The following is a 50,659-nucleotide window of genomic DNA, read 5'->3' on the forward strand; positions in this document are numbered from 1 at the left end:
AGAATATGTTTTTTTTATGCAACTCAAAGTTAATTGAGATACTTAAACTTTTCTCACACTTTTTTAAACGTTTAGGACGCTATTGATTTTTTTTGATTTTATAAGAAGGAAAAAGAAAATTGATTATCGTTTTGTGTACTAATACTTTATATTTGTGATTAAGTAAAAAGAGATTCTTTTAACAACCTGTATATGCGTAATGATTCATTAAAAATCGCATGAGACATCTCCTTAACTTACAAATCCTAATTCCTACGAAACATTATGATGCTTTCTAAACGCATTTGTCAATATACATTTACATCGATTCTAAGCTTGTTTTTCATGACTAAAGCAATCGCTCAAGACGAGAGTGGAGTTTTACCAACATGGAAAGACAGTCTTTATACCGTTGAATTACCTGAGGGATATTTAATGCCTTCAGATACATTGGAAGTTGTTGAAGCAGCTCCTTATGCTCCTTGGTTTGAAAATTTTGATGATTTCGATACAACATCTGCAATACTTGTAGATATCTCGGATCAAACTTATGATTACGTTCCTAATGTGTCGGATAGTTTGGTAAAAGAGAGATTAGCACTAATGCAAAATGAAATTCCTCTTACTTACCATGAAAGAGTACGTTTATTTATTGATTATTTCTCTGTAAGAAGAAGAGATTATACACTTTCAATTATTCAAAGACAACAAATGTATTTTCCTATGTTTGAAAGAATCTTTGAAGAAGAAGGAGTTCCTACCGAATTGAAATATTTAGCGGTTATTGAATCTGCTTTAAAGCCAGTCGCTTTATCTAGAGTTGGGGCAAAAGGTTTATGGCAGTTCATGCCAAGAACAGGTCGAGCTTATGGTTTAAAACAAACCTATCAGATCGATGATAGAATGGATCCTGAAAAAGCAACGCGTGCAGCGGCAAGATATCTTAAGTTCTTGTACAATTATCATGGTGATTGGGAATTAGCAATTGCTGCTTATAACTGTGGTCCTGGTAATATTCGCAAAGCACAAAGAAGATCAGGCAAAAAGAAATTCTGGGATATTTACAGAAAATTACCAAGAGAAACACGTTCTTATTTACCACAATATGTTGCAATGGCGTATGTCTTAACTTATGCTGAAGAACATAACTTGATCCAAGACCTTCCGATGTATGAAATTCCTTCAGAGGATATTTTCGTTAGTCAATCAATTGATATTGGAAAATTAGCAGAACAGTTAAATGTTTGCCAAGAAGATCTTCAGTTAATGAACGCTTCATTACGTTTTGGTTTTGCTCCAAATTATGTCAAGAACTTTAGAATTAAGATTCCTGAAGCAAGATTTAATTATTACTTAGAAAACCAAGATGAAATCTTAGCTAATGTAAAATACACTGGAGAAGGAGCGAATATTGGTGATGGTTACTATTATCATTATGTTCGAAGAGGTGAATCTTTAGGATTGATTGCGAGTAGACATAGAGTGAAAACTTCTAATCTTAGAGCTTGGAATGGTATCAGAGGCAATACAATTTACCCTGGACAAAAACTAAAAATTTACGGTAATGCTTACAGCCCTGGTCCATCACAAAAAACATCGATAAAGAAAACAGCAACAACAAAATCAACGCCTAAGAAATCAAGTGGAGCGAGTATATATCATACCGTTCGAAGAGGGGAGACTTTAGGGAAGATTGCAAAAAAATATAGAGTTTATGTTTCAAGCATTCAGAAACTGAATAATCTAAAAGGTACTAGAATTAATGTAGGTCAGAAATTATTGATCAAAGAAGGAAAGTACAAAGCACCTGAGACAACATCTACTCCGGTAGCAACGAAATCTTCAACATCTACAAAATCTTCTGGAACATTAGTATATCATACGGTGAGAAGTGGTGAAACACTTGGTGGAATTGCGGAGCAATACAATACTTCTGCATCAAAATTACGTTCTTGGAATGGTATGAGAGGTTCTACCATTTACAAAGGACAAAAGCTAAAAGTATATACTAGTGGAAAAGTAGTTCAATCTACTTCTTCAAATACAAAAAGCAATTCGTCTTATGGGCCTTCTTCTAAAACAAGATATCATGTGGTGAAGAAAGGAGATAGCATTACGGAGATAGCTAAACTATATAGAGTTTATGTAAAAGATATAAAAAGGGTAAATAATTTATCTAGTTCTAATATCAAAGTAGGACAGAAATTGACAATCCCACCTTCACCTGCTAGCGTATTGAATGAAGGAAATTCTACATCTTCTGTATCCAATAGTTCAGGTAAAGCCTATTACACTGTAAAAAATGGAGATACACTTTGGCAGATCGCTCAAGATAATGGGGTAAGTGTTTCTGATATCAAACGCTTAAATAACATGCGAAGCAATAATTTAAAAGTAGGTCAGAAGTTAAAATTAAAATCTTAGTGAACAATAAATGGTCATTTGAACATTTACTGTTAAATTGCGCATTCAAAATAGAAAACAATAGAAATGGCAGATATTAAAACAAATCTTATTGAGGAGTTGCAGTGGAGAGGAATGCTGCATGACATTATGCCAGGTACAGAAGACCAATTAAATAAAGAAATGACAACTGCTTATGTTGGTTTTGATCCAACAGCAGACTCATTGCATATTGGTCATATGGTATCTGTAATGTTGCTTAGACATTTACAAAAAGCAGGTCATAAACCATTAGCGATTGTAGGTGGAGCAACAGGTATGATTGGTGACCCTTCTTTTAAAGATGCAGAAAGATCGCTATTGGATGATGAAACTATCCAAAAGAATCTTGATGGAATGAAAGGACAATTAGAAAAGTTCTTGGATTTTGATTGTGGTGAAAATTCTGCAGAAATCTTAAATAACTACGATTGGTTCAAGGATTTTAGTTTTATCGACTTCGCTCGTGAAGCAGGTAAACACCTTACGGTAAACTACATGATGGGAAAAGATTCTGTAAAAAAGCGTTTAGCTTCTGGAACAGGTATTTCTTTTACAGAGTTTACTTACCAATTACTTCAAGGTTGGGATTTCTATCATTTATATAAAACGAAGAATTGTCGTTTACAATTCGGTGGTTCTGATCAGTGGGGTAACATCGTAACGGGTACTGAGCTAATCCGTCGTAAGGCACAAGGAACTGCTTATGCAGCGACATGTCCATTGATCACTAAAGCAGACGGTACTAAATTCGGTAAAACGGAAAGTGGTGCAGTTTGGTTAGATCCAGAAAAAACATCTCCATACCAATTCTACCAATTCTGGTTAAATGTTGCGGATGAAGATGCAAAAAGATATATCAAAATCTTTACATTCATCGAAAGATCAGAAATCGATCAATTAATTGCAGATCATGATGAGGCACCTCATACACGTATTTTACAGAAGCGTTTAGCGGAAGAGGTAACACGTGCAGTACATGGTCAAGAAGAATTAGATACAGCAATCGCAGCATCGAATATCCTTTTTGGTAAAAATGTAACGGAGCAATTAAAATCTTTGAATGAGCGTACTTTATTACAAGTATTCGAAGGTGTAATGCAATCTGAGATTTCTAAAGCGGATTTAGTTGGAATGGCTGAAATGGCAGATCTTGTTTCTACAGGAACTGATAATCAATTATTCTCTTCTAAAGGTGAAGCAAAAAGAATGATAAAAGGTGGGGGTATCTCTATCAACAAAACAAAATTACAAGGAAATGAGCTTCCTAAAGATGTAGAATTACTTCAAGGGAAATATATCCTTGCTCAAAAAGGTAAGAAAAATTACTGCTTGATTAAGGTGGTATAATCTTATTTGATATAAAAAACACCCTTCTACTTTCTTATGTAGAAGGGTGTTTTTTTGTCTAATTCTTAAAGAGAAGTACTTACAATTTGTTCACTTTCCTCTATAAAATAATTTAAGTAGTCAACTCTTGGTGAGTTAGTAATAATAGAGGCTTTAAATAAAGATAATTTAGCTTCTTTCATGTCTCTTGCTCTAAAAGAAGCAACAGCTAAGTTATAATATTGTAAGCCAGCAAGATCTTTAATTGTTAGACTTTCCTTTAAATCCATACCGTATTTGGTATATAATAAAGAATTATCTAATCGTTTCTCATAGTTTTTTTCTCTTCTTTTAATAGCATTCTTACCTAATTCATAACCATAGATATCTGTGGATTCTATCAAAGTTTTACCTAAATAAGGATCCTCTACGATGATGTAGACATGACTATTATTTTGCTTAATTTCATAAGAATAGCCTAGTTCTTGGAAAATATGGGAGAATAAAAGTGTTCCACTTAAGCAATCGTAAGTGCCTTTGTTTAACAGGTCAGAGAATGTGCTACATTCTTTGTAATTCTTCAAAAACTTTTGACGTGTTTTTGAGAACATTTTTTTTACAATAGAACGTTGACTTTCTTGTTCAATGTTCTTCCAATCCTCAACCCATGCGTTTACCTCATTTTTCAAGGCTTGAAATTCTTCTCCAGAAATATTCTCTTGTGGAGAGAAATAAAGATAAAAAGGATCTTTTTCCCAAGCTTGATCTGTATGGTTCAATGCATAATATTCTAACATTGAATTAGATTGAGACTTAGTTAAAGTAACAAAATCTACCTGAGCACATACCTTACCTGTCATCATAAAAATGATAATAAATGGTAGGATATATAGTGTAGTAGAAACTTTCATGTACTTGTAACTAATTGATTGATGTTACAATATACGTATTTATGTAATCTAAAGTTAACATTTAGTTAACATTAGGCTGTTTTCATGTAATATTAAATTAATATATAGAAATAGTACAATAAAATAGACCTTTTGAGAGGATTAATATTAACAAAAAGAGAATAAAAAAAAGCATCGCCGAAGTGATGCCTTATTGTATTTTTTATAGAAGATCTACTTTAGAAGTCATAATAACGTTGACCAATATTCCATCGAACAGCCGCTCCAAAATAGTTTTCATATTGTGTATACCTATCATCATCACTTATAGTATTTCTTAATGTTCCTCTTAAATCCACAAATACATTATGAAAAGGAGAATAAGTAATTGTAGCATCCATGAAGATAGTTTTCATTTTAGTACCTTGAAGTAATTCCACTCCATATGCATCTGGTGCTCCTGGTGCAGTATTATAATCCAAGAAAATATCATTACCATAATTGACAACAACATTTCCGTTTTCATCAACTTCATTTAGACCTTGTTCTCTAAAAATACCTTTTGCGACAATAGAAATTTTAGGGAAAAAGTCAGGACGATATCTTAGAATACCTATGAGTTCATAAAAATTGGCACCATTAGGATGAGCAAGCTCTTGATAATAATGAGATTGATTGGTGTACAATTGCCCATCTGGAAGATTACTTGCAGCTGTATTTTTATGAGAGTAGGTGTAAGGATCGACAACATTGACTTCCCCTTGTAAATCTAGATTTGAGACACCAAAAGCATCGATATATTTTGCTCCTAATTGATATGCGAATTTATTTCCATAAAAACCTGTTCCAAAGTTGCTGACACTCATATCATCAATCATCAACTGACCATATACTTGCCATCTTCCAATAAAATTATATTTGAAGTCAAACCCTAGTTGTACATTATCAGCATCTCCTAATCCATGTTCAAGAGAACGATAGAAAATCAATGGGTTTAAGTAAGAAATATCAAAGTGATTGTTACCAAGAGAATCTGTTCTATTGAAAATGACCTGTTCGAAAATACCAATATTGAAATTTTTAGTAACATTCCAACCTAAATGATGCATTGTCATGTATTTGTTCGGTAATGCACCTTGACTAGAATAACCATTAATTGTATTCATTTGAGTATAAAGGTTAGTATACTCCAAATGCCATATTCTTGTATTTAATTTTAAATAGGTATAATCATTTGCGAAGTCAGATAAAAATAAAGAACGATAACCATTACCCATAAAATTACGTCCTCTACCAAATTCTGCACTGATATAATCTTTCAACAATTGGAAATTAATGTATCCTTGTGCATTAAAATATTCTTTAGAACCATTGTCTGTATTTTTATACCATTGTTGTCCAGGTAAAGTCCCATTATGACTATCAGAATATTGTTGAACGTAGTAGGGGTATCTTTCTAAGATATCAGAAGCTTGTAGGTAAAAGCCTACTTTTCCAGCAATTGAACCATGAATTACACCACCTCTTTGATTGATGTAAGGCATCGAGGTTGTCTGATTGTCTTGACCTGCACTAAAGAGGAATACAGGATTAACATGAAGGTCAAAATCTTTTTCATGAACGTTCAGGATGTCAATTTTACTTCTGTAAAAGTACTTTAAAAAAGGTTTTTTGACCTGAGCTATGGTTGTATCAGACATATGTTCCCAATTGTCTAACATCAGATATGCTAAATTATATTTGTCTGCTTCGCTTAATGTTCCTTGATATGTTGAATCAAAATTTTCAACAAATGAAGCAATATCTTTTCTATTATAAGGTTTGATGTTAGTATATATATTACCAAAATCTTTTTGTTTGATTTCATATCTATCAATCAAATGGTAATACTCTGGGTTGTAAGGTATGTTGGCTGACTGTGCAGAAACCTGATTGTTTTTAAAAAGTATAAGTACAAAGATCAGGAAGTAGATTATTTTATTATTCATTATTTAATTTCGACGCTTGTAAGTCATTATGAGTTATAAAAATAGATAAAAAAATGTTAAAAGAATAACTCATACAGAGGTTAAAAAAATATAATCAGAGAAAGTTCAAAATATCTGCCAATTCTATAAAAAAGGGATAACAAGCCAAAGAATAATAAATTTAATGAAGATTAAGATGCTTTCTGTTCTTTTTGAGACACAACTTCTACATCATTAATAGACTTTTTGATGAAATGACGAATAGAGAAAAAATATCGTAATCCCTTTGTTTTAATCTTCTGTTGGATATTTGCCAAATTGTTTGTCCTAAATTCTTTTTCAGTATAAAAGCCACTTTCAGATAGAAAAAACTTAACAGGAGCTTCTTTCCAATTAGGGTTTGTAATATGTTGATTTTTTAACACATTATCGATGTCCATAAAAGCAAAACTTTTTCGGTTATAGTAATTAAATATTCGTCCTTGATTGAATGAAATTATATTATCACCGTTAAGTGTCAACTCAGCTTTACTCAAACTTACTTTTTCTGTATTATCAGTAGGAATACTCTTGTAAAATAGCATTGATTCTTGATTACCTTTCAATTCAAATTGATTAGGATTATTCTTTGTCAATTGATGTACAAACTTGTATAAGTTACCATAAAGGTATTTAACATTTCCAATTGACCAGTAGGTACGTGTTGAGATAAACCAATCAAAATCTTCTTTAATAAGTTTTTTGAGATCAATAGGTTTTTCGATTTCTTTTGTTTCAAGATGTGGAAGGAGTTGATACTTTTCTAAGCTTTGATTAGTCAGGATAAGAATATCAATATTTCTTTGATAAGATAATTGATTTAAAAATAGGTCAAAATATTCAGGAATAGCATCAAATAGAGGTATAATAAGGGCAACTTTGGTAGTTTTCATGGTAAGAGATCTTATAATAATGGAAATGAAAGAGAAAATAATTCGGAGGGTTCTACTAGTATCTTACGTAAGTTTCATGATTTAGTTATATTAGCTATTGATTTTAAGTGCTTTAGTGAAGTTTAAAATTTCAATAATGCAATTTTCAATACGAAGTTGAATCATTAAAGGTTTTAAACCTTCGTCACATATTCCTATTATTTATCCATATATTTACAGATATTCAATTATTCATTTTTTACCTCAATTTTTTAGAATCTTTTAAATACTATGAAGTACTTATTTACCTTAATACTTTTTACTCTATTTGGACCGAGCTATGCTCAAACAAATTTGATAGACCTACCTTATGAATTTTTCGAAACAGCAAAGCATAACAAAAAGAAAAAGATCAGTGGTGAAACATACTATATTTTTAATACCGATACGCTAAAAGGTTTAAAAAAGTATGTTGGAGATTCTTTGGTTTTAGATGGCTATGCTTATGAAATTACAAATGAAATCTATTACAAAGTACCTTATATTAATGGGGAACAAACTGGAGAAGTCTTAGGTTATTATCATTCTGGCGAATTGGCATTAAAAGCAAGAGTCAAAAAAGCACAAGTAGAAGGGCTGTTTTTGATGTATTATAAAAATGGTATTGAGCAAGCACGTTTTACTTATGAAGGGGAAAACATTATAGGAGAGTCTATCTATCGAAATGAAGATGGTTCTCTAAATAAAAAAATTCAAAACTTTCCAAATGAAAACCGTGAAGAAGTAGCCGTTTATGCAGTGAATGCTTCAGGAAATGACTATATCAGACATCAGTATACTACTGTCAGTGACTTAGTAGAAGGTAAGGAAATATTTTATTATCCAAATGGTAAAGTTGAAACAGAGAATAATCTGGTGAATGGTAACTATCATGGAACAAACCGAAGTTTCTATGAGAATGGGCAATTACATACCATTGATCATTTTGTAAATGGATCAAATGAGGGTGAGTATTTAGTTTATTTTGAAGATGGACAAATAGAAACAATTGAAAACTTTAAGGATAATAAAAGAGAAGGTGTCTATAAGTTCTATTCTATTGCGGACAACGGTGAACACTTTCTAAGTGATAGCTGTGTTTATGTAAACAATAAGATAGAAGGAGAAAGAAAGGAATATTATTACAGTGTTGATAGTGCTAGAGCTTACTTATATAAGGTATCTCATTATAAGAAAGGAGACTTAAACGGTACGGAAACATCTTTCAGAGAGGATGGGGATGTAATGTCTATTTATGAGTATTCAAATGGTCAAAAACATGGTGCTTTTCAATCATTTTATTACAACAGTGATTTTGGATCTTATTTAGGTGAAGAAGGTTTTTATAGCTTTAATGCTTTAGAAGGAGAGGTTAAAGCTTACTCTTGTTACAAAAGAGAAAATGATGAAAAGGTATATTATATGAATTCTTTACAGCATTTTAAAAATGGACTAAGACATGGTCAAGCACTAGATTTCAATGAAAAAGGAGATACTACTTCTATTTATTCTTATGTTGATGGAAATATTGAAGGAAAGAGAGAAAATTATTATTTCACTCAATCAGGAAAAAGATATCTTAACGAAGAACAAGAATTTAAAAATGGACACCTCCATGGAATATCAACAATTTTTGATACTCTTGGTAGAGTGACAGAAGAATCAACTTGGGCCTTTGGGGAAATGAATGGAGTCAGAAAGAAATATGTAGACCATTCAGATTTTTGGGGAGCAAGGGTTGATGCAAACTATAAATTATATATGACCGAAGAATTTCTAAATGGTCAGAAACATGGAAAATCGAAAGAGTTTGATTCGTTGGGTAGGGTAATTCTAGTGGAAGATTATCAACATAATCAAAGAAATGGTTTAGCAGTTAAATATGGAAATGATTCTTGGGCTTGGTCTGATGAAGAGGCGGACTCATTCTACAAATTATCAGTTTATAGTTATAAAAATGACCAATTAGAAGGACATTATGAAGAATATAATAAGGATGGAGCGATAGAAGAAGAAGGAGAATATCTTGCAGGTCAAAGAGTAGGTGTACGTAATAACTATCAATTTACTTATGACGAAAATAAGCCTTATGTATATAACAAAGAGTTTTATGAGTTTGATACTAAAATGTCTGATGAGTATTATAATGAAGACGGTAAAATATCTTCAAAAACTTTATACGCCAATGGCTTAGTGAAACAAGAGATATCATTTAGTGATAAAGGTGATACATTAGCCATCGTTAATTATGTCAATGGTAATAAAGAAGGCTTGGTGACAGAATATTATTCAAGTTGGTCAGGTGATCAAGTATATAAAGGGTATACGTATACTTACCATAATGATAGACTTGAAGGTGATAGAACTGAGTTTTTAGAAAGTGGTGCAGTTTATAGAGTTACTCCTTACAAATCAGGACAGATTCATGGTACAGAAATATTATATTTCTCAGATTCGAAGATTATAGAAGAGAAAAATGAATATTATAGAGATATCTGGGTGAGCCAAGAAGTTTTTGCGAGCTACAGTTCATATTCAATAAGTAATAAAGCTGAGCTAGATAAAATCTTAAAGGAAAATAACATTTCGAAAAGATTGTTTGAGCATTATAATCCTGGTATTGATATGAATAATCTACCTAGTGAAGTGAATATTCCAAATGATTTACCAAAAGTTGAAATTTTCAGAGAAGTTAATACTCAAAAAATCAACTAGACTATAAAATTCAAAATAGGCTATCTTAAATAAATGGGATAGCCTATTTTTTATTTTTAAGATAAAATTATTTATCTCTACGAATCATACCAGCAGCCACTGTATTATTTGTAGCTTCATCCACTAGTATCAATGAACCTGTGATTCTATTGGACTTGTATGGGTCACAAAGAATAGGTTTGGTAGTTCTAATTTGAACTCTAGCGATATCATTCATATTTAGTGTTTTATCACCTTCGATACGACTTAAGGTATTAATATTCATCTTATAAGTAATATCCTTAATCATACACCTTGCTTCATTGGTAGTATGCATCAAAATGTATTTCGCTCTAGGACGAGGTGGTTGGTCATCCATCCAACATAACATTACATCTAAATCTTGTGTCTGTTGTGGTTGGTTATTTGGACGAACTAACATATCTCCTCTAGATACATCTATATCATCCTCAAGAGTAATAGTAACTGATTGAGGAGGGAATGCTTCTTTTAGTTCGTCTTCTCCTTTGTAGATTTTCTTAATCTTAGAAGTGAATCCAGAAGGTAGTGCAAGAATATCATCACCTACTCTGAAGACACCAGAATTTATACGACCCGCATAACCTCTGAAATCGTGGAATTCATCAGAATGAGGGCGAATAATAGTTTGAACTGCAAAACGAGGGTCAATATAATTATTATCACTACTGATGTAGATATTTTCTAGAGTATGTAGTAAAGTTTCACCACTATACCAAGGAGTTTCTTCTGATCTGTTTACCACATTATCACCTTTTAAAGCTGAAATTGGAACAAAACGAATATCCTTGAGATTTAGTTTTGCAGCAAACTCTCTAAATTCTTTTTGAATCTGCTCAAATTTTTCTTCACTATAATCCACTAAATCCATCTTATTCACACAAACGATCATGTGAGGGATTTGTAATAATGAAGCAATAATTGCGTGACGATGTGTTTGCTCAACTAATCCATTACGAGCATCAACTAGTATTAATGCTAAATTGGCAGTTGAAGCACCTGTTACCATGTTTCTTGTATATTGAATATGGCCAGGAGTATCAGCAATAATAAATTTACGCTTAGGAGTAGCAAAATAACGGTAAGCAACATCAATTGTAATACCTTGCTCTCTTTCTGCTTTTAGGCCATCAGTTAAAAGAGAAAGGTCTACATGTTCTAATCCTTTTCTTTTAGATGTTTCTGATACTTGATCTAATTGATCTTCAAAGATTGACTTTGAATCATATAATAAACGTCCAATTAATGTACTTTTTCCATCATCAACTGAACCTGCTGTAGTAAATCTTAATATTTCCACTTTTAATGTCTTTAGCTTAATGTTTAGAAATAACCTTCTTTCTTACGGTCTTCCATAGAAGTTTCAGAACGCTTATCATCCGAACGGTTACCACGTTCAGTCTGACGCATTGCAGATACTTCATTGACTACTTTATCAATAGTATCAGCATCTGATTCTATACCACCTGTAATTGTAATGTCACCTAATGTTCTGAAACGGATCTTTTTCTTTTCGACTTTTTCACCGTCTCTTAACACAATATGCTCTGACATTGGAAGCCAAGTATTATCTCTCCAGATTACTTCTCTTTCATGAGCAAGATATAAAGATGGAATTTCGATATTCTCACGCATTATATATTGCCAAACATCAAACTCAGTCCAGTTAGAAATTGGGAAAGCTCTGAAGTGTTCACCTGGATTATATTTACCATTAAATAAATTCCAAAGCTCAGGGCGTTGATGTTTAGGGTCCCATTGGCCAAATTCATCACGATGAGAGAAGAAACGTTCTTTTGCTCTTGCTTTTTCCTCATCACGACGACCACCACCAATACAAACATCAAAGTTTTCATCTTCGATAGTATCTAATAGAGCAGTAATTTGTAATTTATTTCTACTGGCATTTGCTCCTGTTTCTTCTACAACTCTACCGTCTTCAATAGCTTCTTGTACAGAACCTACAGCAAGACGAACACCTAAGCTTTCAATTAAATCATCACGGAATTTAATCGTCTCAGGGAAATTGTGACCTGTGTCAACATGTAAAAATGTAAAAGGAATTTTAGCAGGATAAAAAGCTTTTTTAGCTAAATGTGCAACGCAAATAGAGTCTTTACCTCCTGAAAAAAGTAATGCTGGGTTTTGGAATTGAGCAAAAACCTCACGTAATACGTAAATAGCTTCTGCTTCTAACTCATCCAAATGAGAAAGTTGATAATTACTCATTGATATATTATGTAATTTATTTTTGTATCTAAGTAAACAGAGACAGTATGCCGGAACACAATATCTTCGCACTAATTATAAATATAAAATCAATTCATGTGGAAATGAAGAAATAATAAAAAAAAGATAGTTTTAGAACTTAATAGTTATACCCAATATTCGTGCAATCTCTTTTCTTTGTTCAATTAATAACGATAATAATTGAAAAGCTTCCATTAATTTTTCGTCATTTCCTTCTTTTTCAGCTAGTTCTAAACCTTCATTACATTGCTCAATTAAGTCTGAAATGTATGACATTTTGTAATGCAATAATGTATTGTAGGCTAACTTTCCTATATTTTCATCCTTTTTAGGGATAACAATTCTATGTCTTTTGAACCACTCTTCACTTGGAGATTTATCTTTATCTGCTTTAATGATTCTTTGTAGCTGCTTACGGTCATTCTCACTACTGTACTTTTCTTGAAAGAAATGTAAGGATGGTATTTCACCCATAGCAGTTTCATTTTTGTAATCCACTAAAAGTTGCTGGCAGAATTCTTCTTCCAACATCATATCTCCAAGTTCATTGAAAAGGTATTCGTAGATATAACCCACTTCTTCATCTACAAGTTCACCACCAAATAATAAAAGTATTCGAATAAACTCTTCTTCATGGATACCTAATTTAGACAACCTTTTTGTAGTAGGAGTTTCTGGAACTTGAGCAGGAATGTTTTGCTCACCTAATGGAGGTAAGGGAGGTTGATTTTCCATAGGTGGTACTCCATAACCCATATCTTCCATTGGAGGCGGAGGTATATGTTGGAAATCATCTTGGGTTGGAGTAATAGAAGGAGGAGGTAAATCTGGAGGAATATTCGAATAACCACCCATAGACCCACCTTGAGGATTCTCATAAGGCCTACGTCCTCTATTTTTTTCCTTTTCAATACGTTCGATTTCTCTTTGCTTAAGTGCATTAAGCTCTTTAATTAAGCCTTCAATAGAGATATCAAAAACACTCGCACATTCCTTGATAAAAATTTCCTGTTGAATGGTATCAGGAATTTTTACAATACTTTTTAAAACTTCTCTTACTTTTTCCGCTTTATTTAATGGATCGTTTTTAGCTTCTTCATTATAAAGTTTAGCGGCAAAAAGAATAAAGTCAGTTTCTTCTTCTTTTAAATATTTAGAAAATTGTTCGCTACCTAACTTAGTACAATAGCTATCAGGATCTTCACCTTCAGGTAATCGAACAACACGTACATTCAAACCTTGCTCAAGAAGCATATCTACACCTCTGATCGCAGCTTTCAAACCAGCGGCATCTCCATCAAATAAAGCTGTTACATTATTAGTGAAACGCTTAATTTGTTTGATTTGACCTTCGGTTAATGCAGTACCAGAAGAGGCTACAACATTTTCAATTCCACTTTGATGTAATGATATAACATCAGTATACCCTTCCACTAAATAACAGCGGTCTTTTACCCTCAGTGCATCTTTTGCATAATAAATACCATATAAAGCATCACTTTTATGGTAAATTTCTGTTTCTGGAGAATTGAGATATTTTGGTTTTCCATCTTTTTTTAATGTTCGAGCACCAAAAGCTATCACACGACCTGAAAGATCATGAATAGGAAACATTACTCTACCTCTAAATCGATCATATTTCTTTCCTTTATCATTTTCTGATCGAAGACCAGCAAGTTCTAATGCTTCTTCAGTATATCCTTTTTCAATAGCACTTTTTTCTAAAGCATCCCATGAATCCAGACTGTACCCTAAATCAAATTTATTAATGGTATCACCAGAAAATCCTCGATTTTTAAAATATCCCAAACCTAATGATTTGCCTTCATCGGAAGTTTGCATGACACGCATGTAAAATTCCTTAGCATAATTCATGGTAAGGTAAATACTCTCTTTTCGTTTATGTTTTTCCTCTTCTTCAGGAGAACGTTTCTTTTCAATGATCTTGATACCATACTTATTGGCCAAGTATTTTAAGGCTTCAACATAGCTAAGGCCTTCTTTCTCTTGAACAAATTTGATGGCATCTCCAGAGGCACCACATGAAAAACACTTGTAGAGATTCATGCTCGGAGTAACATACATACTCGGAGAACTATCTACATGAAATGGACAGAGTCCTATCCAAGACTTTCCCTTTTTCTTTAGGGTAACAAAGTCCTCGACAACTTCAACAATGTCTAATGTTCTTTTTATTTCATCTACGGTTTCCTGAGGTATCATAAACGTTTTTGAACTTTCTTAGTTTAAAGAAGTAAATTGGTTTAAATTTTATTCTCTATACAAAGTTAATAGATTAAGTTAACTTCAAACTAGTCACTTTTAAAAAATATGATTGCGGAAACAAAAGCATTAACATTAAGTAGTGTAAGATTTCAAGAATCTTCATTGATTGTTCATATTTACACCAAAGAGTTTGGGAGAAGAGATTATATTATCAAAGGTGCTTTCAGTAAGAAAAAAAATAAAGCGTCATTTTATCAACCCTTAAATTTATTAGAAATTCAAGTTTATGAACAACCCAATAAAAACTTACAAATGATCAAGGAGGTTAGCGTGAGTCACCCTTTACTGTCTTTTCGTATTCAACCTCAAAAAAGTATGATTCTCACTTTCTTGACAGAGTTTTTAGAGAAAGTATTAAAAGAGGATGAAGTAGGTAATCCTGAGTTGTTTATATTTTTAGAAGAAAGTTTAATAACACTCGATCAAATGAAGGAAAAGTGGAATTGCTTCACTTTACAATTTATGTTGAGGATAAGCCATTTTTTAGGAATAGGAATTCATGATGGAAAAATGTTATTGGATGAAACAGAGGTTTCTGCTCATCATGATGAAGTAACCATTCAAGCTATAAATCAATTAATTCAAACTGATTATCAAAATGCACCTTCTTTCAACCTTCAACTTAGAAGGTATCTTATGGACAGAATCATTGCGTTTTATGCTTTGCAAATTCACTCTTTTGGTGAAATGAAAACTTTAGAAGTATTAAGGAATATTGGCAAATCAATTAAAAGGCATTAACTAAAAATGATCACTGAAATGTAACTGTAATACGTAAAAGTGGATAGAACTTAAATAAAAAACTATGAATAAATCCACTGCTACAACGTTGATTGCTATGTTTGTAATAACGTTACTTTCATTGTCTATTCAAGCTTCAGAATTAGATAAAGGAAAAAGAGAAGTTTCTTTATCAAGTGCTCCTACTATGGAGGAAGTACCTTACCTTATTCAAAATTTAGAAAAAGAAAGTCAAGTACATTTTATGCTGACTTTTGAAGATGAAAATAAAACAATTTACGTTGCAGATAAAACAGTGATTATTGCTGAGCAACAAATTGACGGAGTTGAAGTGAAAGTATTATGCGCTTCACGAAAACCAAATAAAGAGTACAAAAAAGTGGTTGGTGCTTTAAAAGATAATCCAGCATTATCCACACCAATGTCAACATTGAAATAAGCAATAAGGCCCTTGTTCTACTGTCAGAACAAGGGCCTTTTTATATCCTTTAAGATTTAAACAACTTTGACTAAAATCTTTTTTACAGTGATAATAGGTTGTCCATTGCTATCATTTTGATTACTCATTGCAATATCAATTGAATAATAACCTTTATCTTGTAAATTTTGATTAAGTAGATTTTTTAAATTTAAAAGTGCTGATTTTTTATTATCAACAGGGAAATATAATCCGACTAAATTAATATTCTTTGTGGATTCATTTTCATCCGCTGCATTAATCACTTTTTGATTGCACCTTATGTCTAAAACCTTGAGATAATTTTCACTATTTACTTTAATATATAAATTATCAAATTCTCCTTTGGCTCCAATGATTACTTGGGATATATCTTGATTTACTCCCTGAATGAAAGGATAACTAGATGTATTCGTATAAGCTAAATCATCTAAAGAAACTTCTTTTGGAGGTTTAAAATTAGCGATATTCAAATTGATGAAAATAGCATTGTAAGCTAAAATCCCAATTGTACCTATCGTTATAAGTAATATGATTGACTTCATGGTATTCGAGAAATAAGTAGAGACCTTTATTTGTATGTTTATTCAGAATGAATTTTAGTGTAGATAAAAATTTACCATCCTGTTCTACTTAATAAGACGAATTTTTAGACCATTGTGTCAAACTCTAAACGTGGTTTTAATTTAATTTCACTTAATGAATGTTATAAGCGTTGTATTTTGATTATTTTTCACTTTTTGATGTAAATAATAAGCCTACAAAAGTTAGAAGACCATTAATCAATAGTAATTCATAACCGAATTTATATCCATTCAATAATTCAGTAGAATAATATTGAATTAAATAGCTGATTATAGGTGATATAATACAAATATAAGGAGCGTATTTAGGTGTTCTTTTTGATGAAAAAACTATCCCAAAAATGAATAAACCTAATAAAGGACCGTAAGTATAAGTTGCTAATTTTAAGATCGTATCTAATGCATTGGTATTATTTAGTGCATTAAATATAACTACTAAAATAAAGAGTAAAAGTGCTATTCCCATATGCACTTGTTGTCTTTTTTTGATGTTGATATTTTCTTGTTTTAAGCCTAAAATATCAATACATACGGAGGTTGTAAGTGATGTAATAGCAGAATCTGCACTAGAAAATGCAGCAGCAGTTACTCCCAATAAAAAGATGATAGCACCAAATAATCCTAGCTTTTGTTGAGCAATTAAAGGAAAAAGTTGATCTGATTTTGCAGGTAATTCAAGTCCAATGAAATTGGCATATTGATATAGAAAAACACCTAATACTAGAAATAAAGTAATTGTTCCAAGCAGAATTAAACTAAATAGAACCATATTTTTCTGAGCATTTTTTAAGGTCTTAATCGTTAGATTTTTTTGCATCATATCTTGATCTAGACCTGTCATTACAATAACTATAAATGCCCCTGAAATAAATTGTTTCCAGAAATTATTAGGAGCATCTATATTCCAAACAAAAACATCCGTATAATTTGTATTTTCAACTGCATTATCAAAAATCTCTGCGATCGATAAATCCATTTGTGAGGAAATAAGATGTAGAGTAAGAAAACCTGCTCCCAACATAAATGTTGTCTGAAGAGTATCTGTCCATACAACTGTTTTTATTCCTCCTTTTAAGGTATATAAAGCAATTATCAATAATAAAATAAAAGCATTAACTGAGAAGGGAATTCCAAAAGGAGTATAAATAAAGGTCTGCAAAACAGTAGCCATAATAAACAACTTACCAGCTGCTTGAAAACCTCTTGAAAGTATAAAAAAGGAGGCTCCAGTTTTGTAAGCACTATTTCCTAGTTTTTTTTCCAAATACCCATATATCGAAATAAGATTATATTTATAATATAAAGGCATTAAGATATAAGCTACTCCAATGTATCCTAAAATGTAACCAATACTCATTTGTAAATAACTAAATGAAGCATTTTTTACCATCCCTGGCAATGAAATAAAGGTAATCCCGGATAAGGTTGTTCCAATCATTCCATACATTACGGCATACCATGGAGAATTTTTATTACCATTGAAAAATGAAAGTGGGGTAGTGTTCTTATTGGTGAAATAAGTAATCACTGATAATAATACGATATAAAAAAGTAAGACGCCTAAACTTTGAATTGCTGAGATACTCATGTCTATAAATTAAAAAGTAGACCACGAAGATAAGCAAGGCATTTTTAGACACAAAAAAGCCTTTAAAATACTGATGATTCTAAAGGCTTTTTCAAATGATTTCTTTAAAATTCTAATATGCTCTAGTTGCTTGAGCATCAAAAGAAGTTAAAGTATAATAAGGTAAAACAATTGTTTCTCCTTTATAGAATTCAGGAAGTTCAATTGTTCTACTTTCTTTTCCTCCTTTTAAGTTGGTTAACACAACTTCAATTGTTTTTTGCCCCTTCTTTAATGGGATTCTTGAATACGAAATATGTTTTGGGAGTGATTGCCATGAACGTGTATCTGCAGATTCTGTAGCTGAACCTAAAATACTTAAAGCAGCACCCCAACCTTCATTTTCTTGAGAAACCTTAGCAGCAATACTTTGTTTGATGGCTACTCTTAATAATGTTTTACTAAATTCAAGTAACATTCTTTCTTCTAATACTTTAAAAGAAATAGCATTAATATCTTCAGCAAAAGACATGTTATATTTTTGCCCTGTACTATCCATTAACACAGCATCAGTATAGAAGCTTTTTCTTTCAACATATTTTGGGAAAACAGCTCTAATCCAAGTCACAGAAAGTTCATCTTTTCCAGCATAATAAGGAAAGCTTAATCCATACTCTTTATTTACGAACGTAACCCATCCATTACTACCTTTTACAATAGCAAAGTTGACACCCCATTCCGCTTTTACCGGAGACATACCATTATTCCATAATAGGACTAGGTTAGCATAATCGTCTTCTTTCGGTACTTCTATCCCAAATTCATCTGCATATTTTTTAGCATCATCCCAAAGCCCTGTTTCTTGAGCAGTTCTCACTAAATCATATTGTAATTGTTTGGGAGCTTTCATTTTAAACAAACGGCTATAGTCATTATTATAAATATCTAAAGCATTTCGATAGGCAATAAAAGCGTTATTAGGGTCATTAAACGCTTCATAAATAATCCCCATCATAACATGGATGAAAGCGTCTTTTTTATATTTTTTATCAGATTTATATTTATCACTTAATCTGTTTAATGCGAGATTCATACGCTTACACTCTACTAGTGCATCGTCATATTTTTTAAGTTCTAAATAGTTTAAAGCTTTAAAGTAATTGACCATTAATTTTTCATGGTCTTCACCTTCATATGTAGATAAGTTGGGATTCAATAAAAGTGCACCTCCAGTTTCAACAGCACTTTTTTTATGATCTTCAATGAAATTGTCAGCTTTTTGGAACATCTGATTACTGTAATCAAATTTTTCTTGTAATGAAGCAACCATTCCTGAGTTGACTAAATACAGAAATTCTAATCTACCAGTAGCCATTTTTTTACTAGACTCCATCATTACAGCAGCCTGATCATAGTTTCCATCTGCTAGGGCTTTGTTAAACTCATACGTCTTTTCATAAAAGGTGGGCGCACAAGCATACACAACAAAAACGAGTAATGTACAGAGATAAATTCGATAATTCATACTAATCGAGAGTTGTAGATAAACAGTATGTTGGTTGGTTTACTTATTTCTTAAAAATAAAATAACCTCCCTAGAAGTAACCCTAGGGAGGTGAATATCGTTCACATCAAATTAGTTTTTGATGTATTTCTTGATTTCTTTATCACCGATCCAAACTTTCTCAGTACTTTCCAAGTCAGCTAATTCTAAGTTGATTTTGTAATTGACAACTTTTTCTTTTTTCAATTCATCAACAGTAGAATTGATAGTACCAAACATGATGAAGTCAGCACCTAACTCTTGAGCAATTCTCTTTTGAGTTTCCTCAGAAGCATTTGCTTGTTGAGATTGTTGTTCAGCACGAATTTGCTCACGGAACTGATCGTTTTCAACAACTCTTACTTTTCCAGAATTAACAAATTCTCTTTCGATATCTTTAATGAAGTTATCAGCTTCAATATGTTCGTGACTTTTATTGATTACACCACCAACAATAACAACTGGTCTTTTATTATTTGCATTTTCAAAGTTAGCAAGCCAAGGACGACTCATAACATCTGAAATCATATCTTTTGATACTTGCTTAGAATCTGAGTCATTCCATCTTCCACTTAAATCAATTGTTGTGTTAGGATCAACACGTGTAACTGATCTTGAACATGCACCAGCAAATAATAATGAAAGGATTGCGACAGCGATTGTAAGATTCTTAGTAAATTTCATTTTTAGTATATATTGTAATTAATGTAATTGTTTTGTTATTGTAGGACAAACTTACCTCGAGGTTTGTCAAGCTTTTTAAGCACTATTTTAGATTCTGATATGCTAACAATTTTGAAGCGCGATGAAGCTGTATCGCTAGAACCATCTCCTTTACCATGTGTAAGCAGTAATTCTTTTTTTGAACCCATAATCCATTTTCCAGCTAAATATTCATTGGTATTATTTTTAAAACCAAATTTTTTGTCGATTGAAAAATGAAGTGTGTTTCCTTCATCTAATGCATAAGTTTCTTGTTCAGACAATTTTTCTCTTCTTACTTCAGTAATTGTCCAATCCTTACTTATTAGAATTGATTTTCTTTTTTCAAGGTCTTGCGCTTTTGTTTCGGGAGACAAAATCAACATTAACCCTAAAGCAAGCGAAAATAGACCAATAGTCTTTTTTATAGTTTTCATAATAGTTTCGATAGTAATTAATTAAGTTCTTAGGAAAACGTTAGCAGTACGGTAATAGTTTCGCACTAAACATTATTTAACGTTGTAATACTAATGTGAAGATATTCAAGATTCTATTATTCTCCTAAATTATTCATGATAGTTGATTTAATTTCACTATATAAAGAGAAAACATCATCAATGTCATTATCCATATTCGTAGTATCTTCCGTTTTTAATTTTTGTTCTGAATGCTTTGCTTTTTCTGATAATTTAACCATTCCTAGTGTTGCGGCAGTACCTTTAAAAGTATGCATAATCGAACGAATACCTTCAATATCACCTGCTGTTTTCGCTTCCACTAACTCATGAATTAATTCATCTCCTTCATTAAAAAAGTCTTCAAAAGAAAGCTGTATCAATTCTACACCACCATACTTTGCTAATTCAGCAGTAACTGCATAGTCAATGATGATATGACCATGTTTATCTTTAACTTGATCTGTTCTTGGTTCATCAGAATCAACAGTGATCGTTTCCTCTGTGATTATTTCTTCATCAACAATTTCAACAGGTTCTACTTCCTCAATATTTTTTATCTCTTCCGGTTTTTTAGAAGATTTACTCATTAATTCTTCTACCTTATTCAGTAAATCAAAAGCTTTAATAGGTTTTGGTAGGAACCCATCCATACCGGCTTTGATAAATTCATTTTGCTCTTCTACCAACGTAAATGCAGTCATAGCAATAATAGGTGTATGAAGCTCAGGAAACTCTGTATGAATACGTTGTGTAGTTTCCATACCATTCATCTTTGGCATTTGTATATCCATAAAGATAATATCATACTCCTGACCATTTTCCAACAATTCAATAGCTCTGAAACCACTATTTGCAGATGTTGTTTTACAACCTGCTTTTTTCAAAATACTTTCAGCAACCATTACATTGACACTGTTGTCATCCACAACGAGTACATTTGGTTGTAAATTTCGGATAATAGTGGAAGAGAGATCGTCTTTTTCAATAGATGTATTGGTAGGAGGCAAGTGGTTTACTTCTTTAATTTCAATTGTAAACCAGAAAGTACTTCCCTTTTCTAATTCTGATTCTACACCAATATCTCCATCCATCATATTACACAACTCTTGAGAAATTGATAGACCAAGACCTGTACCACCTTTGGTTCGATTATAAGAATCTTCTACTTGACTAAATTGTTTGAAAAGTTGCTCTTGTCCATTTTTTGAAATTCCACAACCTGTATCTATAACATCAAACATCAAGGTATAAATTCCATTAAATTTCTGGACTCCATTGACGTTAATCGTCACTTTTCCATTTTCAGTAAACTTAATTGCATTTGAAGTCAGGTTAGAAAGAATTTGAAGCAAACGAGTTTCATCAGCTAAAATTACTTTTGGAACACTTTCACTAATTGAAGCTGATAATTCTGTATTCTTATTTTTTGCATTCTGATTAAATAAGGCAATTAATTTGGAAATAGTGACACGAATATCAATCGGTAATGGACGTAATTCCATTTTACCAGCCTCGATTTTCGATAGATCCAAAATGTCATTCAGAATATTTAATAAGATTTCTGAAGACCTCTTAATCGTAGAGACATATTTTTTCTGCTCTTGACTTAATTTGGTAGTCGTCAATAAATCAACCATTCCAATCACACCGTTCATTGGAGTTCGGATTTCGTGTGACATATTGGATAAGAATTGACGCTTAACCTCTAATGATTTTTCTGCTAAATCTTTTGCTTCGCGCAACTCATGTTCAGATTGTTTGATAGGTGTAATATCACGAGCCAAACCTTCCACTCCTACAGGTTGTTTTTTCTTATCATAGATTAATCTAAAATTGGAAAGGATATAACGAACTTCTCCATTTTTATTACGAACGATACTTTCATGGTTCTTCACAGCTCCTTTTACAGCAAGGACTTTCATTAACCTTGATAAATCAGATTCAGAGACGTAGTATTCTGTAACATGCTTGTCAATGATGTCTGTCTGCTCAACACCAAGCATTTCCTTTACAGATGGAGAAATTAAGGTGAAAATACCGTTCAAATCTGTTCTGAAATAAACATCCTGAAGTGTTTCGAAAATATTACGGAAGAGTTCTTCACTATCCGCAATATGAAGTTCCATTTTCTTACGCTGTGTAATATCTTGCGTTACACCAGCTATTTCTTGAATAATTTCACCATCTCCACTTTGCATTCTTACAGGATTTAGTGAAATAGCATGCCATTGTTCACTACCTGTTATGGTTTTAAATTTATATTCAAATTGAATGGACTCTCCTTCAAAAACTCTTCTTAATATTTCATCCCAATGTTCTTCAAATTTTGGTGTAAACGGAATGACATTGTTTAATAACATACCTGGCATCAATTCTACATTCGAATAGAGTTTGATGTATTCCGCAAATTGTTGATTAAACCTTGTAATAACACCCATTTTATTAAATGTCCAAATGGCTTGAGAGCCACTTTCAAAAATAGCTTCAAGTTGTGCTCTTTGTGCTCTTACTTTTAGTTGACTTTGATCTCTTATAATTGCTGCAGCCAAAATTCCTGTAGCAAGGTCAAAAAGATTTAAATCCGGCTTACTGAATGCTTTTCGATCTGTAAATGATTGAACCACGATCATTCCCATTTTTTGGTTATTGGAAATTAACGGTAATCCCATCCAAATCTCAGGCGTATTGATGAGTTTTATATCGTATTGTTTGGCTAGATTTTCTATGACTTCTCTGTACATAAACATTGGTCTGTTAAGTACTGTAGCCATTTTTAAAGCAAATTCACTAGCAGGAATTACTTCACCTTTCGTTAAATCTTTTGTATTTGTACTATGAAAAGGAATGTACATGTTATTGGAATTTAGCTTCAGACGTAGCAATAGAAAACTATCCATGTCTACGACTAATTTCATGGCCAAATAAACCTTTTCGTACAGCTCTTGAATTTTAAGGTTCTCTTGTAATAGCTTTGCAAATGTAATACTGACTTCTTGCTCTAATTCCTTTCTTTTTTTGTCAGTAATATCAAATAAATGAAGACGATAACAATTTTTAGAATCAGGTTTATAAGAAATATGGCAATCTGTGATTCTTTTTTGAGATTCACTTTCAATAGTTAATTCCATCTTATGTTCATCATAAGCTTCTTCTGCCATCTTTAACCCAACTAATAAACGTGTTCGATTTGATTTCGGAACAAGATCAATAAACGTTTTTCTTTTAAGTTGAATATCTGTAAGTTTCACAAGATTTTTGAAAGGTTCACTAGCAAAACTTATAACACCCTTACGATTGAAAACAACGACCATTTCTCGTGATGAACTAAATAATTCTTTCATTAGAATGTTGTCGTTCACCAGTTCTTGGACATGAATTGTTTCCTTCGTAATGTTCTGTAAAGTCAAATATACATGTTCTGTAGTGCCAAATGATACAGGGATACCGCCAGTTTTGATTTGATGCTCTAAACCATTTCTATTTTTTAATTTACCTGCCAAACATTGTAGAAGACCATTTAAAGAGAATGTATCCTCATAATGAAATATTTCAACAAAATCAGCGTAATGCTTACCCAACACTTCTTCTGGATAAAATTCAGTTAGGTTTAACATTGCTTCATTCCAGAATACGATGTTTCCTTCCTCATTTAAGCCAAAAGTAGGTACTTCACTTGCCTGATAAGCCTCTTCAAAAATTTTAAAGCGATCTTCTTTATGGGTTGTCATATTGGGTGTTTGTTCCGAATTATTCATCTGTTATGGTATCTCAGGTGCTTGTTCGTCTTCCGTTTTTTCTTTAGAGAGGTGAATAGTTTGCGTAGGGAATGCAAATTCAATTTCCATACTTTCTGCTATTCGTAATATTTTGATCATCATGTATTCTCTAGCTTGCAGCTCTTCGCTCCAATCTTTACATTCAAAGAAAATATACAACAATATTTCCAAAGCACTAGCACCAAAGTTGTTTAATCTTACTTCATAGAAGTCTTTTCTGGTTGTAGGATGGTCTTCTACTGCTTTTTTTACAGCTTTAACAAATAATTCAATCTTTTCTATCGGCGTTCCATATGGAATGGTAAGGTAAGTTTTAAACCTTCTGTATTGTCTTTTCCCTAGATTGTCAATGTCACTGTCAGACATAGAACCATTAGGAATATTGACTACGGAATTCGCAAAAGTTCTAATTCTTGTTGTTCTGAATCCAATTTCCTCTACAATTCCTTCCTGTCCTTTTACAACAATCCAGTCACCAACTTCAAAGGGTTTATCAGTAAAGAGCATAACAGATCCTATAAAATTTTTGACAGTGTCTTGAGCAGCAAAAGCTAATGCAACACCTCCAAAAGAGATACCAGTAACCAAATGTGTGATATTATATCCATATAAATACAGAGTGATTAATACCCCTAAACAAAGAGCAATTATTCTAAAAATAACTCGAAGAATAGGAAGTAAATTTGAATCCAAAGTTTTACTTCTATTCGAAAAAGAGCCAATCCTAATAACTAATAAGTCTGCGATATGGAAAAGTAAAATGGAGAAATAAAAACATCCGATTGCTTTAACACAGAGTATTAATATATAAGAAACAGTACTTGGAAGTAATAGAAAAGGAGTGATATAATTCCATAACATCATCAACAAAGTAACAGCAATCGGTCTCCTTAATTTGGGCAAAACAATCTTCGCAAATTGCTCTTGTTTTAGTCTGATGAAAATCCTTTGTAAAATCTGTTTTGTAAACCAAATACTTAAGATATAAAACAAATAACTCATCAATACAATGCCAAAGATTGTAATCCACTGCCATAATTTTATACCAAAATATCTACTTGTATTTTGTTGTAAAGTAGAAGTGTAAACGACCAATTCTCTGGTAAAAGAAGGATAAGTTTCTTCAAATAATCGGTGAATTTGATTGGTTGAATAAACAGAATATTTCCATTGTCCATTATTTAACCTTTCCAGATATATATTTGGTAAGGATGGACTGATACTATATCGATTCGTTTTTGTTTTAGGATCAATATAATTTTTCTCTAATGGGTAATCATAAGAATTAATATAAATGCCTTTCTGAGCAAATACGAGTTTTAATTCTACAGCTAATTTTTCACGTTCTTTTAAATCAAAATTCTCAAAAGGAAAAACTTGAGCTGATACATTTTCATGATAGTTTCCATCTTCTAAATTATCCAAATGGGTATGAATAGTATGATAAGGAGAACTAAGTGAATATTCTACTCCCGATAATTCTTTGAAATTATAAAAGACATGATCATTAGGATAACTTGAAACTACATCTTTGGATGAAGTATCTTGTGCAATAGAAATCTGACTTGTAATTAGAAATAAGAGTAAAAAAATAAATTGCTTGAGCATCAAAAGGAAAAAGTTTGTGTTACTCTTTTTAGATTAAAAAGATAATTAGTGAATTATAAAGTAAAAATAAACATTCTCAAGACATAAGAAAAGTGCTAACGATTGAATCCTTAGCACTTTTATTCTAATCTACATTTTCTCCGTCTATATCTTCATTTTTTTCATCATCTTCATGTAAAACCTCTCCCTCTTTGTCATTTTTCTTTTTGGGATTATAAAAGGATGGAGGCTCTTTTTCGTGATCATTGAAATATACAGTTTGAGAAGGGAAGGCAAAACTAACATTAGTAGCATCGGCAATTTCCATAATGGTGAACATCAACTCTTCTCGACTTTCTAATTCAATATTATAATCATCCGTTTGGAAAAATACATTTAATAAAATATCAATCGAACTGGCAGAAAATTGATAAAGCCTCACTTGATAACCTTCTTTTTTGGTTGTTGGATGATCCTCTATCGCTTGTCGAATTCCTTTGATAAATTTTCTTACATTTTCTCTTGGCGTCCCATATTCAATACCAAGCATTGTATTGAAACGGCGGGAAACTCTTTTTCCTAAATTATCTACATCATTATCCGCAGCTAAATTATTGGGTAAACTAACTAATGAATCATTAAACGTTCTGATTTTAGTTGTTCTAAACCCTATTTCTTCTACTACACCAGATTTTCCTTTGACAACAATATTATCGCCCACAGAAAATGGTTTATCTAATAATAACATAATAGAACCAATGAAATTCTTCACGGTATCTTGTGCCGCAAAAGCGATAATTAAACCACCAAATGAGATGCCAGTGACAATATTATTAATATTATAGCCTAGTAATTTTAAGAAAACTAAGAAGCCAATCATTAAAGCGACAATTCGTAATGAAGACTTTAGTACAGGTGTTAAATGAGCATCAATATTAAATCTTCTTTTTGTACTATTAATATTCGGTGTCATGACCTTTAATACAATCAAATCAGAAGTTCTAAAGATAAAAATCACTATGCACAACCCTACGACTACTTTACAGATAACATTTAGACCAAAAGCTATATCACTATTCAATAATAACAGTGGAATTAATCCCCAAAACATTAATGTCAAAATGCCAATTGTCACTGGGCGTTTCAATTTTGAAATTAAAATGCTAATAAAGTATTGATTACCCTCTTTTGTGAAAAATGTTTTGATGATGAAGGTAAGCACCCATATTATGATATAATAGACAAAGTATAGTCCCGCAAAAATAGCTGCTGTTAATAACCATTGCCATATTTTTAAACCAAGTATATGTCTATTCCCCCATTCAATTTTGGACAAATATTTAATGACATTCCTCGAGTAACTCGGGAAAGTAGCTTTGAAAATTTTATGAATCTTCCGAGCAGAATAGTTAGAATACCTCCAATAGCCATTGACTTTAATTAAATAAATGTCTGGAAGCTTTTTACTGACAATAAATCTTTTTCTACCTGTGTTTTTTTCTATGTAATCTTTTTCAAGTGGAACGTCCAATTGATTGATATATATCCCTCTCCCGATAAAAACTAGTTCTAATTCTTCTGCTAAGTCAATTCTTTTTTCTAGTTTACCGACACTGGTTGAAAAAACTTTTGCTGAGATTTCAGGATGGAAATTTTGCTCTTCTAAAAAATCTAAATGCGTATGCAGAGCATGATAAGGAGTGCTCAATGAATATTCTACAGAGTCTACTTTATAAAATTTGTAGAATTCATGATCATTGGGATAACTTTCTAAAATAACTTCTTTTTCTTCCTCTTTTTCCTCAGGTTTTGTATCCTGCGCTTCAATTCTATTAGTGAAGAAAATGAGATTTAAAGTGAGTAGAGTTAATAAAAATTTATTCATTTTTCAGAAACAGTAGTATATTCACTTGTTAGAAAAATTGACTTTTGAATCAATGCTAACAAGTTTGATTTTAATAATTAGTTGACTTGAGGGTTACAAAATGAAATACGAAGCAATCATATTTGATCTGGGTGGTGTCATTCTTAACTTAAGATACGAAAATACATTAGAAAAATTCGCAGAAATTTTAAATAAACCTGTTGAACCTTTTTATACGAAGAAACAGCAAACTTCATTATTTGATGATTATGAAAAAGGATTCATCACTTCTCAAGAATTTAGATTTGGAATAAGAGATTTATTAAATGAGCCTATTTCTGACGAACAAATTGATGAAGCTTGGAATGCTATGCTTTTAGATTTACCAGTTGAAAGAGTGCAAATGTTGAAAGAGTTGAAAAGTAAATACAGAATATTTTTACTTTCTAACACCAATGAAATTCATATCAATGCTTTTAATAAAATCGTTGACCAAACATTAGGAGAAGAGTTTGGAGATTTTAAACAATTATTTGAGAAAGCTTACTACTCTTTTGAAATGGGAGATCGTAAACCTCACCCAAGTATTTTTGAAACTGTCATTGAGAAAAATAATTTAGATAAAGCAACGACACTTTTTATTGACGATTCAATTCAACATGTAGAAGGAGCAAAACAAGCAGGCTTACATGCACATCATTTAGAAGACTTAAATGTTATTGGATTTTTAAAGTCTGAAGGTATTTATTAATAATTAATGTTAAAAAATATAAAACTAGACCAATAATTGGAGAAATAATGACGGTAAAGAATTCTTTTGTCCTTTTGGAAAAGATTTTACCCTAATTTCGGCAATTGGAAAACATAACGAAATGAACGAGTTTAAGCGAATCAACAATTTAGTAGGTTGGACACTTTTCTTGGTGTCACTTGCTGTCTACACTATTACAATGGAAGAAACTGCCAGTTTTTGGGACTGTGGTGAATTCATTGCTGTGTCTTATAAGTTAATGGTACCTCACCCTCCGGGAGCACCATTCTTTTTACTTATCAACAGATTATTTTCATTTTTAGCATTTGGTGATGTACTCAAAGTAGCTTGGTGGATCAACTTCCAATCTGCGTTTATGAGTGCACTGACTATTCTATTCTTGTATTGGACGATTGTCATGTTAGGCATGAAAATCATTAAGCCTAAAAAAGAAGGATATGGTCTAAAAGATAAATTATTATTATTTGGCTCATCAGCTGTTGGAGCATTAGCCTACACATTTTCAGATACTTTCTGGTTTTCTGCAGTTGAGGCTGAAGTTTATGCAATGTCATCAGCAATTACTGCATTAGTATTCTGGGCAATTCTTAAGTGGGAATATATCGAAGATAATGCGGCATCTAATAGATGGTTAATCATGATTGCCTATATCATTGGTCTATCAATTGGTGTCCATCTAGAAAACTTACTTTGTTTACCCGCCTTGGCAATGATTTATTACTTTAAGAAATACCCTAATACGATTTCTTTAAAAGGAACAATCATCGCAATGGGTATTGGTGGAGCTATCATCTTAGCTGTAATCATTATTGTTATTCCGGGATTACCATCTATTGCTTTTGTATTCGATAAGATCTTTGTCAATACATTAGGAATGTCATTTGGTACAGGTGGTTTATTTTTCTCATTCTCATTAATTGGAGCTTTAGTATACGGTATTTTCTTTACACAAAAGAAATCAATGGTAACACTAAATAATGTGCTATTAGGATTTGCATTTATCTTAGTAGGTTATATGAGTTACACATTAGTACTTGTTCGTTCAAATCAATATACGCCAATCAATGAAAATGCGCCTGATGATTTATTAGGATATGTATCTTATCTAAAGCGTGAACAATATGGTGACCGTCCTCTTTTATACGGGCCAACATATGATTCAAAGCATGTTGATACTGTAGAAGATGGTGATAAATACCGTGAAGCAAGCCGTAACGGTAAAGATTATTACGAAGTATATGATCACAAAACGAAAGCGGTTTATGCATCAAAGGATAAGATGTTATTCCCTCGTTTATATTCTAGAACAGGACATCACCCTCAGTTATATAGAGAGTGGGCAGGGATAGAACCTGGTAAAAAACCTACTTTTGGAAATAACCTCTTTTATTTCTTTAGATACCAAATTGGACACATGTATGCACGTTATTTCATGTGGAACTTTGCAGGTAGAGAAAGTGATGAAAAAGACGCAGGATACCTTACGCCATTTGATAGTTCAAGCGATATTCCTGAATTATTAGCCAAAAATAAAGCAAGAACAAACTTCTATTTCTTGCCTCTAATTTTAGGTCTATTAGGTGTATTTTTCCATTATAAAAGGGATCAAAAGAGTTTCTGGGTTGTACTTATTATGTTCTTAACACTAGGTGTAGCACTTGTTGTTTACTTGAATTCACCGCCAGTAGAACCAAGAGAGCGTGATTATATTTATGCCGCATCCTTCTATGCTTTTGCAATTTGGATTGGCATGGGTGCTTTAGCATTAGCAGAGTTCTTATCTGAAAAGATGGGGATGAATGGTGTTATTGCAGGTATTTTAATTAGTATGATTGTTCCTGGTTTAATGGCAGCTGATGGCTGGGAAGGACACAACCGTTCAGATAGATATCACTCGGTAGATCAAGCAAGAAATACATTAGCAAGTTGTGCTCCTAATGCAATTTTATTTACAGGTGGTGACAACGACACATTCCCATTATGGTATGTACAAAATGTAGAAGGTTTCAGAACCGATGTTAGAGTAGCCGTTTTAAGTTACTTCAGTACTGGTTGGTATTTGGATCAAATGAAACAAAAGCAATACGAATCTGAGCCATTACCATTGTCAATAAGTAGCCACAACTATAGAGAAGGTAAAAACGATTACATTCCATTAGTAGAGGAAGAAAGAGGACAAAATGGTGTTAACTTAAAAGCTTATTTAGCAGCAGTTGAAGCCAATAATCCTAGAACTCAAGTTGGTTTACAAGGTGGTCAAACTACAGCTAAACTTTTATCTAGAATCTTCATCCTAGATGTTGATAGTGCTAAAGTTGTGAACAGTGGTATCATTCCAAAAGGTATGGAAGATAGAGTAAGACCTAAAATGGCTTGGAGGTTGAAAAATGACAAGACTTATATTTTCAAAAATGAGCTTGCATTATTAGACCTTATCGCTACAAATAACTGGGAACGTCCAATTTACTTCAACAATACTTCTGCAAATACAATCAATATGGATTTAAGAAGTTACTTGTTCTTAGAAGGAATGACGTACAGATTACTTCCAATTCCTGCAGATACTTACGGTGACGTAGGTGAAGTAAACACTGAGGTAATGTTGAAAAACATTGAAAAGTTTGCCTTCAGAGGAATGCAAGACGAAAGTGTTTATTATGATGATGAATACAGAAAATTTGGAGCAAATACACGTAACAATGTTTACAGACTTTCTGAGAAATTATATATCGATGGTTTAATTGATAGTGATGATGAGAAGATTAAGTTATCGAAAGAGAAGCTTGATTGGATCTTATCAATGGTTCCAGATAAAACAATACCTTATAGTTTCTATTCTCCGAAATACATGGAATTGTATTATAGATTAGGAGCGACAAAAGAAGCAAATGAAATTTTTGAGACTTTATTAAGAAGAAGTCAAGAAAATGTCAATTACTATGCTGAGACTGGAAAAGGTACAGAAAGTATTGCTCGTAGAAGTTTAATTGTTTTACAACAAATGGCTCAAATTTTTGAAGCAAACTTAAAGATGGTCGATGCAAGAATTGCAGAAAGAAGTACTTCTTCAGTAGATCCATTAACGGGTAAGGTCATCAATGAAGTACCAGAGTATTCTAATTTGATTACAACGGATATTTTCTATAAGAACCTTACAACTGAGCAGTTAAAAGAATTACAGAAAATATTCCAAGAAGATGCGAATAAGGCTAGAGAAGCATTTGGTTCTTCTTATGAAAATATGATGGGAGGTAGATAATTATTATCATCCTTTAATCTTAAAATCCATATTTACTTCGGTAGATATGGATTTTTATTTTTCTAGTAATCAGTGCTTTTGCATTTTTTATTGAAAATAATTCTCTTTTTTGTCACAAATGGATAATGGTCATTGTTTTAGTGGTTAGATTGATTGAATTAATTATTTAGACCTCAATATCATTCTTATGTATTTAATTATAGCATTTTTTATATTTCATTGGTACAGTTCACTGTTCTTCCAAACTTTCTTCTTACACCGTTATGCAGCGCATGCGATGTTTACGATGTCTAAAAGAACAGAGAAAGTATTCTTTATCCTTACTTATATTTTCCAAGGTTCCAATTACCTAAGTGCTTATGGTTATGGTATCATGCACCGTATGCACCATGCTTTTGCAGACACTGAGGAAGATCCACATTCACCGAAGTATTCACCTTCGTTATTCGCAATGATGTGGCAAACAAAAAACATTTACACAGATATTTGTAAAGGTAAGGTAGAAGTAGATCCTAAGTTTACAAAGAATGTTCCTGAGTGGCATTCATTTGATAAATTTGCAAGTAACTGGATAAGTAGAATATTCTGGGGAGTACTTTATGTAGCTTTTTATGCGTACTGCTACACAACTTATGACTTATCTCCATTGATCTTCTTATTATTACCAATCCATTTCTTGATGTCTCCAGTTCATGGTGCAATCATCAACTGGTTTGCTCACATTTATGGATACAGAAACTTTGAAGTAAAAGATACTTCAATGAATTTCTTACCATTTGATTTCTTAATGATGGGAGAGTCATACCATAATAATCACCATGCTCATGGTTCAAGAGCTAACTTTGGTGGTATTAGATGGCATGAAATTGATCCTACTTACATTATCATTAAAGTATTAGATGCTGTAGGTGTAATTCATTTAAAACGTAAGAAATCAACTGATAAAGGAAGCGTTTCAGAACCTAAAAAAGAAAGAATAGCAGCTACAGCGGCTGTTTAATCATATATTCTTGAATTGAAAAAGAGGTTGGCAATATTGGATTGTCAACCTCTTTTTTTATTTATACTGTTTAGCTTTATCTACGAAAGCTTCGATTATTTTTGTAGTGTCATTATTCTGTAATGCTTCTGGATGCCATTGTAACCCTATTAAAAAAGGATATTCAGTATCTTCAATTCCTTCTATTGTATTGTCGTAGGCTATAGCACTTATTATTAACCCTTTTCCAATGCTATCAATAGATTGATGATGAAAGGAATTAACCGTAATATTCTTTTGCTGTAACATTGAATACAACTCACTTTCCTCTTCTATTTTTAATTGATGAATAGGGTAACTCGCTTTTACATTTTGCCAATGTGTCATTGAAGAGTTATTATTATCTATATCCTGAAATAAAGTACCTCCTCTAAAAATATTAATCAATTGCATCCCTCGACAAATCCCTAATATTGGCATTTTCCTATTGTATGCTTCAGAAAGGTAAGCTAATTCAGATTGATCTCTTTTTATATTAATTCTTCCACATTTAGGGGACCTATCTTGTTGATAAAGTAAAGGATCAATATCATCACCTCCGGACAATAATAAGCCATCCACCATATCTAGATAAGGTGATATTAAATCTTTATTATCTAAATGCGGTAATAAAACAGGAATAGCACCAGCATCTTTAATAATTTGAAGATATCTACTATCTATGCCATGTTTCTCTCTACCTGGATCTATATCTTTATCATCTGTATTGATAATATCAATGGATACTCCGATATATATATTGTCGCTTTTCATAATAATAGGGAAGTGATTTTATAGTAGTAGTATTTATTGAAGAATAAAAGACACAAGATTGAGGTTAATAACCATAAACAAAAAATCCTCAAGATTTTGATAACCTTGAGGATTTTAATTAGTAGAAGAAAACGATTTAATGTTCTCTAATCTGAATAATTTTAACCGGGCAAGCATCAGCAGCTTTCTGATTTTCTTCCAGTTCAATTGGACTTACTTTTAAAGAATAAAAACCTTTACGGTTTACACCACCAACTAAAGTAGCTTTACCATCCTTTTTTGACATCACCCAACGGTCTGGTGCAAATTCTACACAGTAGTTGCATCCAATACATTTATCCCTTTGATGTGTGATTGTAATTTTTGCCATATTCAGATTAAGCCTCTATTGTTTCAGCGTCTACTAGTTTATATAATTTATCAGATGGACGAATCTGCGTATCTAACTTGATACTGAATGTATCTCCTTTAACAGCTTGATCCTGCTTACCACCGTCATTCACGTGCAATTCTTCAACTACAGTTTCTACAACACCAGTTGTAGGACCCGTAATTAATAATTTATCACCTACTTTTACTTTTAAAGTTTCTAAGCTGAATTCTGCTACACCAATTTTCTTGAAATAACGACGTCCAGTACCTAAATAAACTTTACGAGTTTTCGCTTTAGAACCATGTTGATCAGTCCATTTACCCATTTCTTGACCAAGGTAGTATCCACCCCAGAATCCACGGTTGTAAACTTCAGTCATACGCTCTTTCCATTGTTCTCCTTTTTCTTTAGAATAAGTACCCTCGAAATAAGAGTCAATTGCTTCGCGATAACATTGAACAACAGTCTTAACATATTCAGGTCCTTTACCACGACCTTCAATTTTTAATACTTTTACACCTGTATCTAATAATTGATCTAAGAAGTCAATTGTACATAAATCTTCTGGTGACATGATATACTCATTGTCAATTTCTAATTCATGTCCATCTTCAATATCAATTACTTTATATTTTCTACGGCAATTTTGAACACAAGCACCTCTGTTAGCTGAAGAGTTTTGTGTGTGTAATGATAAGTAACACTTACCAGAAACCGCCATACATAAAGCACCGTGAGCAAAAACTTCTACTTCTACAAGTTCACCGTTTGGTCCAGTGATATTTTCTTTTTTGATTGTATCACAGATATTTTTCATTTGAACCATTGAAAGTTCTCTTGAAAGTACCATAACGTCAGCAAATGTAGAATAGAATCTTACTGTTTCTGCATTAGTAATATTTACCTGAGTAGAAATATGCACTTCTACACCAATTCTAAAAGCATAAGCAATTACGGCTTGATCAGAAGCAATAATTGCAGTGATACCTGATTCTTTTACTCTATCAACAACACGGCGCATTACTGATAGGTCATGTTCATAGATAATAGTATTTAAAGTCAAGTAACTTCTTACACCATTTTCATTACAGATTCTTGCAACTTCTTCTAAATCATCAAGTGTAAAGTTCATTGAAGCACGTGCTCTCATGTTCAATTGCTCAACACCGAAGTAAATAGAATCTGCTCCGCCTTGGATTGCAGCCATCATAGAATCAAAACCACCCGCAGGTGCCATTAATTCTACAGGTCTCTTTGTCGCTGGCTTTTTATATTTGTGATCCACTTTATTTCTTATTTAAAATTTGGTTTGCAAAAATACGGTGAATTTTAACGGCAATCAATTTTTTAATTAACTTAGATTGCCTATTATCACTACATTAACAACGTTTTACGGATAAAACAGTTCTTTTGTATAATTTTATTCACAAATGGAAGATCTTTTAACGCTGAAAATTAAAAATATGGTATGCGAAAGATGCATACTTATGGTCTGGCAAACATTCATTGATGTTGATGCTGTGGTGGATAGAGTCGAACTCGGTGTAGTCTATTTGTCATTACCGTTATCACATGAACAAAAAATAAAAATCGATGCTGAATTTAAAAAATTAGGGTTTGAGTTTTTAACTGATCAACAGGTGGTTATTGTTGAAAAAGTGAAAAATATCATTCATGATAAATTCGAAAATTTAGAGAGTGAACAATGGAATCAAAAATTTTCTACAGAATTAGAAAATCAAATAGAAAAAGACTATTCGACAATCAGTCAATTGTTTTCTTCTACAGAAGGAATTACAATTGAAAAGTACCTATCTATACAAAAAATTGAAAAGGTAAAAGAACTGCTTATTTACGATGAGTTAGGATTAAAAGAAATAGCAGATTTACTAGGGTATAGTAGTACTCAATATTTGTCAAGTAAATTCAAGCAAATTACAGGAATGACACCTGCTAACTTTAAGAAACAAAGCCCATTACATTTAAGAAAGAGTTTAAATCAATAACGTACATCAAAAGTGTAAACACTTGTTAAATATTCAGAACTTGTGTATATTCATTAATCTTATGAAAATTAACTTAGTAATCTACTGAAAATCATTGCTATCAGAATTCTTTAACACTACTAATGACAAAGAAAGATCAATTTTATAATAATCTACTACGAATACAGCGCTCTTTAACCCAAGAAAAAGTACACATTAAAGATTGCATGGAATCGTTACTCTTTTTTTCGCAAGAATATTTAGAGTCAACATATTGCGTGATTTGTAAAATAGATGAGCTTGGAGATGTACATCATTGTGTATCAAGGTATATTAATGGAAAAAAGGTTTCTGTTCCTTCTTTAGAAAGTACGATTACGAAAACTTGTCAAAGAAAAAAAAAAACTACAGAATATAGTGGAAATCATCAAATTATATGTATACCATTAAGAAGTACTAATCTTGTAGAAATATTAGGAATACTCACTTTTGTACTTCCCAAAAATAAAGAAATAGATCATTTTGCATTACAACAAATTGGTTTAGTTGGAGAAAGTTTATTTACTTCTTTTAAAACTAGATTTAATACAAAAATTGAAGCTACTACTTATGATACTTCAACCATTTCATTTAAATCTTTTTTCACAGATTCTTTAAACCTCTGTTGTATAACTGATTCAGATTCAGGTGAGTTTTTATTTATGAATTCTTCATGGGAAAGAACATTAGGTTATTCTATTGAAGAATTAAGAGCCTATAATTTTACCAATTGGTTACATCCTGATGATGTAAATGAAACAATAAAAGTTTTTCAGGATGTATGTGATGGAAAAATAATACGATCTTTCATTAATAGATATAGAACTAAGTGGGGTGAATTCAAATATTTAGAATGGGATGCTACCTTAAATGATGAAAATGGTTATATCTATGCAATTGCAAGAGATATAACAAACCAGCATGAAAATCATGAAAAACTCTTTTTCCAATCTACTATTTTAAGAGCAGTTCAAGATAGTATTCTCGTGATTGACTTGTCAGGTAAAATATCATACATAAATGATGCAGTAATTAATCTAACAGGCTATCCCAAGAACTACCTTTTAGGAAGACCTTTAGATGTAATTTTAAAAGGCTTTGATCGAAGTAAGACCATTACGGTAGATGCAGATGATTTCCTTAAAGATGATAACAATATAGAACTTCAAATCGAGAAAAGAGATGGAGAATATATCTGGGTAGAAGTTAGAACAAGTATTCTTTCTGATGTTTATGGAGACACAATTGGATTTTTAGGAATAATAAAAGAAATAACGCATCGTAAAGAATATGAAGAAACCCTTATGAAGCGTAATGAGGCCTTAAGTAAAGCCAATAAAGAATTAGATAATTTTGTTTATAGAGTTTCTCATGATTTACGAGCGCCTATTACATCTGCTTTAGGACTAATTGAATTAAGTATGGATGCTTCTCCTCAAGAAGTGAATGAATATTTAAAACTTCAACAAAAATCTTTGATGAAATTAGATAACTTTATTCATGAAATCTTGAATTATTCAAGAAACAATAGAATGGAGTTAAAGCCTAATAAGGTGAATATTGAAGAATTAGTAGAAACGACAGCTAATCAATACAAATTCATAGATAATTATAATCAAGTTAAAATAATCACTGATTTTAAGTTAAAAAATGGTCTATTCTGTGATGAATCTAGATTGACTGTCATATTAAATAACATAATCTCTAATGCTTATAAATTCTCTTCTTTAGTACCTAATCCTCAAATTAATATTAATGTAGAAGTTGATGAAACAGATTTAATATTGAATATAAAAGATAATGGTATTGGTATAAAACAGGATCATATCACAAAAATATTTGATATGTTCTATAGAGCTACAGATGTAAATAATGGATCTGGTTTAGGACTTTATATTGTAAAAGAAGCGGTTAAAAAATTAGGTGGGGAAATAGCAGTTGAATCGGAATTAAATATGGGAACAAGTTTTAAAATTACTATCCCTAATCTTTGGTGCATTTTTCCTAAAGAGTTAAAAGAAAAAGCTACAAGCTGATCTAAAATAAACCAACCTGTAGCGTATAAGAGTAATATGTTTTCTTTTTTAACAGTAAAACAATTGATTATATAGTGAAAGAAAATTATCCTTTCTGACGATTATAGAATATACTAAAGAAGACTGGGAAGACAACTAATGTTAAAATTGTAGCTGTCAGAATACCCCAAACAATAACTACTGCTAGAGGTTTTTGAGATTCAGATCCAATTCCTGTTGACATTGATGCAGGGAGTAGACCTACAAAATCAGTAACTGCTGTCATCAATACGGGGCGTATTCTAGATTTTACACCATTATGAATAGCATCATCTAACAGCATACCTTCTTGTAAATTACTTTTGAATTTAGAAACGAGTAAGACGCCATTTTGTACACAAATACCAAATAGGGCGATGAAACCTACTCCTGCTGAAATTCCAAAATTCATAGTAAAGAACGTTAAACCAAGTATACCTCCAATTAAGGCAAAAGGCACATTCATCATTACAATTCCAGCGTCTTTTACATTATTAAATGTAGTTAGTAGAACAAGGAAAATTAAAACCATAACAACAGGAACGACTTGTACTAACCTATTTTGAGCACGTTCCATGTTTTCAAATTCTCCATCCCAAGAGAAGTGCATTCCTTTACTAATCTTTAAAGTATTTTCTACCTTTTCTTGTGCTTCAGCAACAGCACTACCTAAATCTCTGCCTCTTACAGAGAATGTAATAGCAACAAAACGTTCACCACCACTTCTGTACACAAATGCAGGACCTGTTTTAGTAGTAATGTTTGAAATTTCTCTCAACTGAACCATACCTCCATCTAATGTTGGAACTTTAATATGACCAATCATTTCAGCATCTTGTCGATAGTCTTTCTGGTAACGAACACGAATATCAAAACGTCTTTCATCTTCATACAATTGAGTGGCAGCTTTGCCTCCAATTGCCATTTCAATTACCGATTGAGCATCAGCAGTTGCGACTCCATACAAAGCCATTTTTTCTTGATCTAAATCGATTCTTAATTCAGGTTGTCCAATAAGTTTGATAACATTTAGGTCTGCGATCCCCTCAACGTTTTCCATTATATTTTTTGCTTCATTCGCAAGATCTTCTAATTGAAATAAATCATTACCGTAGATTTTTAATGCTAATGCACCTTTTACACCTGTAACAGCTTCTTCAACATTATCCATGATAGGTTGTGAAAAGTTGAAAGAAACACCTTGGTAATCGTTGAGTTTATCTTCTAATTCTTGAATAATTTCTTCTTTGCTTAAATCACGTTTCCATTCCTCTTGAGGAAATAAATCAACATGAAATTCAATATTAAAAAAGCCTGTTGGATCAGTTCCGTCATTAGGTCGTCCTGTTTGTGAAAGAACACCTCTAACTTCAGGAATCTCACGAATTGTATCTCGTAGCTTTTGTGTCATATCATTGGATTCTGATAGACTGACACTAATAGGCATAAAAGCACGAATATAAATAGCACCTTCATTGAGTTGAGGAAGGAATTCAGTACCTAGCCTTGAACCAAAGAATAATCCAATAGATAGGACAGCACCTGACATTAATACAGTGAATTTTTTACGTTGATACGCCCAAGAAAATGCTCCATAAAATGTTTTTTGCATGAAGCGAGTAAAGAAATTTTCTTTCTCTCTAACATTCTTTTTTAATAAGACACTTACTAAAACTGGAACTAAGGTCAAGGACATGATTAATGCCCCTAACAATGCAAATCCAAAAGTATAGGCCAAGGGAGAGAACATTTTTCCTTCTACTTTTTGGAAGGCAAAAATGGGTACTAACGCTAAAATTGTAATTAATTGAGATGAAAATAAATTAGAGCCTAACTTAGATCCTGCTGTTTTGATTAATCCAAGTTTTGACAACTTATTGAATTTATCCATACCCAATTGTCTAGCTCTTTTGTCTAATACAACAAATAAACCTTCTACCATCACAACAGCACCATCGATAATAATACCGAAATCAATAGCACCTAAAGAAAGTAGATTTGCAGACATGCCTTTCATTCGCATACATACTAAAGCAAATAATAAGGAGAGAGGAATAATAATCGTAACGATAAATGTAGTTCTCCAATCAGCCATAAATAGCAATACAAAAATAACGACGAAGAATACACCTTCAGCAAGATTTTTCGTCACTGTATTCGTTGTAAACTCAATCAACTCCGCTCTATCATAAAAAGGCTCAATTGTAGTCCCTTCAGGAAGAACTCTTTCATTCAAGTCTTTTAATTTTACTTGAAGTCTTTCAATCACTTCACTAGGGTTTTCTCCTCTTCGCATGACAACAATACCTTCTACTAAATCAGGGTCGTCATTTAAACCAACGATTCCTAGTTTAGGTGCAAAAGTCTCTTGCACTTGAGCAACATTTTTAACTAATACAGTAGTATTACCATTTCTTTCAATGATTACATTTTCTATTTCTTTTTTATTGTTCAATAAACCAATACCGCGAACAACATAAGCTTGATTTCTTTTCTCAATAACATCACCACCAACATTAACATTACTTCTTTCTAAAGCCTCATAAAGCTCTAATGAAGTGATACCATATTGTGCCATCAAGTTAGGATCCGCACTTACTTCAAATATTTTGACTTCACCACCAAAACTAACAACATCAGCAATTCCAGGAACAGCTCTTAATTGTCTTTCAATCGTCCAGTCCTGAAGTGTTTTTAATTCTCTGACAGATTGATGGTCAGACTTCAAAGTGTATCTAAAAATCTCTCCTGTAGGTCCTGAAGAAGGTTCCATTTCAGAATCAACACCCTCTGGAAGATCCACATTCATAATTCTATTTGCGACCAACTGTCGAGCCTTGAATTCATCAACATCATCTCCAAAAGCTATAGTCACTACAGAAAGTCCAAACAAAGAGATTGATCTAACTTCAGTTTTTCCAGGAGTAGAATTAACTTCTACCTCAATAGGCAGGGTTACAAATTTTTCTAATTCTTCTGCACTTCTACCAGGCCATTGAGATATAATCCTAACTCTTGGATTTGTCACATCAGGAAATGCTTCAATGGGTGTATTTTGCCAACTAATAACACCTGCAACTATTAGAATCAATGTCATGAAAAAGACAAAGAATCTATTTCTCAGAGAGAATCCAATTATGTTTTGAACAAAGTTTTTCATCAGTGTAATGTTTAGTTTTTAGCGATTTGTTGTTCCATTAATTCAGTAAAAAGCAGTAGTGCTTTCTTTGAAACAACCTTATCATTTTCATCTAAATTTCCAGTGATATAAACTTTATCTTCATTATTGCCTTTTACATCTACAGGAGTAATTTTAAAAATTCCAACATCTTGTTTCACAACATAATCTTTGTTGTTATAAAAGACGATTGCATCATTTGGTACTTCCAAAACAGTTTCATTTGTATTTTGATAGACAGTAACATTCATAGCCATGTTAGGAAGAAGTTTATTGTCTGTATTTTTCATTGCAACTCTGGCACTAAGTACTTTTGTTTCAGGATCAATCATCTTACTCATTTTTTCGATTTTTCCTTCAAAAATTTCATCAGGATATGCCATTGCTCTTGCAACGACATTAGCACCTAACTGTACTTTACTTAAGTCAGATTCAAAAACATTAATTTTTACCCAAACATCGCTTAGATTGACGATAGTGAACATTGATTCTTCAAAATCATCACGAAGTAACATATTGGTATTAATATTTTTTTCTGTCACTGTACCACTCATAGGAGCTCTGACAATGTGAGTAGCATTATTTGATTCACCCATCAATTGTAATGTTTGATTTACTCGATCTAGTTGTGCTTTTGCTGCAGCCAATTCACTTTTAGCGTGCTGTAATTCTAATGCAGAACTTAATCCAGCATCAAATAATGATTCAGCTACCTCAAACTCTTTTTCTTCACGATCTACATTTGCTTTTGCTTCAATCCATTCTTGCTTTACGGCAGCCATATCAGCAGAGTAAATTTTGGCTAGGATCTGCCCTTTTTTCACTTCATCTCCAATAGAAACATAAACGGCTGTTACTCTACCAGAAACTATAGAAGGGATTCTGATTTGCTTATTAGGAAGAGCTTCTACCGTGCCAGTAAGTCTTATTTTATTGGAAAGTTGAGTTGAATTGACTACATCTGTCGTAACAATTTTTTTCATACTATTTGAAAGTGAAGAAGAAGTTTTAATTTCTTCAGTCTTTGCATTGGATGAAGAACAAGATTGTAAAGCTCCGCTTAATGTTCCTGCAATTGTTAAACCTGTGATTAAAGTATATATAGATTTCATGATTGTTCAGATTAATGATTATTGAATAGATAGATATCTTTTCCGACGGTGTAGTTGATATTTTCTTGTGCTTGGAATAAAGTCATTTCTGTATCAAACCATTGCCCAAGATTGTCTCTGTAGCTTTCAAAAAAGTCAATAAACTCTAGAAGACTGAGCTGTTTATTTTGATAACTTTTCGTCACAGCAATCATAACTTCTTCCATTTCATCAGAAAGCTCAGGATCCAATTTTTCATATAATGTTCTCACTTGATTTAATTTTTGAGCGGCTGTATAAATATCGATTTGAAGATTTTTTTCAGCCTCATTAAGGCGAACTTGTTGTTGTTCTCTTGCTATTTTCGCTGCTTGAATTCCTCCTTTATTTCTATCCCAAACAGGTAGGTCAAAAGCTATTTGAATAGCCCAATAATCATTTTGAGCAGCACCTCTTCTATCGTACATTGTTCCTAAATGTAGATCAGGAACAGCCTCAGCTTTTGCAAGAGCAAGGCTTTCTGCAGATTGATTTAGACGTATATTTTCTATCTTAAAATCAAAGCGATGATCTTGTGCAAGGTTTGCCCAAAGTTCTGGATCGGGTAGGGAAGTACTAGGTTTGATTTCTGGTATCGAAATATTTAAATGTACATTGGCTTGAACATTTAATAGTACTTTAATATTAGCCTCGATATCTGCTGCCTCTTGAACCAGATCAAGCCATCCTTTTCGAGCATCTAATAGCAAAGCTTTCAATCGAACAACTTCAGCTTTTGATACATTTCCTTTTTGTGATTGCTCTTTATAGACTTCGACAAGTTTTTCGACAGGTTCGATAGCAACCATATAACTGTTTGCTTTCTCTTGAGTATAATACAGTTCGACCAATTGAGACCTTAAAGATGTTCTCAATTCTCTCAAAGTATTATAAAACTCATATTCCGTAATTTCAGCTTCAATTTTAGCGACGTTTGTTCTTTTACGTCTTTTGCCTGCTGTTTCTATCATTTGGGTAACTTCTACTACCCTTTGTGCATTTTCATCAGTTCTAAACCAAATCTGATCTTGATTATCATACATGGCAAACTCAATCCCTACCTCTGGATTAGGCCATGCTTTTGCTTGAATAATCTCTGCTTTTAAAATTTCTATATTTTGCTTTTCAGCGATTAATGTAAGATTGTTTTGGAGGAATATTTCCTCAGCTTGAGGTATGTTCAACTGTATTGAAAGGCTATCTTCAGCGTTATTTTGAGCATATGAAGTATAAGAAAGGATTGTAAGAAAAATCCCTGTTAGATACTTGTACATAGTATTACCTATTTTAAATTGGAGAAAATCCAATACTTATCAACATATCAAATAAGGATGTTGACAACTTGAAGAATTGAATAGGAATTGTCTGAATAGACGATGATGTGTTAGTTGATAAATCAGTTGCTAACACAAAAAACCGTACAAATAAGCTTATATGTTTCTATTTACTCTAGAAATCTAAAGTGGAAAAAACAAATTGCTGACGGTTGAATACTATGCCACTTTTGGAGGTGGAGTATCTGTAGGAAATGATGGGGATGTGTAAAATAAAGGACGAGCAATAAGAAGTTTACTGTTCGTAGGGAGTTCATCTAAATGAATAGGAACTTGTGGAGTAATGTTTTCTTCTTGATTGATAAACCAAGTAATCGCAACACTATTGACAATGTTTTGATCTTCATCTTCACCAAAAGGATTATCAGGCAGGGCACCCGATTCACCAAAAACATGAACTGAAACTAATTCAAAAATACTTTCAATCTCATTATTTTCTTCATGAGAAAGCATACGATCATTCACATTTACACTTACATTAAGTAAATGTAACGTCATCATAAAGATGAAACTCTTGAATAGAACAGTATGTGTTAGGTATTTTTTCATCAATTGTTTAATACTATACAATAAGTGTATGTATTATTAACTACGTTGCTCTTTAAAATAAGATACCTGTATTTACAACTATTAATTATTTATTTAGAACTAAAGCAAGAGTTAAATCAATTCTACTGATTCCTTCACCTTCTTCTTCAGGAAGTACAATGACTTGTTTAGCACCATTTTCTTCATATTCTATTGTTGTAAGTGTTCCTACAATCAAATCTGCTTGAATACCTAGTGAAAATGTATCTGAAATAATCATATCATATCCTACACCTAATTCTATTCCTAATGTTCCTCCTGAAATTTTAAAATAATCTGAATGATTTATAGAATTGTCAGTAAAAGTACCTTCATTCTCATAATCTAAATAACCGAATCCTGCATTTAATAGAATAGTATTTCCTGATCTTTTATTGATAAAACGAGTCATAAAAAGTGGAGCAATAAAATTCATCACAATTTCATCTTCAATATCTCCTACATTATTAATTGTTTCTTTGTTATGTGCGTTATTGTAAGCGTATTTTAATCCTATCCCAATATATTTATTAAAGAAAAACCCACCTTTTGCAACAATCGTATAACCAAGTTTTAATTGGTCTATATGTCCTTGTAATTGAGAAGGAATTTGAGGGTCAGTGGAAGAAAGCCGATAGCCAATACCACCTCCAATACTAAACCTAAAACGATTTATTTTTTTATTAGAAGTAAAAACTTGTGGTTGGATTGAAGGATCTTTTGTGCCTTTTATGATGAAATAACCATATTTCATATCACTGACTTTCGACATCGCTAGTAAACTCTCCTTTCTAGTTCCTTTAAAGTCGAATTCGAAAAATATATTTTCTTGAGATACTTCTGTAATTTTACAATTAATGGAGTCATTATTAATGGTAACAATAAGATCTTGTGAAAAAAGAGTTTGCGAGAACAGTAAGAAAAGAAAGAGTAGTAGAGTATTTTTCATTGTAATGGATTTATCAACCAGTTCAGTATTCTTAAGTAATTTATAGAAAAAAAATAAAAATTCCACTTTTGATAGTAGTAAAGAATTGAACTTTAATGACAAAAAAAGTCTATCGTTGAATACAATAGACCTTTTGTGAAATTATTTTTTAAATTTTAGTTCAATCAAATAAGGAACATCAACTTCGAGTTTTCGAAATACATATTCTCCGTCTCCTTTGTCAATCATATCATCGAAACAATCATAAGTTTGATAATTATGTTCTTTAAAAGTTTTTAATTGATAACCTTTTGATAAAAATGGACGCATCATTTCCTCTAATGAATGTACCCAAAAATATTCAGGAAGATTAAGAGGAGTTTCTCCATCATAACTTGTTTCAACCATTTCTTCATAACTGCCTTTGTTATAATAATGGTATTCTGGTACAAAAGTATCCCAATTTAAAGTATAGATAAATGGGTGCATTTCTACCATATAAAATTCACCACCATCATGGAGATATTCATTGATAATTTTCCCCCATTCTTCGAGATCTGGAAGCCAACAAACGGCACCGTAGGAAACAAATACCATATCGAACTTCTCAGTTGTTGGTAAATGATCTCGTATGTCATAAAGGTTGGAACAGATAAAAGAAGCATTCTTTATTCCTAATTCATCTTTGATCTGATTTGCTTTGTCAATTGCAGTATCCGAAATATCCAATCCTACAACTTCTTGTACACCCATTCGTGCTAATGAAAGAGTATCAAGTCCAAAGTGACATTGTAAATGTAAGATCCTTTTCCCTTGTACATCTCCAATACCAGCTAACTCTACTTTTTTGAGAGCGGTTTCACCTTTCATAAAACCCTCAACATTGTACATCTTAGAAGCTACATGCCCTTCTACTCGAGCATTCCATTGTTTTTTATTTGCTTCAAATTCTTTAATGTGTTCCATTTGTTTATTGTATTATAAATCATATTCTATTTAACCAACTCATATTATAGAGTCTAAACATCATAAACATACCAAACTCATTATGACAATTATTTTGCCTATCGAGTTTTTCAGTAATGACAAGTTGATCTAATATTGAAAATGCTTGATCATATCCTTTTGACATAAAGCGATCATCGGAAGTCGTTCCCAAACTGCTATGAACATGAAGACCTCGATTATACTTTTTCGAAAAAGTCATGATAATTAATGTAGTAATTGATTTGCTTGTTGAAAAAACAAGATTTTCTCTTATTAAGATGAATCAATTTTAATGCATAGCAAAAAGCCCGTCTTTGAAAAAGGACAGTTAAAATTGATTGGTTTATCAGAGAAAATAACTACATGACTTTTATCGTGTGATATGTTTAGAAGTGAATATTCTTTTAGAGAAGTACAATTTTAAATAAAATTTAATATAAACAAAAATCCCTTTATGAATAACTGTATTACAATGAAGGGATTAGTGTAAGTTTTATCCTTTTTGAAGTAAATCAATAATTTTCTTACCAAGTACAGTACTTATTTTTTCATAAGATTCGAATGACCATCCACCGACATGAGGGGTAAACAGAACACGACTATCTTGACTTAATTTATTGAAAATTCGCTCTTGTTCAGAAGTGAGTGTATTCAGCTTTTCATTTTCTAAAACATCTAACCCTGCAGCTAAAATTTTATTGTTATCTAATCCCCATTCTATTGTTGAAAATGGAATAACTTCTCCTCGTGCTAGATTTAAAAGATAAATAGGTTTTTGAAATCCGCTCAAATAATCTTTTGTCACTAAATGCTTATTATCTTTATTCAAGGGAATATGAAAACTTAAAATATCCGCTTCTTTTTGGATCTGCGCTAATGTTGCTTCTTGAGCGTATTCATCACTATAGTTTTCTTTTCCATTATCATATGCCAAAACTTTACAGCCAAAACCAATTAAACGTTTGGCAAAAGCTCTTCCCATATGTCCATATCCTATAATGCCAACGGTTCGTGTAGAGACTTCATGTCCTCTATTTTCTTCTCGTTGCCAAAGTTTTTTTCTTACTTCATCATTTCCAACATGAAGATAATTCATTAAACATAACATCATTGCTACTGTATGTTCACCTACAGCATCCATATTTCCCTCAGGGGCATTGAGTAGAGTAATTTTTCTACGTTGTAGGTACTCTTCATCAATTTCATCTACACCTGCTCCAGCTCTTGCAATAAATCGTAACTTAGGCGCTAAATCAAGTAAGTCTACACCTACTTTCATTTTACTTCTTAATACTAAACCATTATAATCTTTTATCTTTTCGGGAACTTCATCATGTGTGATATCTGGACAATAGGTATACTCAATATTTGCATCATCAAAGATGGAAAATATTGCATCATGTAGTTTATCAATGATTAAAACTCTTGCCATAGGTGCTATATTAAATGTATATTATGTTAGAATACGATAATCAACTATAATAATGTAAATATCTTATTATTCTTTGGTATAAAAATACGTTAGACAATCAAATATAGGAGCAATAATGAAAAGCCTATTAAAAAATTACTTATCAATCACACTTTTTTTTCTCTTAACAATAATATCTCTCCAAGTTCTAGGACAAAGAAAATACAAGTCTTATGAAATGGATGGTCAAAACCTTAAAATCAATACCAATGATGGACAAATTTTATTAAGACCTTTTGATTCTCAAATCATAGAAGCTCAATTCTATCCAAAAGAAACAAAAACATTACCCTTATCGGATGCTGTTATTATGGCTCCAAATAAAATTCTACCTGAAGTAGTAGATAGAGGTAAATTTTTATTATTTAAAATTCCTGAAGGTATTGAGGTAAAAGTAGAAAAGTCTCCTCTTCGTCTCAGTTATTATTTTAATGAAAAATTACTCCTTGAAGAAAGTAAAGGCTATTTTGATGCAGATACTTTAAAGGGATTTAAATTTAAAATACAAGAAGGAGAAGCATTATACGGTGGTGGAGAAAGAGCTTTACCACTGGATAGAAAAGGTTATCGATTACCGCTGTACAATAGAGCACATTATTCCAATGAAGAAGTGGCTATTCAAATGAACTATGGAATGCCACTAATGATTTCTTCTAATAAATATGCTCTACTCTTTGATAATGCTCCAATAGGTTTTATTGACGTGGGTAAAACGAAGGAAGGAGAACTTTCTTTTGAATCAATAGGAGGTAGGTCTAGCTATGTTGTAGTTGCAGGATCTGATTTTAAAAACCTATTAAAAGAATTTACAGATTTAACAGGAAGACAACCTTTACCACCACTTTGGGTATTTGGTAATTTCGCTTCTAGGTTTGGTTATCATTCACAATTAGAAGTTGAAAATACAGTTGCTGAATTTAGAAAGAAACAAGTGCCTTTAGACGCTATTATACTAGATCTCTATTGGTTTGGAAAAGAAGTAAAGGGAACAATGGGAAATCTGGAATGGTATACAGAAGCTTTTCCAGAACCAGATAAGATGATTAAAAACCTAAAGGAAGAAAATGTCAAAACAATTTTAATTACTGAGCCATTTATTCTTACCTCTTCTTCAAAATGGGAAGATGCTGTAGAGAATAAAGTTTTGGGTACTGACAAATACGGAAAACCCTATGTCTATGAGTTTTTCTTTGGAGAAACAGGATTAATTGATGTTTTCAAACCCGAAGCACAAGATTGGTTTTGGAATATATATAAAGGTTTAATTGATCAAGGTGTTAGTGGATGGTGGGGAGATTTAGGTGAACCTGAAGTCCATCCTAAAGAATTGCAACATATCAATGGTTCAGCTGATGAAGTTCATAATATTTATGGGCATCAATGGGCAAAAATAATTCATGACGGTTATAGAAAAGATTTTCCAAATACACGTCCGTTTATATTAATGCGTTCAGGGTATGTAGGTTCTCAACGATATGGAATGATTCCTTGGTCTGGAGATGTAAATCGCTCTTTTGGTGGTTTAACACCTCAACCTCAAATTTCAATGACCATGGGACTTTCTGGTGTTCCTTATATGCATTCAGATTTAGGAGGTTTTGTTAATTGGAATAACAAGCAAGAAGATATTCTAGAACTTTACGTCAGATGGCTACAGTATGGAGTTTTTCAACCTATTTATAGACCTCATGCACAAGAAAATATACCTTCTGAGGTAATACACTATGAAGGAAAAACCTTTGATATAGTAAAAAGATATATTGAATACCGTTACAAAATGCTTCCTTATAATTATACCTTAGCATATGAAAATGCAACGACAGGTATTCCACTTCTTAGGCCTCTTTTTATGGAAGAAGAGAATGATTCCTTGAAAAATATTTCAGACAGCTATATGTGGGGAGATACTTATTTAGTTGCTCCAATCACAAAAAAAGGAGAAAGAAAAAGAAAAGTCTATTTCCCTAAAGGTCAAAATTGGTATCAGTTATGGACTGGAAAGAAATTTAAAGGAGGAGAATGGGCAATGGCTAATGCACCATTAAAAGATTTGCCTGTTTTCGTAAAAGCTGGAAGTATTATTCCTTTAGCATCTAAAAAATTACAGTCTACAGAGGATTATAATTCATCAGCTTTGACCCTTCAGATATGGCAAGATGAATCAATAGAAGAAAGTTCAAAAGTCATGTATGTCGATGATGGTAAATACAAAGGAGCTATTGAAGAAAATCAATTTCAATTACTCATTTTTTCAGCTGAATTTGATAAGAAAAGCATCGAACTTTCATTGTTAAAAGAAGGTAGTTACCATAATGCTCCTGAAAGTAGAACCATCACTTTGGAGATTCATAATTTTAAAAACATGCCTAAATCTATAGGTATTGATAAGAAAAGTAATGAGATAGATCCATCAAAAATAAAGTATGATAAACTTAAAAAAATTCTTTATGTCACCTTTGATTGGGATACGGACGAAAAAGAAATTTATATTCAAAAAATGAAAGAATAATGAAAAAGGCTTTAGTTAATATAAAAAACTAAAGCCTTTTTTGACATTTGTAAAAAATGATATTTATCTTAAAAGTATGAACTAAACCAATAGCGTCCTAAACGTTTAAAAAAGTGTGAGAAAAGTTTAAGTATCTCAATTAACTTTGAGTTGCATAAAAAAAACATATTCTCACA

General features: G+C 32.1%; 36 protein-coding genes. 11 read left to right on the forward strand and 25 right to left on the reverse strand.

Annotated elements, in window-relative coordinates; all coding sequences use genetic code 11:
• The first annotated feature begins 324 nt into the window (after positions 1-324).
• Positions 325-2,403, forward strand: a complete 2,079-nt coding sequence (locus ACXAHM_RS20935) for a LysM peptidoglycan-binding domain-containing protein (protein WP_474964313.1) — start codon at positions 325-327, stop codon at positions 2,401-2,403.
• A gap of 66 nt (positions 2,404-2,469) precedes the next feature.
• Positions 2,470-3,771 carry a tyrosine--tRNA ligase gene (gene tyrS / locus ACXAHM_RS20940; protein WP_474964317.1) on the forward strand — a complete coding sequence of 434 codons (1,302 nt, stop codon included), beginning with the start codon at positions 2,470-2,472 and terminating at the stop codon, positions 3,769-3,771.
• Between the two features lie 65 nt (positions 3,772-3,836).
• Here the strand turns inward: tyrS and ACXAHM_RS20945 are convergent, their stop codons facing one another.
• The 3 genes from ACXAHM_RS20945 to ACXAHM_RS20955 all read right to left on the reverse strand — a co-directional run bounded on the left by ACXAHM_RS20945 (position 3,837) and on the right by ACXAHM_RS20955 (position 7,539).
• On the reverse strand, positions 3,837-4,661 hold the full coding sequence (locus tag ACXAHM_RS20945) for a hypothetical protein (protein ID WP_474964321.1): 825 nt from the start codon (positions 4,659-4,661) through the stop codon (positions 3,837-3,839).
• Positions 4,662-4,879: 218 nt separating this feature from the next.
• Positions 4,880-6,628, reverse strand: coding sequence for a hypothetical protein (locus ACXAHM_RS20950; protein ID WP_474964325.1), 1,749 nt, complete (start codon positions 6,626-6,628; stop codon positions 4,880-4,882).
• Between the two features lie 170 nt (positions 6,629-6,798).
• Complete coding sequence (locus ACXAHM_RS20955) at positions 6,799-7,539, reverse strand: hypothetical protein (RefSeq protein ID WP_474964329.1); 741 nt, start codon at positions 7,537-7,539, stop codon at positions 6,799-6,801.
• A 270-nt stretch (positions 7,540-7,809) separates the two neighbouring features.
• Here ACXAHM_RS20955 and ACXAHM_RS20960 point away from each other — a divergent pair, with 270 nt between their 5' ends.
• Positions 7,810-10,272: a toxin-antitoxin system YwqK family antitoxin gene (locus ACXAHM_RS20960; RefSeq protein ID WP_474964333.1), complete on the forward strand. Its 2,463-nt coding sequence runs from the start codon at positions 7,810-7,812 to the stop codon at positions 10,270-10,272.
• A gap of 67 nt (positions 10,273-10,339) precedes the next feature.
• Here the strand turns inward: ACXAHM_RS20960 and cysN are convergent, their stop codons facing one another.
• From cysN to dnaG, 3 genes are all read right to left on the reverse strand, one after another.
• Positions 10,340-11,590, reverse strand: coding sequence for a sulfate adenylyltransferase subunit CysN (gene cysN / locus ACXAHM_RS20965; protein ID WP_474964337.1), 1,251 nt, complete (start codon positions 11,588-11,590; stop codon positions 10,340-10,342).
• 23 nt (positions 11,591-11,613) lie between these two features.
• Entirely contained in the window at positions 11,614-12,519 is a 906-nt protein-coding gene (gene cysD, locus ACXAHM_RS20970; RefSeq protein WP_474964341.1) for a sulfate adenylyltransferase subunit CysD, read from the reverse strand.
• Positions 12,520-12,651: 132 nt separating this feature from the next.
• Positions 12,652-14,763: a DNA primase gene (gene dnaG / locus ACXAHM_RS20975; RefSeq protein WP_474964345.1), complete on the reverse strand. Its 2,112-nt coding sequence runs from the start codon at positions 14,761-14,763 to the stop codon at positions 12,652-12,654.
• 108 nt (positions 14,764-14,871) lie between these two features.
• On the opposite strand from dnaG, the gene recO reads away from it, so the two are divergent.
• A complete protein-coding gene (gene recO, locus ACXAHM_RS20980) occupies positions 14,872-15,567 on the forward strand; it encodes a DNA repair protein RecO (protein WP_474964348.1) in 696 nt (231 codons plus the stop codon).
• A gap of 64 nt (positions 15,568-15,631) precedes the next feature.
• Positions 15,632-16,006 (forward strand): hypothetical protein, encoded by a 375-nt coding sequence (locus ACXAHM_RS20985; protein ID WP_474964352.1) that lies wholly within the window; start codon positions 15,632-15,634, stop codon positions 16,004-16,006.
• A gap of 56 nt (positions 16,007-16,062) precedes the next feature.
• On the opposite strand, the gene ACXAHM_RS20990 is transcribed toward ACXAHM_RS20985, so the two are convergent.
• The 8 genes from ACXAHM_RS20990 to ACXAHM_RS21025 all read right to left on the reverse strand — a co-directional run bounded on the left by ACXAHM_RS20990 (position 16,063) and on the right by ACXAHM_RS21025 (position 28,126).
• Positions 16,063-16,569 (reverse strand): hypothetical protein, encoded by a 507-nt coding sequence (locus ACXAHM_RS20990; RefSeq protein WP_474964355.1) that lies wholly within the window; start codon positions 16,567-16,569, stop codon positions 16,063-16,065.
• Between the two features lie 181 nt (positions 16,570-16,750).
• On the reverse strand, positions 16,751-18,196 hold the full coding sequence (locus ACXAHM_RS20995) for a sodium:solute symporter (protein WP_474964359.1): 1,446 nt from the start codon (positions 18,194-18,196) through the stop codon (positions 16,751-16,753).
• 112 nt (positions 18,197-18,308) lie between these two features.
• Entirely contained in the window at positions 18,309-19,700 is a 1,392-nt protein-coding gene (locus ACXAHM_RS21000; protein ID WP_474964362.1) for a COG3014 family protein, read from the reverse strand.
• A 111-nt stretch (positions 19,701-19,811) separates the two neighbouring features.
• Entirely contained in the window at positions 19,812-20,402 is a 591-nt protein-coding gene (locus ACXAHM_RS21005) for a penicillin-binding protein activator LpoB (RefSeq protein WP_474964365.1), read from the reverse strand.
• Between the two features lie 35 nt (positions 20,403-20,437).
• On the reverse strand, positions 20,438-20,857 hold the full coding sequence (locus ACXAHM_RS21010) for a hypothetical protein (protein WP_474964367.1): 420 nt from the start codon (positions 20,855-20,857) through the stop codon (positions 20,438-20,440).
• Positions 20,858-20,973: 116 nt separating this feature from the next.
• Positions 20,974-24,633: a PAS domain S-box protein gene (locus ACXAHM_RS21015; RefSeq protein WP_474964370.1), complete on the reverse strand. Its 3,660-nt coding sequence runs from the start codon at positions 24,631-24,633 to the stop codon at positions 20,974-20,976.
• A gap of 3 nt (positions 24,634-24,636) precedes the next feature.
• A complete protein-coding gene (locus tag ACXAHM_RS21020) occupies positions 24,637-26,262 on the reverse strand; it encodes a mechanosensitive ion channel family protein (protein WP_474964372.1) in 1,626 nt (541 codons plus the stop codon).
• 124 nt (positions 26,263-26,386) lie between these two features.
• Complete coding sequence (locus ACXAHM_RS21025) at positions 26,387-28,126, reverse strand: mechanosensitive ion channel family protein (RefSeq protein WP_474964375.1); 1,740 nt, start codon at positions 28,124-28,126, stop codon at positions 26,387-26,389.
• Between the two features lie 100 nt (positions 28,127-28,226).
• Here ACXAHM_RS21025 and ACXAHM_RS21030 point away from each other — a divergent pair, with 100 nt between their 5' ends.
• The 3 genes from ACXAHM_RS21030 (at position 28,227) to ACXAHM_RS21040 (ending at position 33,136) form a co-directional block, all read left to right on the forward strand.
• Positions 28,227-28,856 carry an HAD family hydrolase gene (locus ACXAHM_RS21030; protein WP_474964377.1) on the forward strand — a complete coding sequence of 210 codons (630 nt, stop codon included), beginning with the start codon at positions 28,227-28,229 and terminating at the stop codon, positions 28,854-28,856.
• A gap of 121 nt (positions 28,857-28,977) precedes the next feature.
• A complete protein-coding gene (locus ACXAHM_RS21035) occupies positions 28,978-32,136 on the forward strand; it encodes a glycosyltransferase family 117 protein (protein ID WP_474964379.1) in 3,159 nt (1,052 codons plus the stop codon).
• A 187-nt stretch (positions 32,137-32,323) separates the two neighbouring features.
• Positions 32,324-33,136, forward strand: a complete 813-nt coding sequence (locus ACXAHM_RS21040; protein WP_474964381.1) for an acyl-CoA desaturase — start codon at positions 32,324-32,326, stop codon at positions 33,134-33,136.
• Between the two features lie 57 nt (positions 33,137-33,193).
• Here ACXAHM_RS21040 and ACXAHM_RS21045 read toward each other — a convergent pair whose 3' ends face one another.
• The 3 genes from ACXAHM_RS21045 to ACXAHM_RS21055 all read right to left on the reverse strand — a co-directional run bounded on the left by ACXAHM_RS21045 (position 33,194) and on the right by ACXAHM_RS21055 (position 35,586).
• Complete coding sequence (locus ACXAHM_RS21045) at positions 33,194-33,928, reverse strand: gamma-glutamyl-gamma-aminobutyrate hydrolase family protein (protein WP_474964383.1); 735 nt, start codon at positions 33,926-33,928, stop codon at positions 33,194-33,196.
• A gap of 136 nt (positions 33,929-34,064) precedes the next feature.
• Positions 34,065-34,298 carry a ferredoxin gene (locus ACXAHM_RS21050; protein WP_474964385.1) on the reverse strand — a complete coding sequence of 78 codons (234 nt, stop codon included), beginning with the start codon at positions 34,296-34,298 and terminating at the stop codon, positions 34,065-34,067.
• A 7-nt stretch (positions 34,299-34,305) separates the two neighbouring features.
• The gene (locus tag ACXAHM_RS21055) at positions 34,306-35,586 is read right to left on the reverse strand and encodes a peptidase U32 family protein (RefSeq protein WP_474964388.1); all 1,281 of its coding nucleotides are present in this window, start codon (positions 35,584-35,586) and stop codon (positions 34,306-34,308) included.
• 145 nt (positions 35,587-35,731) lie between these two features.
• Here ACXAHM_RS21055 and ACXAHM_RS21060 point away from each other — a divergent pair, with 145 nt between their 5' ends.
• On the forward strand, positions 35,732-36,307 hold the full coding sequence (locus tag ACXAHM_RS21060) for a helix-turn-helix domain-containing protein (protein ID WP_474964391.1): 576 nt from the start codon (positions 35,732-35,734) through the stop codon (positions 36,305-36,307).
• Positions 36,308-36,564: 257 nt separating this feature from the next.
• On the forward strand, positions 36,565-38,361 hold the full coding sequence (locus ACXAHM_RS21065) for a PAS domain-containing sensor histidine kinase (protein ID WP_474964394.1): 1,797 nt from the start codon (positions 36,565-36,567) through the stop codon (positions 38,359-38,361).
• A gap of 85 nt (positions 38,362-38,446) precedes the next feature.
• Here the strand turns inward: ACXAHM_RS21065 and ACXAHM_RS21070 are convergent, their stop codons facing one another.
• From ACXAHM_RS21070 to ACXAHM_RS21105, 8 genes are all read right to left on the reverse strand, one after another.
• Entirely contained in the window at positions 38,447-41,539 is a 3,093-nt protein-coding gene (locus tag ACXAHM_RS21070) for an efflux RND transporter permease subunit (protein WP_474964396.1), read from the reverse strand.
• An 11-nt stretch (positions 41,540-41,550) separates the two neighbouring features.
• On the reverse strand, positions 41,551-42,669 hold the full coding sequence (locus tag ACXAHM_RS21075; protein WP_474964398.1) for an efflux RND transporter periplasmic adaptor subunit: 1,119 nt from the start codon (positions 42,667-42,669) through the stop codon (positions 41,551-41,553).
• A gap of 11 nt (positions 42,670-42,680) precedes the next feature.
• Positions 42,681-43,961 (reverse strand): TolC family protein, encoded by a 1,281-nt coding sequence (locus ACXAHM_RS21080; RefSeq protein ID WP_474964402.1) that lies wholly within the window; start codon positions 43,959-43,961, stop codon positions 42,681-42,683.
• A gap of 219 nt (positions 43,962-44,180) precedes the next feature.
• Positions 44,181-44,522 carry a hypothetical protein gene (locus ACXAHM_RS21085; RefSeq protein ID WP_474964405.1) on the reverse strand — a complete coding sequence of 114 codons (342 nt, stop codon included), beginning with the start codon at positions 44,520-44,522 and terminating at the stop codon, positions 44,181-44,183.
• A 133-nt stretch (positions 44,523-44,655) separates the two neighbouring features.
• On the reverse strand, positions 44,656-45,537 hold the full coding sequence (locus ACXAHM_RS21090) for an outer membrane beta-barrel protein (protein WP_474964408.1): 882 nt from the start codon (positions 45,535-45,537) through the stop codon (positions 44,656-44,658).
• Between the two features lie 141 nt (positions 45,538-45,678).
• Positions 45,679-46,482: a class I SAM-dependent methyltransferase gene (locus ACXAHM_RS21095; RefSeq protein WP_474964410.1), complete on the reverse strand. Its 804-nt coding sequence runs from the start codon at positions 46,480-46,482 to the stop codon at positions 45,679-45,681.
• A gap of 19 nt (positions 46,483-46,501) precedes the next feature.
• On the reverse strand, positions 46,502-46,723 hold the full coding sequence (locus tag ACXAHM_RS21100; protein WP_474964412.1) for a hypothetical protein: 222 nt from the start codon (positions 46,721-46,723) through the stop codon (positions 46,502-46,504).
• Positions 46,724-46,996: 273 nt separating this feature from the next.
• Complete coding sequence (locus ACXAHM_RS21105; RefSeq protein ID WP_474964414.1) at positions 46,997-47,935, reverse strand: NAD(P)-dependent oxidoreductase; 939 nt, start codon at positions 47,933-47,935, stop codon at positions 46,997-46,999.
• A gap of 115 nt (positions 47,936-48,050) precedes the next feature.
• Between ACXAHM_RS21105 and ACXAHM_RS21110 the strand changes: the two genes are divergently transcribed.
• A complete protein-coding gene (locus tag ACXAHM_RS21110; protein ID WP_474964416.1) occupies positions 48,051-50,483 on the forward strand; it encodes a TIM-barrel domain-containing protein in 2,433 nt (810 codons plus the stop codon).
• Positions 50,484-50,659 lie beyond the last annotated feature (176 nt).

This window comes from Flammeovirga sp. AWQ4_249 (genome assembly GCF_056161045.1).

Excerpts from the sequence above, each read along its gene's own strand:
- ACXAHM_RS21110 (WP_474964416.1), top strand. The coding sequence starts at position 48,051 with ATGAAAAGCCTATTAAAAAATTACTTATCAATCACACTTTTTTTTCTC.
- ACXAHM_RS21075 (WP_474964398.1), bottom strand. The coding sequence starts at position 42,669 with ATGAAATCTATATATACTTTAATCACAGGTTTAACAATTGCAGGAACA.
- ACXAHM_RS21095 (WP_474964410.1), bottom strand. The coding sequence starts at position 46,482 with ATGGAACACATTAAAGAATTTGAAGCAAATAAAAAACAATGGAATGCT.
- ACXAHM_RS20990 (WP_474964355.1), bottom strand. The coding sequence starts at position 16,569 with ATGAAGTCAATCATATTACTTATAACGATAGGTACAATTGGGATTTTA.
- dnaG (WP_474964345.1), bottom strand. The coding sequence starts at position 14,763 with ATGATACCTCAGGAAACCGTAGATGAAATAAAAAGAACATTAGACATT.
- ACXAHM_RS21100 (WP_474964412.1), bottom strand. The coding sequence starts at position 46,723 with ATGACTTTTTCGAAAAAGTATAATCGAGGTCTTCATGTTCATAGCAGT.
- ACXAHM_RS21080 (WP_474964402.1), bottom strand. The coding sequence starts at position 43,961 with ATGTACAAGTATCTAACAGGGATTTTTCTTACAATCCTTTCTTATACT.
- ACXAHM_RS21085 (WP_474964405.1), bottom strand. The coding sequence starts at position 44,522 with ATGATGACGTTACATTTACTTAATGTAAGTGTAAATGTGAATGATCGT.
- ACXAHM_RS21045 (WP_474964383.1), bottom strand. The coding sequence starts at position 33,928 with ATGAAAAGCGACAATATATATATCGGAGTATCCATTGATATTATCAAT.
- ACXAHM_RS21070 (WP_474964396.1), bottom strand. The coding sequence starts at position 41,539 with ATGAAAAACTTTGTTCAAAACATAATTGGATTCTCTCTGAGAAATAGA.
- ACXAHM_RS21050 (WP_474964385.1), bottom strand. The coding sequence starts at position 34,298 with ATGGCAAAAATTACAATCACACATCAAAGGGATAAATGTATTGGATGC.
- ACXAHM_RS21060 (WP_474964391.1), top strand. The coding sequence starts at position 35,732 with ATGGAAGATCTTTTAACGCTGAAAATTAAAAATATGGTATGCGAAAGA.
- ACXAHM_RS21000 (WP_474964362.1), bottom strand. The coding sequence starts at position 19,700 with ATGAATTATCGAATTTATCTCTGTACATTACTCGTTTTTGTTGTGTAT.
- ACXAHM_RS21105 (WP_474964414.1), bottom strand. The coding sequence starts at position 47,935 with ATGGCAAGAGTTTTAATCATTGATAAACTACATGATGCAATATTTTCC.
- ACXAHM_RS20935 (WP_474964313.1), top strand. The coding sequence starts at position 325 with ATGACTAAAGCAATCGCTCAAGACGAGAGTGGAGTTTTACCAACATGG.
- ACXAHM_RS20955 (WP_474964329.1), bottom strand. The coding sequence starts at position 7,539 with ATGAAAACTACCAAAGTTGCCCTTATTATACCTCTATTTGATGCTATT.
- ACXAHM_RS21030 (WP_474964377.1), top strand. The coding sequence starts at position 28,227 with ATGAAATACGAAGCAATCATATTTGATCTGGGTGGTGTCATTCTTAAC.
- recO (WP_474964348.1), top strand. The coding sequence starts at position 14,872 with ATGATTGCGGAAACAAAAGCATTAACATTAAGTAGTGTAAGATTTCAA.
- cysD (WP_474964341.1), bottom strand. The coding sequence starts at position 12,519 with ATGAGTAATTATCAACTTTCTCATTTGGATGAGTTAGAAGCAGAAGCT.
- ACXAHM_RS21035 (WP_474964379.1), top strand. The coding sequence starts at position 28,978 with ATGAACGAGTTTAAGCGAATCAACAATTTAGTAGGTTGGACACTTTTC.
- ACXAHM_RS21020 (WP_474964372.1), bottom strand. The coding sequence starts at position 26,262 with ATGCTCAAGCAATTTATTTTTTTACTCTTATTTCTAATTACAAGTCAG.
- ACXAHM_RS20995 (WP_474964359.1), bottom strand. The coding sequence starts at position 18,196 with ATGAGTATCTCAGCAATTCAAAGTTTAGGCGTCTTACTTTTTTATATC.
- ACXAHM_RS21090 (WP_474964408.1), bottom strand. The coding sequence starts at position 45,537 with ATGAAAAATACTCTACTACTCTTTCTTTTCTTACTGTTCTCGCAAACT.
- ACXAHM_RS21005 (WP_474964365.1), bottom strand. The coding sequence starts at position 20,402 with ATGAAATTTACTAAGAATCTTACAATCGCTGTCGCAATCCTTTCATTA.
- ACXAHM_RS20945 (WP_474964321.1), bottom strand. The coding sequence starts at position 4,661 with ATGAAAGTTTCTACTACACTATATATCCTACCATTTATTATCATTTTT.
- tyrS (WP_474964317.1), top strand. The coding sequence starts at position 2,470 with ATGGCAGATATTAAAACAAATCTTATTGAGGAGTTGCAGTGGAGAGGA.
- ACXAHM_RS21015 (WP_474964370.1), bottom strand. The coding sequence starts at position 24,633 with ATGAATAATTCGGAACAAACACCCAATATGACAACCCATAAAGAAGAT.
- ACXAHM_RS20960 (WP_474964333.1), top strand. The coding sequence starts at position 7,810 with ATGAAGTACTTATTTACCTTAATACTTTTTACTCTATTTGGACCGAGC.
- ACXAHM_RS20950 (WP_474964325.1), bottom strand. The coding sequence starts at position 6,628 with ATGAATAATAAAATAATCTACTTCCTGATCTTTGTACTTATACTTTTT.
- ACXAHM_RS21010 (WP_474964367.1), bottom strand. The coding sequence starts at position 20,857 with ATGAAAACTATAAAAAAGACTATTGGTCTATTTTCGCTTGCTTTAGGG.
- ACXAHM_RS21025 (WP_474964375.1), bottom strand. The coding sequence starts at position 28,126 with ATGAATAAATTTTTATTAACTCTACTCACTTTAAATCTCATTTTCTTC.
- ACXAHM_RS20985 (WP_474964352.1), top strand. The coding sequence starts at position 15,632 with ATGAATAAATCCACTGCTACAACGTTGATTGCTATGTTTGTAATAACG.
- ACXAHM_RS21040 (WP_474964381.1), top strand. The coding sequence starts at position 32,324 with ATGTATTTAATTATAGCATTTTTTATATTTCATTGGTACAGTTCACTG.